The following is a 54,241-nucleotide window of genomic DNA, read 5'->3' on the forward strand; positions in this document are numbered from 1 at the left end:
CGCTTCGCCGACCACTCCTTCGCGCCGGCCCGTTTCGCCTGGGGCCGGGACAACAGGTCGTGCGCGGTGCGGGTGGTCGGGCACGGCCCCAGCCTGCGGCTGGAGGTCCGCCTGCCCGGAGCGGACGCCAACCCGGTGCTCGCGCTGGCGGCCGTCCTGGCCGGTGTCCGGCACGGCATCGAGGCCGGCCTCAAGCCCCCGCCCGCCACCCGCGGCGACGCCTACCTGAACCGTGAAGCGTCGCGCGTTCCGCAGTCCCTGGCCGAGGCACTCGACGCCTTCGAGACCAGCGAGCTGGCCGGTGAACTGCTCGGCGAGCCGGTGGTCGCGCACCTGGCGCGCGTCGCCCACCTGGACCTGGAGTACCACGCCGCCCGGGTCACCGATGCGGAGCTGGAGCGCGGTCTCACCCAGGCATGAGCCCCGGGCCGGTCGCGGCGCTAAACCCCCGGGCCCGCGACCGGCCCGGTTCCACCCCTCACCCCCACCCTCACCCTGCTGGAGGACTCCATGGAGAGCATGGACGTCGTTTCCGTCCGACCCCGCGCGAAGGGTAGGACGAAGCCCGCCCCCGACCTGCTGGTCAAGGCGCACCTGGTCGACGTCGCCGCGCCCGGCATGGAGGGTCTGGCGGTGTGGCTGGCCTCCCGCGGCCTGGACGTCAACGGCAGCATCGGCCCCGCCGACCAGGACGGCCCCGCTGCCGCCCGGCTGCGCGAGGCCGGGGTCAATGTCGCGGTCGGCTTCGATGCCCGCAACGTCCGGGCGGGCCGGACCTGTGTGGTGTGGTCGGGGGTGGTGGCCGCTGCGCACCCCGAACTCGACCGCGCCCAGGAGCTGAAGCTGCCGGTGCTCGCCCGCGTGCACGCGCTCGCGGTGCTGACCGCCGGGTTCGGCGGCCGGCTGGTGGCCGTCGGCGGCAGCCACGGCACCGCGACGGCGGCGGCGGTGCTCGCTGCCGCGCTGGACGACGGACGCACCGGCTGGATCCTCAACGCCCCCGCCCAGGGCGGCCCGCCGGGGCGCGGCGGCGACCGGCGGCTGGTGGTGGACCTGTGCCCGGACACCGCCACTCACGAGGCCGCTCCCCTCGGGTCCTGGAGCTACCGCCCCGGCACCGCGCACCGGTACCGGCGGCCGCGACCCGCGGTCACGCTGATCACCAGCGCCACCCGGAACGCGCCGCATTTCGAGGACACCATCGAGGCGCTGAACGACGCCACCAGCCTCGCCCGTTCGTCGGGCACGGTGGTGCTGCCGCTGTGGGACAAGGGCGCCAAGATCGTGCACGAGAGACTCACGGACCGGCCCGAGCCCAACGTGGCGGTGGTGACCGTCGGCCTCGCCGAGGACTGCGACGTGTGGGTCCTCACGCCCCGGTGGCTCGGCGGTGAACACCTCCTCACCCTCCACTACCAGGGCACGAAGCACCAGTTCGTCGTGCCGGTCATCGGCCGCCACCACGCCCTGGCGGCCTGCGCCGCCATCGCCACCGCCCTCGTCGCCGGCGAGGACCCGAAGACGGTGGCGGAGCGCCTCGCCGTCTTCCGCGGCGTCGAGCGCTCGCTGGCCGTGCTCGGCACGCGGGACGGGATCACCGTCGTGGGCTCCCGCGCCCGGCACCCGCGCGAGGTCTCCCAGGACGTCACGGCCGCCCGGATGCTCGCCGAGGGGGACGTGCTCGTCGTCCTGCAGCCGGACGGCATCGCCCGCACCACCGCGCACGCGGACGAACTCGGAGCCGCTCTCGGCGATGCCGATCGCGCGCTGCTCCTGCCGGTCAGCACTCCGCTGGCCGGACACGACGGGCCCGACCCGCTGGACGCCGTCGAGCGGGCCGCCGTCCGGGCCCTCGGCCCGGGCGCGGTCTACCGCGTCCGATCCGGCCCCTGCGAACCGGGCCCCGAGCACCGGGTCTTCGAGATGACCGCGGAGGGCGACGTCGTCCTGGTCGTCGGGACCGGCCCCCACGCCGAGCGGCTCGGCCACCGCCTGCTGGACCGCCTCGCCCAGACCGATGCCCTGGGCGCCGGCCGCCCGTGAACCCGCCGCCGACCACCGGAGACACCACCATGACCACCACCGTTCTTCCCGCCCACACCCTGACCGGGCAGCAGGTGCGCCTGCTCGGGCACATCGCCGCCGAGTCCACCGTCCGCACGATCGCTGCCGACCCCGAACTCCCGTGGGGGCCCGGCGCGGTCGACGCCGCCGTCACGGAGCTGCTGACGGCCACCGGCACCCGCACCGCGCCCCACCTCGTCGCCTGGGGCGCCGCGCACCGCCTGATCACCGACACCGCGCAGCCCTGCGCCGCCCTCTGCGCCGACATCCGGCTGCCCCGGCGCCTCCACGGCGTCCTGGTCGGCTGGGTCGGCGGGCGCACCGCCCCGGATCTCGCGGCCGACTTCGACGTCACCGCCGCCACCGTGCGCGGCTACGGCAAGGACCTGCGTGCCTGGCTGGGCGTGCATACCCAGATCCAGGCGAGCATCGCCGCCGTCCTGGCCGGCCTGGTCCGCCTCAGCGACATCGACCCCACGTGGCCCGCCGAGCCGCTGCACCACGCTGAGCCCCGCGGACAGGCCGCGTGAACTCCCGCCCCACCGGCGGCCGGGCCGCGGTCGGAGCCGTCTGCTTCCTCCTCGGCCTCCAGGTCGGCGCCGCCGTCCTCTACCTCGTCCAGCACCGCACCCGGCTCACCCAGCCGCTCTACCTGGCGATCTTCGCCCTCGCCGCCTTCGGCACCCTGGCCGTCACCGACCGGCTGATCGCCGCTCGTTCCACGCCGAAGCGCCGGACCAGTTCCTCCCAGCAGGACCCGCCTCGGCCAACTGGCTGAGCACCCGTTCCACCGCACCACCCCATGGCGGCCGTTTCGGGCCAGGGCCGCACCCCGACAACCCCAGACAGACAGTAGATGAGTACCTTACGACCTGCCGACGGACTGGCGGCCCGCGATCTGGACCGCCACCTGATCAACCGTGCGGGCGTCATCGTCGACGCCAACGCCCTCGTCCAGCTGCCCGCCGACCGCTTGTCCGGCGCGGACCCGTTCCTCCTGGCCACAGGCGCCCCCGTGCCGGCCACCACTCCCGCCCCGCTGCTGCGGCTGCTGATGCGCGCGGGCTCCATGGCCGTCCCCTGTGCCCTGGTCGCCGAGCGGCTCGGCCGCCACGTGAGCACCATGCTCGCCGCCCAGCGCGTCACCAACGTGTGGTCCGGCGCGGTGTCCGCGGCAGAACACCGCGATCAGGGGACCAACCCTTACCGGGCGGCGGCCCGCGCCCTCAGACTCCCGGTCAAAGGCTGCCTGATCATCGCGACCGACCTCTCGCTGCGCGAGGCCCGGGCCAGTAGCGCACGCCGCGTACTGATCAGCAGCTCCGGAACCCTCCGCGTGGCGGCCAAGACCACCGACGGACTCAACCAACAAGAGCACGACGTCGCTGTGCAGCTCGCCCTCGGCCGGACCTACGACGGTGTGGCCGAGCAGCTCGGCTGCTCCTCCAGCGGCGCTGCCAACGCCATGTCGCGGCTGATGAGTCGCCGTGGTCTCACCGACCGCACCCGCACCATCGTCGACCTCATCGACTCCGGCCTCCTCGACACCGCCGAACTGCGCGCGGCACTGCCCGACACGCTCCCGGGAATCACTGCACGGGAGCACGAGGTACTCACTCTGCTCGCCGCCCACGAGCTGTCCACCGTCGCGAGGTTGACCGGCGTCGGCCAGGCCACGATCGGCAGCGTCATCACCCGGGCCACCAATGCCATCGGGGCGAAGACCCGCACCCAGGCCGTCGTCATGGTCTTCCTCCTCGGCGGCTCCAGCCTGGCCGCCGTCTCCGGCGGTGCCCGGTGAGGCTGATCGAGTACCCGCAGCACTACACCCTTGACGGCAGCCCGACGCTGTACCTGGCCCCTTCAAGCGCCGGCCGTCCGGGCTGGCAGAGCGAGGCCATCGCCCTCCTGGAGGCGGCCGGCTTCACCGGCACCGTCCTCAACCCCCGGCCCGCCTCCCACACGCAAGCGCCGTCCAGCTGGCAGGAGCACAACCTGCGGCGCTTCGGCGCCGTCCTCCTGTGGTGCCCCACCGGCGCGCAGCAGGTACGCGACGTCCGGCAGCGGTTCCTGCGCCTCTCGCGCACCGCGCTGGTCGTCGGCTGCGACCACACGGAGCGCGAGCAGCGGTTCGTCCACGCCGAACTACAGGCCACGATGCCGCGGTTGGCCGTCGCCGCCGACCTCGCCACCGCCGTACGGGCGGCCCTCGACCACCTCAGCGCCCCGGCCGCGCCCCAGACCTGAAATCCCCTTCGACCCACCCCCGTCAGGAACACCATGCCCACCGCCGCACTGCCCCGCCGTTCCCGGCCCCTCATCGAGGACCACGGCCTGATCGGCAGCACCGCCACCGGCGCCCTCATCCGCAACGACGGCACCATCACCTGGGCGTGCCTGCCCCGGTTCGACTCCTCCGCCGTCTTCGCCGCCCTGCTCGGCACCGAGGAGCACGGCTTCTGGCGCCTCGGCCCCACCACCGACGGCGAGCCCGCGGCGGCCGACCGGCGCCGCTACCGCGACGACACCATGTCGCTGGAACACGAATGGGACACCCCCACCGGCAGCGTCAGGGTCACCGACCTCATGCCGTTGGGCACCAGGACGCCCCAGATCATCCGCAGCGTCGAGGGCCTGAGCGGCACCGTGACGATGACCTCGACGTTCCGGGCCCGCCCCGGCTACGGCGCCCACGCCCCCCTGTACACCCGCACTTCGCGAGGCGCCACCGCGCGCCTGTGCGCCACCGTCCACCCCGACTCCTACTGGCTCGACGGCCCCCACCACGCCATCACCAACGCTGGTGCGCGCTGCGACTTCACCATCACCGCCGGTGAGCGCATCGCCTTCACCCTCACCTGGTCCCCCTCCTCCCACCCGGCACCCGACCTGCGCAGCCCCCGCTCGGCGCGCACCCGCACCGAGGTGTCCTGGCACGAGTGGGCGTCCCGCTGCGCCTACCAGGGCCCCTACCGGGAGGCGGTCGTACGCTCCGCCCTCGTCCTCAAGTCCCTGTGCCACCCGGGCGGCGGGATCGTTGCCGCCCCCACCACCTCCCTGCCCGAGCAGATCGGCGGCGAACGCAACTGGGACTACCGGTACGTGTGGCTGCGCGACTCCGCCCTGACCGTCACCACCCTCGCCCGCCTCGGCCACACCGAGGAAGCCGAAGCCTGGCGCGACTGGCTGCTCGCCGTCCTGGGCCCCGACGTCTCGAACTTCCAGATCCTGTACGGCCTCCACGGCGAATACGACCTGCCCGAACACGAGTTGGACCACCTGCCCGGCTACGAGGACTCCCGGCCCGTGCGGGTCGGCAACGGCGCCGCCGGACAGCTCCAGCTCGATGTCCCTGGCGAGGTCGCCGACGCCCTGCTCGCCGCCGAGGACGCCGGGCTGCCCGCCTCCCGTGACGCCGACGCGATGCTGCGCGCCCTCGCCCGCTGGACCGAGGACCACTGGCAGGAGCCGGACGAGGGCATCTGGGAGGTCCGGGGCCCGCGCCGGCACTTCGTCCATTCCAAGGTGATGGCCTGGGTCGCGATCGACCGCACCATCACGCTGCTGCGCCGACGTGCTTCCACCACCGCCGACGAACTCGCCCACTGGGAGCGGCTGCGCGACCGCATCCACGCCGACGTCTGCGAACGCGGCTACGACCCGGAGCGCAACACCTTCACCCAGTACTACGGCGGCCGGGAGCTGGACGCCTCGCTGCTGCTGATCCCCCAGGTCGGCTTCCTGCCCGCCGACGACAAGCGGGTGATCGGCACCATCGAGGCGATCCAGCGCGAACTGTCCACCGGGGACGGCTTCGTGCTGCGCTACCCGACCCACGACGAGTCCGGCAACAACGTCGACGGCCTCTCCGGCCACGAGGGCGCCTTCCTGGCCTGCTCGTTCTGGCTCGCCGACGACCTCGCCATGATCGGCCGCCTCCACGAGGCCCGCGAACTCTTCGACCGCCTCCTCGCGCTGCGCAACGACGTCGGCCTGCTCGCCGAGGAATGGGACCCCCGGCTCAAGCGCCAGGTCGGCAACTACCCGCAGGCCTTCAGCCACCTCGCCCTGGTCAGCGCCGCCTTGCGGCTGACCTCCAGTGGCGCCGTGCACCTGCCGGCCCAGCGCGCCCAGCCCGCCGGGGCACTCCCCGAGCGGCAGCAGGGCACGCTCACGGTCGCGGGTGTCCGGCAGGGGTGCGGCTGATGACCGTCCCCGTGCCGTCCGTGTCCAACCGCATCACCGGCAGCCGGAGCGGCCCCGTCGTCCAGGCCGGCCACGTCCGCGACATCCACTTCCACCCCTCCGCGCCGCCGCGACCGGTCCCCCGGCAACTCGCCGCAGTCACACCGGTGTTCACCGACCGCGAGCGTGACGTGGCCGCCCTGGACGGGCTGCTCACCGGCCTGCCGGAGGGCACCGCCCCGGTGATCGTGATCACCGGGGTCTGCGGGATCGGCAAGCGCACTCTCGCCACCCGCTGGAGCCACCGGCACGCCGAGCGGTACCCGGACGGACAGCTCCTCGTCCGGCTGCGCGCCGGCAGCGTCGGCGGCCCCGCCCCGGCCGCCGAGACCGCCCGGTCCCTGCTGCTCGGCCTCGGCGAAGGCCAAGGAAGGCGTCTTCCCTGGCAGGAGGACGACTTGCAGGCGTTGTGGCGCTCCACCGCGGCGACCCGGCGGCTGCTCGTGATGCTGGAGGACGCCGCCGGCGCCGACCAGATCCTGCCGCTGGTCCCCGCCAACGCCGGCTGCCTGGTCGTCGTCACCAGCCGCTCGCCGATGCCCGCGCTCGCAGCCCACGGCGCGCACCACCACCATCTGGCCCCGCTCACGCCCGCCCACGCCGTCCGGCTGCTCGCTCGGATCCTCGGCGAGGACCGGGTGCGCGCGGAGCCCGCTGCCACCGAAGCCCTCGCCCGCGCCTGCGACGGCAACCCGTTGGCCCTGAGTCTGGCCGCCGGCGAGGCCGTCCTCGCCCCCGCCCGCCCGCTCGTCCACCACCCGGCCCTCGCCGCAACCGACTTGGAGAGCGTCCCGATGACCACCGCCCTCGCACTCGCCTCACTGCCCGAGCCCGAAGCTCGCCTGCTGCGGCTCGCCGCCCTGATCCCCGCGCCCGACCTCGACCATTTCGCCGTGGCCGCCGCCACCGCCACCCCCGCCGGACAGACACTGCACCTGCTGCACGAACTCGCGGCCCGCCACCTGCTGGAGCACACCGGCCGCCAGAGCGCGCGCGGCGACGTCTACCGCATCCGCCCCGAGGTCCGGGACCTGATCCGGAACCCGGCCGACGCCCGCCGGCGCGTCGTGCAGTGCTACCTCGACCACCTGATCGCCACCGCCCAGGACACCGTCCAGCTCCTCACCCCGCACCACCGTGTCCTGCCGCGTCAGCACCGCCACCACCCCGCCGAGCCGGTCCCCATCACCGGCGACCGCGCCGCGCAGGACTGGCTGGAGGCCGTCGCCCCCGCGGTCATGGCCGCCCTCGAAGCCGCCCGCGAACTCGGCGAGAACCAGGCGGCCACCGTCCTGGTCCACGATCTGTGGCCGCTCTTCCACCGCCTGCGGCGCACCGACCTGAGCGTCCCCTGCCACAAGCTCGGGCTGGGCTTCGCCCGGCTCTGGGGCCACCGCCTGGCCGTCTACGAGATGACCACCACCCTGGCCATCTCGTACAAGCGCACCGGAGCCCACGAGGAGGCGCTGCGGCTCTACGAGGAGGGCCGCACCCTCGCCACCGAGGACCAGGACGACAGCCGCATCGCCCAGTGCACGGCCGGCGTCGGCGCCACGCTCTACGAGGCCGAGCAGTACGTCGCCGCCGAGCCCGAACTCACCCGTGCGATCACGCTCTACGCCGACCTCGGCGACCGGCGCGGTGCCGGCCTCGCCGAGATCCTCCTCGGCTCCGCCGCCGCCCGTCAGGGCGACACCGACCTCGCACTGCCGCTGCTCCAGCAGGCCCTCACCGACCTCGAATCGCTCACCCCGCCCGACCCTCTGAACGTGGCCCGCGCGCGGGTGTTCCTGGGAGAAGCCCAGTCCCTCGCCGGCCGGCACGACCGCGCGATCGCCACCATCACCGAAGCAATCCGGGAGTTCGGTGGCCTCGGGCACCGTCACTGGACGGCACACGCCACCGAGTACCTCGGACAGGCCGCCGAACGCGCCGGACAGACCGAAGCCGCCGCCGACTGGTACACCGCCAGCCAGGACCAGTACCGGAACCTGGGCAGCAGCCGCGATGTGGAACGCCTCCACAACCGGCTGCTCGCCCTACTGAGCCGGTGACGACCTGTGCCCACAGGCCCCGCGGCCCGCCGCCCGCCGGCGACCCCGACCACCCGGCCGGGCAACGCACCGGCTCCTACAAAACTCTCAGGATGACGAAATGATCCTCCGCACCATGGCAGCAGCCGCGATCCTCGCCTTCGCAACGATCGCCTCCTCCGCACCCGCTCAGGCCACTCCCGCCGCCGAGAGCCTCCCGATCTGGTCCGCCCCCGCTGCCGAGAGCACCGCGATCTGGTGCACCCCCACTGCCGAGAGCCTCCCGATCTGGACCGTCTCCGGCCGCTGACCGATACGGGGCACCGCCCCGTACGCGGCAGCCGGGCCTGCAGCGGTTCCGATGAACAGCGGCCCGCTGAAGTGCAGGCGGCTCTGCCGCTCCCTCTTCTCCTGGTGACGCTGGGCGCGTCCCGTGCCCCGCGTCACCAGGTCTCGCCGTGAAACCTCAGACCACAGGAGGCACCGATGTTTCGTTTCGGCACGTAAAACCTGTTCAATCTGGCGATGCCCCGCACCGCCGCCGAGACGGCCCGCTACGGCCTGATCGTCGAGGTGATCCGGGACATGTTCGCCGGCCACACCGGCGCTCTCGGGGTGCAGGAGATCCTCGGCGAGACCCGCGAGGAGCCCGCACCCGTTCATCGATGGGCCGTCAGTGCCAAATCCCGGACTGCACCAGGAAGTGGTCGGGGCCCCGTCCCCCCTTCGCGGCCCAGTATCCGGAGCCGGCCGCCCGCTTCAAGGGCGCTCCCGTTGGTCGCGTGGCTGCGCCACCGGCCTGCGGCCGGCCCTTGACCCGGACGGCCTCTTTGCCCCGGACCCCAGGCAGCTGTCGGGGGGACGGGGGAGGTGTGGCCATCGATCTGACGATTCGTCAGTTGTCCGACCGGTGCGCCGAACTGCACCCCTCGGGCTTGACTAGAAACCCTTAGTGAGGTAATATTGTTCTTGTTGGGAGGGGATGGCACCCCCGACCAACAGACAGAGACCATGCACCTGTTGGAGGATTCGTGACCACCGCATTCGCCCCCGCTGAGCTGCTGACCGACGAGGTTGCCTCGCCGGAGCTGGACGAGCTGACCGCCGCTCTCGCTGCCGCGCCGAGCGACAGCCCCGACAGCCCCGACAGCCCCGACAGCCAGGCCGAGGGCTCGGCGAAGGTGCTTCTCGAAGACGTTGATCCGAAGGAGCTGACCTTCACCCGCAACGTCCGAAAGGCGGAGCTGGCCGCCGACTTCGTCGCTTCCATCGCGGAGAACGGCCTTTATCAGCCGATCATCGCCACCCCTCACGAGGACGGGATTGCGATCATCCTCGGCAACCGCCGGGCCAAGGGTGCGATCGAGGCTGGCCGGCTCGTTGACGTCATCGTTCGCAACGACCTCACCGCCGAAGAGGCGCGCATTATCGCGCAGCTGATCGAGAACATGCACCGGGAGGACATGAAGCAGAGCGAGATCGGCGACGCCTACGCGCAACTCTCCATCGAGCTCGGTCTCGACGCCGATCAGATCGCCACCCGGGTCGCCCAGGATCCGAAGAAGGTCCGCGCGTCGATCGCACTGGCCGGGATGCCGAAGACGGCCCGCGCTGCCGTCGACAAGGGCGCGCTCACCTTCGAGGATGCCGAGGCCCTGGCCGAGTTCGAAGGCGACCCGAAGGCGTACAAGCGACTCCTTGCCAAGGTTGAGACTGGGCAGGGTCTGAACTGGGCGATCAAGGACGAGCGGCGAAAGGCGGAGCGGGCCGCACTGCGAGCGGAGACCGCGCAGGCGCTCGCTGCGGCCAACGTCCGGATGGTCGGCGAGCCGCAAGGGTTCAACTGGGGGGTGTCGCGCGAGGTGAACGTCAACCGTCTCGCCGATGCTGACGGCGTGGTCCTGACGCCCGAAACCCACGCTGCTTGCGCCGGACACGCAGCGTTCTTCAATGAGCACCAGGCCGAGGGCATCAAGGCAACTTTCATCTGCCGAAACCCCCACGAGTACGGGCACCACGTCTCTGGCTCCTACAACTTCCTCAGCGCCGAGGAGACGGCCGCCAAGGCGGCAGCGGAGCAGGCAGCCCGTGAGCGCCGGGAGGCCCTGGCCATCTCCCAGGAGGTACGGGCGGAGTACATCCAGGAGCTTTGCCGCTCCAAGAAGGTGCCCAAGGGGATGACCAAGAAGGTCCTGCGGCTGCTCTACACGCTGGGGGCGGACGAGACCAGTCCCGAGGTGCTGGTCTACCTCAACGCGCCCGGTGACGACGACCGGACCGACCGATTCGAGCGCTTCACCCGCCGGATGGCTGAGGCGCGTCTCCCGCTGGTGCTGTTGGCCGCCGTTGCGGTTCGGGCGGAGCGTGCAGTCCGGCAGTCCATCTCCGGCTACAGCGGCACGTGGGCCGCGTTGGAGTGGTTCGACTTCCTCGCGGCCTACGGCTACGAACTGACCGATCCTGAGATCGAGTTGGTGGCCGCCCTCCGGGCGAAGATCGCCGAGGCCGAAGCGCGAGCCGCCGCGAAGGCGGCGGCGGAGGAAGCCCGACAGGCTGATGCGGACGAGTACGAGGAGTACGAGGAGTACGAGGAGTACGAGGAGGAGCAGGAGGACGCCGAGGAGGAGGCGGGCGGGCCGGAGCTGGCCGCCGAGGAGGAGCAGGAGGACGCCGAGGAGGAGGCGGGCGAGCCGGAGCTGGCCGAGGAGGACCAGGCGGACACCGAGAGCGAGCAGGAGACCGGCGACGAGCTGAGCCGACACCTGGAGGTCGTCGCGAGCATCCTTTCGGACGACTCGGAGAAGAACTGGGAAGCGCTCTACCCGGAGATCAACGAGCCCATTGCCGCCTAGGACCAAGGGGGCGGGATTCCCCGCCTGAACCAGCCGGGGGGTGTCCGATGGCACCGGACACCCCCCGGCCCTGCCGACCACACCACCACCCGCCGGAGGACCCGTGCACCTGCATCTCGCCACCACCGACCACCGACCGCCCACTGTCCGAACCGACCTCGCTGTCCATCTCGCCGGGCACCACGAGGCCCACGCCGTGCTGATCGCTCGCACCATCCTGCTGACCATGCCGTCCGTCCGCGTGCGCCTGGCCCACCCACAGCCCGCGTACGAGGCGTACAAGGCGTGGACCAGCGCCGCCGACCGCGCCGCCCGAGTCCTTGCCGGGGCGGAATCCGGCACGGTCCCCGAGCCTGATGGACAGGTGTCCGGGCATCTCCGCTTTGACCGACCGGTCCCTCCGGCAGTCGTGGAGGCCCTGCCCGCGAAGCTCAGCCCGACCCGCGCGCCGCAACTGCGGGTCAGCGTCGGCGGTCTGCTGACCGTGGTCACCGACAAGGCGGCGTTCACCAGCCAGCTCAACCTCTGGACCACCGCCTACCGCCACGCTGCGCGCCGGTGGAGCAACCTTCCCTCCGTCGAGGAACTGGCGGCCGGAGCGCTGCCCCGCTTCGACGACATCGCGGCGCCGGCGCTCGCCAAGGCGGCGGCATGAGCGACACCAGGCCGACCGGCCCGCAGTACGTCACCCTGGTCACCGAAGGCGGCTACCGGATTCACGCCACGATCACCCTTGACTGGGAGATCGGTGCCGCCCTCTACCGAATCCCGGAGCTGGGAGGCACCATCACCGTGGGGTGGGAGTCCGGGCACTACTACACGCGGTGCTGCGACGGGAACGCGATCCAGATCACCTATGGCAAGCCCGAACGAAGCCCGTTCACCAAGCACTACCAGGACGCGCCGACCGTCTACGGTGTCCAGCTTGCCGACCAAGCGGTCTTCCACCCCGAGACGATGAGCCCCACCAGTCACCGGTGGCTGGTGGTCCGGCGCGAGCTCGGGGGGCACTACAGCCCCAGCGCGCCGGAGGGTACCCAGCGCAGGACCGCCGCCATTGTCCACGCGATCACCCGGCACATGCTGTCCCGCCCGTGGGCGGCTGAGCTTCGACGCGCTCACGACGAGGAGCACGCCCCAGCCCGGTACCGCCACCACCAGGGGGCCATCAGCGAGCTGGAGAAGGAAGCGGCCACGCTCCAGGAGAAGATCACGCGGGAGAAGACCCGGGCAGCCGTTCAGGCAGCCGTGATCGAGGGGGCGGCCAGCAGGGAGCGCGGAACCCAACCGCTGCCCGCCCTGCTGGCCGAGCACCAGCAGCTTGCCGCATGAGACCGGCCGCCCGATCCGACGACACGGGTCGGGCGGCCGGGCGGCCGGCACCGCGGGGGAGGGGGCATCGAGCCCCCTCCCCCGCGCCCGCCTCCGCCCCCGGAGCCGGCCGCCTGCCGCGACCGACCCGCCGACCACCCCGGCCCCGGCGTGCCCACCACCGCAGGGCACGTACGCTGATGAGAGAAGCCGCGCCCGCCCCGCGCGAACCCGAGGAGCCAACCCCGATGCACCACCCCGTCACCACCCCGGAGGACCGCCGCCGGGCGGTCACCTCCGCCACGGGCTCGGTCCGAGCCGAGGGCCTCACCCCCAGCACGGACTACCTCACCGACGCCGAGGAGTACGCGGCCGGTCGGATCACCGCAGACGAGCTGGTCCAGCGAGCCGAAGCCCGCCACCGCACGCCGGGCGCAGAGCAGACGGCCCCCTGACAGTGGCCGACCCCTACGCCGATCCGGACAGCGGAGTCCTGCGCAACCGGCTCGGCATCACCGACCAAGGGCAGCTCGCCGCCGCCGAAGCCGACATCACGGCCGCCCGCCTCACCCGGATCGCCGAAAAGCCCGTTCCCGGCCGGTACGACCTCGCCCACCTCCAGGGCTTCCACCGCGAGGTCTTCGGCAGCATCTACCCGTGGGCGGGGGAAGTCCGCTCCATCGAGATCGCCAAGGGGAACACCCAGTTCTGCCTCGTCCGGATGATCCCGGGCTTCGCCGACGACACCTTCGGCCGACTCGCACGCCGTCAGGACTACCTCCGCGGCCTCGACCGGGACAGCTTCCTCACCGGGTTGGCCGACCTCTACGGCGACGTCAACGCCCTGCACCCGTTCCGTGAGGGCAACGGGAGGGCACAACGGGCCTTCCTCGGCCAGCTCGCCGCCGACGCCGGGCACCCGATCGACTGGACCCGGCTCGACCCCGACCGCAACACGCTGGCGTCCATCGCGTCGTTCAACGGCAACACCGGCCCCCTCCGCGCGATGCTCGCCGACCTCACGGTGGAGCCGGCCACCAGGACCACGCCGACCACCACGACCACGACCCCGGTACAGCTGATCCAGCCCCCGCCGGTCCAGACGCCCAACCGGCCGACCATCCGTCCATGACCGCAGACAAGCGGAAGGCCGGTGGACACACCCGCGAACGGGTACCCCGAAGGGCGTTGGCACGCATCCACCGGCCAGAGACCACAGCACCCCACAGAGGGGGCGTGCAGAACCTCCAGCATAGACCAGCCGACCTCCCCGTAGGCATCCGTTGACCGCATCAGCCCCGCCTCTGAAATCATCAGGCGACGAACCGGCACAAGACCAGGAGCGAGCGCATGCCCGACCCCGAGCACCCCTCTCGCCTGCTGGATCAAGTGGTCCGTACCTCCAGGCGCGTCGCCGTCCCGGAGCCTGAGCCGCTTCACCGGTGGCATCTGCTGACCGATGTCATGGACCCCGGCGAGCCGGCCGTCCCGAACGACGGTGGACACGATCCGCAGTGCACGAACGCCCACCCCTCCGTGCGGTTCGCGACCGGCCACGGCCCGGATCGCCGCGAGGTGACCACCTCGGCCTGCATCCTGGGCACCGCCGACCTGTTCACGACCTCCACCGACTGAGCTCGTTTCTGGACCTCCCGGTGGTGGTGGCCGCCGCCGGCCGCCTGCGGCGGGATTCGGTCGCGCCTTCGGCGCGGCGCCCTTTTCTGGTCCGGGCGCCCCGCTGCGCGGTTCCCCCGGCCCCCCTCCGCGGCCCAGTATCCGGAGCCGGCCCCCCGCCTCAAGGGCGCTCCCTCCGGTCGCGTGGCTGCGCCACCGGCCTGCGGCCGGCCCTTGACCCGGACGGCCTCTTTGCCCCGGACCCCAGGCAGCTGTCGGGGGGACGGGGGAGGTGCGCCCGTCGATCTGACGGTCCGTCAGTCGTCCGACCGGCGCGCTGAACTATGTCCTCAAGCTTGACCAGAAACCCCTAGCGCGGTAATATTGTTCTTGTTGGGAGGGGATGGCACCCCCGACCAGCAGGCAGAGACCACGGCACAACCGGAGGGCGGACATGAGCTCGCGCTACATCGCCTACTTCACCAATCCGTTCTCCGGAAGCGGCAACCCCGAGCCCGTCGCGTCGATCCGCCAGGCGGCGGACCAGCTGCGGAGCCGGGCCCGCGATCCCCGAACCGGCTGCACCGAGCAGTCGTTCGCCGATCTCTACCGCATCACCGACGAGCACATGCTCGCGGAGGCGGAGGAGATGGCCGGGATCGGAGTGCCGTTCGGTGGCGGTCCGGACCTTCCGGATCACCCTGGGCCCGCGCGGCGGCGCCCGTATCGAACGCTAAGAGGAGCAGGAACCATGGCAGGCGAAACCAAGATCACCATTGTCGGAAACCTCGCGGACAACCCGATGCTCAAGTACAGCGACAGCGGAGCCGCGCGGGCCGTCTTCACCGTCATCTCCAACGAGCGGGTGTGGGACAGCTCCACCCGCAGCTACCGGGACGGCGACTCGATCTCGATGCCGTGCGTCGCTTGGCGGCAGTACGCGGAGAACATCGCGGCGAGTCTGGCCAAGGGTGCGCGCGTCGTCGTGACCGGTGTCCTCAAGCAGCGCACCCACCAGCCGGCCGACGGACCCCGCCAGGTCTACACCGAGCTCCAGATCGACGAGGTCGGCGCGTGCATGCGCTTCGCCACCGTCGAGGTCACCAAGGTCGGAAGCCGCCCCGCCCAGCAGGCAGCGGCCCCCGTCCAGGCCGCACCCGGCGCGTTCGACGCCACCTGGCCGCCGGTCCAAGCCCCGCCCGTCCCGACCACCCCGCCCGCCGTCGGCTCCTGGCCGACACCGGCCATGGCCAGCTGATCACCCTGCGGCCGGGCGGACTCCTCCGCCCGGCCCACCCCACCCCACCCCGCCCACGAAGGGACAGCTTGAGCACCACCACGCCCGACGCAGAACCCGCCAACGGCACCCCCGCCGCACCAGTCCGCCCGGCCCCCGCGAAGACACCGGCCACCGTGGCCGCCGTCGTCGCCTACGCCCGCCGCCACGGCTGGACCGCCGACGCAAAGTGGTCCCCGGCCGACGAGACCAACACCGGCGACGGATGGGTGGTGACGACATCGGCCGACACCGCGCGCGGACGCGGCGAGTTCCGGCTGGTCTGGCGCTACCACGGCAACAGCAAGGTCCCGCGTTACGAACGCTTCTACTCCGACGGACGGAGTCCGAGCACGTACAGCCACGGCCCCACCCTGCCGTTCGTGCGCTGGGCCATGCGGAACAACCCGATCCCCTCGGCAGCGGCAGGCGACGAACCGCCGGTCTGGCGCTGGCGCGAGCCGGACGCCCTGCCGCCCACGGTCGAGGACCTGACGGAGGCCATGCTGGCGCCGATCCGGCGCAGCGCCGAGCATTCGTGGCTACCCCAGACCGTCTACGCCTCACGGTGGATCGGGCACGACTTCCTTGGCCAGGACTGTCTCCTCATCAGCGTGGCCATGCCGCGCGAGGACTACCGGCCCGAGGACGTCCACCCCGACAGCCCCATGCCGCTGCTGACCATCCTTCCCACCTTCTACTACGGCACCGTCCCCATGGGAGGGTGAGCCGGCCACACCGAACGCCCCTTCGCCGACACCCGTTCCACCCGTCGACCACCGTTGCCGAAAGGCCCTCCATGCCCACCGCCCCGCCCCCGAGCGAGCTGACCCGCATCATCAACACCGTCCAACGCGGCATGTTCGCCGTCGTCCTCGCCGTCATCGCCGCCACCGTGGTCGCCACCCTGCGGGACCAACTCCTCATCACCTACCCCCTGCTCGCTGTCGTCGTCGGCTTGCTCTGGCTCCAGTCCGTTGTGGTCCTCCGTCTGCCCAAGGCCATCAACCAGGCCGCCGAGCAGCACGGCGGCCCGCCGCTCCTGCCCAGTACCGCCCCCCGAAGCTGACCGAACCGGCCGGTCGGACCACGAAGGCCCGGCCGGCCCCTCCGGAGAATTCTTGATCACCACCTACACCCGCACCCGCCTGCTGCTCCGCTACGAGGTCGAGCACGCAGAGACCGGCCTCACCTACTACACCGTCCGCGCACCCCACGTCATCGGCACCATCACACTGCACCCCGAGGCCGCCCCCGGGGAGGCCGACAACCCCGACGCCTACACCCGGCTCCGGTTCGTCTCCGGCCGCTACGACCCCGACGAGGGCCCCAGCAGCTACACCGACCGACTCGCCGTCTACAACGCATGGATCTACGACGGCATCACGCTCCCCGAGCCCGGCGCTCCCGCCGACCGCGACCCGTGGGAACAGCTCCACCGAAGCACCTACGAGCTGGCCACCGAGAAGGCCCGCGTACGAGTCAAGGAGGTCGGAGAGAAGATCGCCAGCGAGTACCGGCTGGACCGCCAGCGGCACGCGCAGCACACCCGCTACCTCCGGTCGGCGGCCGACCGCCAGCTGGCACGGGCCACCCGCGAAGCTGACGACCTCCGCCCAGCCGCCGATCGGCTCGGTGTGCTGGAGACCCAAATCGACCGATGGACCCGACTCCGCCACCCCGAGGCGAGCACCACCACGACCGTGGAGGTCGGAGGCCACCTGGCCGACTGGATCGACGCCCGACTGGCCGGCCGCCAGCCGCTCACCCCCGCCGACCGCGAGGTCTACCGCTCCTGGACCGCTGCCCGCCGACTCGGCGACTGCGCGGCGATTTTCCAGCCCCGCCGCGTGGTGCTGCGCACCGCCGCCGCCCTCGCCAGCTTCGCCCACGTCCTCACCGAGGCCAGTCTGGAGTCGCCGAGCAAGGCCGCCCGCGCCGACGCCCGCTGCCGCCTCCGCCGCATCGCCGAAGTCCACCCCGCCCTCGCCCCGGTGGTCCCCCGCCGGGAAGACGAGGAACCGCCCCGGTGACCCGGGGGCACCGCCACCGGCCGCCCCGGTCGCGGTGCCCCCGGCCCGGGGTCGGTCGCGCCTTCGGCGCGGCGGTGTTGTCGGGGCGGCTGTCGCCGTCGGCCGCCTGCGGCGGCGGTAGCGGAAGCGCCTTCGGCGCTGCTCCTTCTTCTGGTCCGGGCGCCCCGCTGCGCGGTTCCCCCGGCCCCCCTCCGCGGCCCAGTATCCGGAGCCGGCCGCCCGCTTCAAGGGCGCTCCCGTGGTCGCGTGGCTGCGCCACCGGCTGCGCCGGCCCTTGACCCGGGCGACCTCTTTGCCCCGGACCCCAGGCGGCTGTCGGGGGGACGGGGGAGGTGCGCCCGTCGATCTGACGGTCTGTCAGCCGTCTGACCGGCGTGCCGAACTACGCCCTCCAGCTTGACCAGAAACCCTCAATGAGGTAAGCTGATGTCATCGGGTCGACGGGAGGGCAACCCGGAGACCGGCCCGCGAAGCACAAACCGAGAGGCCGAACATGATCGAACTGCACAGCGCGAACGTCGAACCGGCGAGCTGGGCCTGGGGGGCGATGCCCGAGCAGAACCGGCACGCGCGAGGACACGAGTTCTACCCGCCCTTCGCCGACCTGGAGAAGATCCCCGAGCTGTACGCGACCGACGGGCAGTCCTTCGAGGAAAAGGTCCTCCACATCCACTACTTCACCGGCGGCTCGGACTGGTACATCGCCGAGGTGGACCCGGCCAGCGGCCTGGCCTTCGGTTGGGCCAGGGTCAACTACCCCGAGGGCGAATGGGGTTACATCCACCTGGTGGAGCTGGAGGAGCTCTACCTCACGCCGACCGCGAAGCCGGGGCACCTGGTCCTTCCGATCATGGTTGAGCGGGATCTCGACTTCACCCCGACCCGCGCGGCCGACATCCCGGCCCTTTCCTGCTGAACCCGACGCTCCGCCCCACCCGCCCCGCCGCGCAGCAAGAAGGAGCCCTGTGCCCGTCCTCGCCCCCGAACGACCCTCCGCCGACTCTGCCGACTCCGCGCTGGTCGCCGTCCGCGCCTTCATCTCCACCGATCCCGGCTCGTACCGAGGCGAGCCCGCCGACGCCGAAGGTGTGTCTGTGATCATCCGCGACGTGATCACTGCCCTGCTTCACCTGGTCGACGCCACCGGGGTCGAAGGCGACCGGGAAGAACTCGCCCTCCAGGCCTACTACCGATACCGCGAGGAAGCCGCCTGCGAGCGACTCGCCGGACTCGACCCGCTCTGAGGTCCCCGCACGGCGGCCACCGCACGGTGGCCGCCGCGCGGCCTGGGGTCGGTCGCGCCTTCGGCGCGGCGCCCTTCTCTGGTCCGGGCGCCCCGCTGCGCGGTTCCCCCGACCCCCCTCCGCGGCCCAGTATCCGGAGCCGGCCGCCCGCCTCAAGGGCGCTTCGCGTGGCTTCGCCACCGGCTGCGCCGGCCCTTGACCCGGACGGCCTCTTTGCCCCGGACCCCAGGCAGCTGTCGGGGGGACGGGGGAGGTGCGCCCGCTGATCTGACGGTCCGTCAGCCGTCCGACCGGCGCGCCGAACTATGCCCTCAAGTTTGACTAGAAACCCCCAATGCGGTAATATTGTTCTTGTTGGGGGGGAGGGCAACCCCGACCGGCACCCGCGATGGACCGAACGAAAGGCGTCAACGCATGACGATCACTCTCGACTGCGACCGACTCGAAGAGATCAACGCGGCCAAGCAGGCCGAGTGCGGCCATAGCGGCGGGTCGGGCTGCGCCTGGTGCTGGCTCACCCCCGACGCCATTGCCGAACTCCCCTACGCGGAGCGCCTGGCCGTCGCCGTCGATCTCGACCACCGGCTCACCGAACTCGGTATTCCCCGCGCACCCCGCACGGTCGTGATCGTCTCCGGTGCCCGCACCTACGCGGTGCAGGTCATGTGCGAGGAGCTCGGTACGTGGGAGCTGCGCATCCCCGCCCCCGGCGAGGAGTACGCCCTGTTTCGGGGTGCGATGTGGGCGAACCCCGACGCGCAGGTCCGCAGCGACCAGGCCCCGACGTGGATCGGGGGCCGGGACGACCTCGCCGACATCGCCCGAAGCTTTGCGGGCCTGCTCTGGGCGGCGGGCCTCCGGTAGCCCCATCCCCGCCCCCGGCCCGGCGATCCGCCGGGCCAGGCCCCGCCCTGCACTCCGAGGAAGCATCTTGAAGATCATCGACGTTCAGCACGATTCCGACGTGGCCCGCCCCGTCCGCTCCTGCGAAGTGCTCGCGGTCCTCGCCGACATCGGCGAGAAGTTCGACGCCGCCGCCGCAGTGGTCCGGGAAGTCGCCCCGGTCGAGTGGGCCGCGCTCCCGCCCGCGCCCACCCTGGCCGTCGCCGACTGGCAGCGGGCGTGCCCCGCACTGGTCGAACTCGACACCTTCCTGGCCGCCGCCCATGCCAAGGTGGCCGCCGCTCTTGCCGAAGGCCGGTTCACTCCCCGTCGACAGCTGCGCTGGTCGTTCGTGCTGGCGCTCCACACGATCGGCCTGGCCTGGCGTGACGCCTACCTCCCCGGCGCGCACTACGTGATCAGCCCCGACCTGTCCGTCCGGCCGGGCCTGTCCGCCGCTGCCGCATGGGGCGCGGCCAGCGGGGCCGCCCCCGCCCGCGCCCGCCGCTGGGCGGTTGCCGTCACCGTGTCGCACTTCCGTGCGATGTCGGAGGAGGTGAACGCCGCGACCGGGTGAACCCATGTCCGGAGGGTTGACCAAAAACCCTCAATGAGGTAATATTGTTCTTGTTGGGCGGGGAGGGCAATCCCGGCCGGCACCCACGACAGACCCCGGCGCGAAGGACTTCACACATGACCATCACCCTGGCCAGGACCTCCACCCGCAACGCGAGCCTTTCCGAAATCGTGGGCATTCTGCGCGAGCAGCACCCCCGCAAGACCGACGTCGTCGCCCCTGTCCAGAACATCCATGCGGCGGGCGGCCGACTGATCATCGAGGGTGCGGACTACGACCTCACCCCGGACGGAGTCACCAGGAAGCGGGCGGAGTACCGGCTTACCGACGTGTGCGAATCCGGCGTCGCGGAGAAGCTCGGCATTCCGGTCGGCTACCTGCGGAAGACCCGGACCGAGGCCCCGCACCTGTGGGACGCGAACGTCAACGGGTGGCTCAGTCACCAGAGCCGCGCCGACAAGTCGTTCATGGTCCGCACGCTGACCCCGGCCCAGGGCGAGGACACCGGGACCGCTCGCGCGTTCCTCAGCCCCAGCTACCGGATCATTGACAATCTGGACATCCTGACCGCCGCGCTCCAGGGCGTGCGGGACGCCGGTGTCGAGGTCCGGCTGGACAAGTGCGACCTCACCGACCGGAAGATGTACGTCAAGATCACCGCCCCGCAGGTCAGCGCCTACGCGCCGGAGCTCTTGAAGGACTACCGGAGCCCGTTTAGCGGCGCGCGTGGGGCCGACAACCCGACCGTCTTCGCCGGGTTCGAGATCAGCAACAGCGAAACCGGGTGCGGGGCATTCACCATCGTGCCCCGACTGGTCGTCCAGGTCTGCGACAACGGAATGGTGATCACCAAGGACGTCATGCGCTCCGTGCACATCGGCGGTAAGCAGCAGGACGGGGTGATCCGGTGGAGCGACACCACCCAGGCCCGCACACTCGAAGTCATCGCCTCCCAGACCACCGACGCCGTCAGCACATTCCTTGACCACGACTACGTCGTCCGACAGCTGCGGTCCATCCAGGAGACCGCCGCGACCCGGGTGAAGAACCCGGAGGCCACCATCACCACCGTCGCCCAGCGACTCAAGTTCACCGAGGAGCGCCGGGCCGACATCTTCGCCCACTTCATCCAGGGCGGAGACCTCTCCGCCGGTGGCGTGATGCACGCCGTCACCTCCGTCGCCCAGACCCTCCCCGACGCCGACGACGCCCACGAGTTCGAAGCCCACGGCATCCGCGCCATGGAGCTGGCCGCCTCCCTGTGACCGCCCCGCCGCCCGGCCCACCAGGGCCGGGCGGCCCGCCACAGGCCGCCACCAGCGCACCGCGAGAACCGGGACGCCCGTTGAACACCGCCGTTGAACGCCTTCGCAACCTCGTAGCCGACGTCACCACCTTCGAAGAGGAGTGGGAGGACAAGCTCCGTACGGCGCTGCCGTCCTACGACCCGAACCGCGCAGACTTCCCCGTCGACCCCGACGAGGAGGAGAGCTTCTACACGCTCTGCGCCGACCGCGCGGCCGAGGCCCGCGACCAACTCCACCGGGTGACCATCAGCATCGAAGCCGTCGCCCGTGAGCTGACGGACACCGTCGCCGAGGCGGACCAGCCCGGCTGACCGAACCACCGGCCGCCCAGCGCGAAGCTGGGCGGCCCCCGGCCGGGAGCGCCGAGCTGCGGGGATCGACCCCGCACCACGGCCCAACCCCTCCCGCAGCCCACCCACCGCAGCACCCACCCGCCGCACCGCCCGCCGGCCCCTGCCGCCCGCACCCGGGCGGCCCCCGGCCGGGAGCGCCGAGCTGCGGGGATCGACCCCGCACCACGGCCCAACCCCGCGCGGTACCTCCCGCTGCACACCCACACCCTCAACCACCACAGGAGAAGTGCGTGCCCACCCTGCCCCACACCGGGCTCCAGACCCCGGACCAGCCCTGCTACGAGGTCACCAGCTGCCAGGAGCTGGCGCTGCTCCGGGCGACCCCGTTCATGGCCACCCTCAGCCGCAGAGGCCGCAAGATCGGCAGCGCCCAGAACTACGGAGACGGGGACGCCACGGAGTTCGTGCCCCACGGCGACTTCGAAGTGGCCGAGTTCGCCCGCTTCGCCGACGCCTGCCGGCTCGACGGCCGGCCCGTCAGCCTCTCCCTGCTGCTGGACCTCCTGATCGAGGAGTTCAACGTCGGCCGCTCGCTGCGCGCACAGGCGCTCCAGGGCCGCACCCTGCTGCGGGAAGTCGCTCCAAACCGCACCGTCGCCATCAGCGGCACCATCCCGATGCCCGCCACCGCGGACGACCGCCGCCGCGCGCACGCCGCCCTCGGGCTGCCGCTCACGGCCGGTGCCACGACCCAGTTCTGGAACGGCAACAGCTGGGAGCACCTGGCCGGCACCCCCGCGACCTGACCCGTCCCGGCGCGGCCCCCGGACCGCGCCGAGGCCCGGCCAGAACCCGCCCCCGATCACCAACCGGAGACACCAGCATGCCCAAGTTCATCGTCCCCATCGACGTCATCACCGTCCACGTGGTGCCGGTCCTCGCCCCCACTCCCGCCGCAGCCCAGGCCGAAGCCGAACGCATCGTCACCACCGACTGGAAGACCTGGTTCGACCACACCGAGCCGCTGTGCGTCGGCGACGCCCACACCGAAGCCGAGTGGGACGCCCAGCAGGAAGCCTCCAGCCGCGAGGACCTCGGACGGGTGACCGTCCCGTTCCCCGCCCGGCCGGCGAAGGAGAGCACCCCCGCGGTCCGGTTCCGTGCATCGCGCACCGACCACCACGCCGACGACACCGAGTGTCCGCCCGCGCACAGGCACACCACCTCCGGCAAGCCCCTGACCCCGGGGTGCTCCGGACGCGCCTACTCCCAGGCCGGATGCAGCTGCGGCGAATGGTCGGTCAAGCACGCCGGCAAGGGCTACGTGGACGACGCGCGCCGCCAGCACGTCAGAACCGCGCACTAACGGTGCGCTCCATCCGATCAACGGGTGCGGCCCGGAGGGCAACCGGGCCGCACCCGCCCACGAAAACCGAGAGAACAAGATCGTGACCCCGACCACCACCGACAGGGACGCTCTCACCGCGGACCTCACCGTCGGCATCCTCGGCGTCTGCGCGTTCGCCGTCTCCTTCACTCACGTCGTGCAGACCTCCACCGAGGCCGGCCAGACCGGATGGGTGGCCTACGCCATCGCCGTGTCCGTCGAGCTGATGGCGCTCGGCGCCGTCGCCGAGATCCGCCGCCGCAAGCGCGCTCGACAACCGGCCCGGTGGCCCCGCGGAGTCCTGGTGCTCGGCGTGGCGATGAGCCTCGCCGCCAACCTCGCCGTCGCCCGGCCCACCCCGTGGGGATACGTGATGGCCGCCTGGCCCAGCCTGGCGTTCCTCGCCGCCGCCGGAATCATCGAATCCCGCCCCTCCGGCCCGCCGACCGACCCAGCACCGCCACGGTCCGCCGACGCAGACACCCAGGAGCACCAGGACGTCGCCGCCTGCCCTCCGCCGCCCGGCCCACCCCCGGCCGAGCCGGACGACCACACCCGCGCCGAAGACCCTGCCGAAGCGCCCGACGACGTCGAAGCCGATGAGACCGACGAGCAGCCGGCCACCGTGCTGCCGACGGAGCGGCCGAGCAAGCTGCGCGTCATCACCGACCTGCTCGCCGCGATGCGCGCCGACCCCGACTGGCGCCCCGACTACGACGAGCTGATCACCAGCACCGGCTACAGCCGGTCGTGGTGCGAGAAGCGGGTGGCCGACGCCCGCACACTCCACGGCCGTACGGAGGCCGGCCCCGCGCAGGAGCCCCCCGTCCACACGGGAGACCCGCGGCCCCGTGCTCCGATCCGTACAGCCCGGGACGCCGACGACCGGCCCCTCCCGCCCACCTCCCGACCCGCACCGAATCCGTACGAGGAACCCGCACATGAGCACCACCCTCCACATACCGCCGCAGCTGCGTGACGCCGACGCCTACGTACTGAACAACAGCGCGGGCAAGGACTCCGCCGCGATGCTCCACCTGTGGGCGACCACCGCCACCGAGGAGATGCTGGAACGTACCGTCGTCCTCCACCTCGACCTCGGCGACGCGGAGTGGGACGGCGTGCTGGCCCTCGCCGCACAGCAGGCCGCCGCGTACGGGCTCCCCTTCGAGGTCCGCCGCCGCGAGCGCGGCGGGCTGCTCGACCTGGTCCGGGAACGGGGCCGCTGGCCCGGGCTCTCCACTCCCTTCTGCCGCAGTTACCTCAAGCGCGACGTAGCCCGGAAGTTCTACACCGAGCTGACCAACCGGCTCGGCGTCACCGGCCGGCCCGCCCGCATCGTCACCGCGCTCGGACTGCGAGCCGACGAGAGCACAGTCCGTTCCCGCCGCCCCACCCTCGCCCTGGACCGCGCGGCCAGCTCCGGCCGCCGCCAGGTCACCACCTGGCTGCCCATCCACCAGCTCAGCACCGACGCCGTGTGGAAGACCGTACGGGCCAGCGGCATCCCGCCCCACCCCGTCTACCAGAACCTCGACCGCCTGAGCTGCCGACTGTGCCCGTTCGCCGGACGGCGCTCCCTCATCACCGCCGCACGGATGGCACCCGACACCGCACTGGACTACGCCCTGGTCGAAGACGAGATCCGCGTACCGTTCCGCCGCGACCTGTCGATGGCCCAGATCATCGAAGCCGCCGAGCGTGAGGACCCCGGCCCCGTACGGGCCCTGCGCCCGTGCGGAGCCGAATTCCGTACGCTTCCGCACGGTACGGAGGTGTGCGCCGCATGAGCCATAACGACTCGGCGGCCCTCCCGGTCGTACTCAGTTTCGGTATGGGGGTCGACAGTGCCGCCGTTGCCGCCCGCTGGCTCACCGAGCCGGCCAGCCGGGACTTCCCGCTCGACCGGTTGACCGTGCTGACCGCGATGACGGGCGACGAGCCCGACGTCACCCGGCGCCTGGTCGAGAAGCACCTTCTGCCGATGATGCGCAGCAACGGCGTGCGGTTCGTCCAGCTCAGCAGGACCAGCCAGCGGGGCGGCTACACCGTGCTGGACGACTCCCGCAGCCCGCGCCGCCTGATCACCCGCGGACCGTGGCGGCTGTCCGACGAACTCCGCGCCAGCGGCACCGTCCCGCAGATCGCCGCTAAACGCCGGCTGTGCAGCTTGCACGCGAAGGGAGACGTGCTCGACGGTTGGCTGGGCGACGAGTTCCAGGGCACCCCGTTCCGACACGCGCTCGGCTTCGCCAGCGAGGAACTCCGCCGAGCCGAGAGGGACGAAGGCTTCACCGCCCTCGGCCGCCTCCCCGAGTACCCGCTGATCAACGACTGGGGGTGGGACCGCCACCGGTGCGAGCAGTACCTGCTCGACCGCTTCGGCGAGCCGTGGACGAGGAGCGCCTGCGGATACTGCCCGTTCTCCGCCGGGCGGCGCGGGAGGGCCGAGCTGGTCGAGCGCTGGCGGGCGGAGCCGGACATCGGCGCCCAGGCCCTCGCGCTGGAGTACACCGCGATGGCCCTCAACCCACGCTCGAAGCTCTACGGCGACACCGCAGCCCAGGACCTCGCCCGCACTCACGGTCTGGCCGACGTCCTCGCCGAGTTCGAAGAACACCTTCGGCGGCAGCGCTGGAGCGTCTACGAGGTCCGGCGCATCATCCACCCCCGGCGGCACGACCCCACCGCCAAGGGCGCCGCTTGGCGAAGCGTGCGCACGGTGTTCAGCGGCAGCCGGACCGATGCCACCGCCGCGCTGGCGGCCATTGCCACCGGCAGAGCCGTCACCGACCAGTACGGGATCAGCAGGGCCGAGATCATCCCCCGCACCGACGGGTTCCCCGCGATCGAGATGACCCTGGCCCTGGCACCGGCCGGCGTCGCCGACAAGGAACGTTCCGCGTTCGCGGCGTGGTGGGAACGACTGCACCACCAGGCCGATCTCACGCCCCCGGTCGCGCTCGCGGCGTGAGCGGAATGCATGACGGGGGCCAGCAGCACGGCCGAAGCCGTACCGGCCTCGATGGACCGGCTTGGGCAAGCCGCTGGCCCCCTCCCACGAAGACCGATCCCGAAAGACCGTTACTCCGCGCCGGTAGATTAGTCCATGTCGAACTCGGGGAGGGTCCTCCCCCTTGAACAACCACCCCAAGGAGACTTCCGTGCCCCCCGCCCCGACGCTCGCGGAACGGCTGGACGCCGCCACCGCGGACAGTCTCAGCGTCGCTGACATCAGCAACGCGACTGGGCTGTCCGAGTCCACCGTCCGCCGCCTCGCCAAGGACCCGGAGTGGCCCGGCTCCGAGGAATCCGGCGACCACCGCGAGGAGCGGTACCCGCGTGAAGCCGTCGCCGCGTGGATGCGCGACAACCAGGCCGCCCGCATCGACGTGGCCGAGCTGCCGGGGGACGACGCCGACCGCGTCACCCTCACCGAGGTCGCCAGCCGGACCGGCCGACTGCGCGAGACCGTCAGCCGCATGCCCTCCACCTACCGCAACAGCGCAGACCCGTTCCCCACCGCCGATCCGCTCGGCACCTACAGCTGGGGCGAGGTCAAATCCTGGCTCGGCCGACGGTCCAGCCGCACCGGCCCCCGCGGAACGGTCCAGCCCCCCGCTCCCGCTGCCGAGCCCACCACCCAGCCGGTGCTCGACAAGGTCACCACCGCCATGATCGAGCGCCTGACCGGCAAGGGGAAGGAGGCCGTGAAGACCCTGGTGCGTAGGCCTGAGATCGCCGTGCTCAGCACCAAGGTCGGCCGACTCCGGGTGTGGTCCGCCGACGCCCTGCTGCCGCTGCTGTGGCAGCTCGGCTACCTGCCGGCCTCCGGCCCGCTCGGTGCCGAGCCGACCGCCGTCCTGGTCGAGCTCGGCTACCTGCCCGCGGAGGGAAAGCCGACCGCCGAGCAGCGCGCTGTGCTGCGCGAGTTCGGCTACGAGGAGGAAGGCAGCGTCGAACACCGCGCCTGGCTTCGAGGGCCCCACCGCACCGCGACCGAGCTGGCCAAGTACTACGGCGTCAGCATCAGCGCGATCAGCAAGCGCATCGCCCGCGCCCAGGAAGCCGGCCAGCCCGTGCCGCACCCGATCGACACCGAGGACGGCAAGCGCTACGACCCGAAGGTCTTCGACGCATTCTGGAACCCCCCGGCCGCCGAGTAGCGACCGCCGAACACCACGAAGGCGCTGCCGACCAGCTCACGGTCGGCAGCGCCTTCGCCTTTTCCCCGTTCCCGCCAGCGCACGGATCACCCTCGGCTAGCGCGGCAGGGCGTCGCTGCTGCCCGCACCGGAGGGCTCCGGGTAGGACTTGAGGAGCATGTGGTGCCGGGCCCCTCCCTCGATCGCCGCAGTCGCCTCCCGGGGGACGGCCACGATCCCCTCCAAGAGCCCCACAGCGCGGCGGTAGGCGGTCTGACGCTCGGCGTCGGACGCTCCCTCGCCCAGCGCGGTACGCAGCAGGCGCTGAGCCTGCGCGACTGCCGCGCGCTCCCGTTCCGGCAGCCGGCCCGTGCCGACCTTGCGAGCGTGGCGATCAGCGACCTGCCAGGCGATCTCCAGTGCCGTCACCGCTCGCCCGTACTCCGCGGCAGCGCCCGAACCGGCGGCGCGGGCGTCGGCCGCCGCAGCGAGCGCGTGCACCAGATCGGCGGTCTCCCGCACGGAGACATCCGTCAGCAGCGGACGTTCCAGCACCGCCAGGATGTCGGAGCAGTACGCGCCGTACTCCTCCAACACAAGATCGTGCCGATCCTCGATGCGCTGACGCCGCAGCCGCGCGGCCCGGCCGGTCGCCCGGCGCTTCCCCACCGCCAGGGTGGCCACGGCCGCCCCGGCCACCGCCGCGACCGCGACCGCGACCAAACCGACGACGCCCCACGGCACCTCGAAGCCGCTGTCCGTCGGCACCGGCTCAGCCTGCGGCGAGCCGGCTGCCGATTCCCAGATGGCCGGGAGCACCTTCAACACCAGCGCCGGGCACGCGGCGACGGCCAAACCCGCGAGGAGGCCGCGGACCGGGGAAGCGTCGTGCCGCGCCATCAAGCCGTTCACGGCGGACCGGACCAGCGAGCCGAATGCGATCACAGTGCCGAGCGTCAGCCCGATCCACTGGACCCACTGGTCAGGGTTCTGACTCATCCGCGGCACGTCCCAAGCAGTAGTTCGAATACCACCGCATCGTCTCACGCTGCTCGCGGCCGAAGCCGTGACGAACGGCACCGGCACCTACCCGTCACCCCTGCACCGGCTCACCGCTCCCAGAGCCGGCGGAGCAGGCCGCCGCGCGTCCCGGACCGGACTCCACGGCCGCGACCGCCTCGGCACCGCGGCCGTCGCCGCGCAGCTTCCCGGCCCCGGCGACCTCCGCCAGGATCGCCCGTACGTCCGCCAGCGACAGCCCGGTCAGCTCCGCGATCTGATCGCGCGCCTCACCCAGATCGGCGAGCGCCGCAACCGCCTCCCGTGCCAGGCGTTCCGGCTCCCGCGCCGCCGCTTCCGCGTCCGCCAGGATCTTCTCCGCCCGAGACCGAGCGGCCACCCGCAGCTGCTCTGCCCTCCTCGTCTGCTCGTAGAAGTCGATCAAGGCCGACTCCACCTGCCGCTCGCGCCGGAGGCGCTCCGCATCCCGTGCTGCCTTCGCCTGCTGCGCCGCCCTGACCGCACTGGCCCGCGTCGCCGAAATTCTTCCACTCATGCATCGAATTTAGCCGAAAAAGCCTAGTCCGCAAACCCCTTTGAATCCCCCTTGATAAGCGTCGATAAATGTCGAGAAGAGTCGATAGGAAAACCGCGACGCACATCACACTTTCCACTCAAGAGGGCCGCCTGAGCTGCCCATATGCCAGCATTACCAAGCCATCCAGACACCTCTTGCAGATATTCTGAGCATGGTCCGCTGCGCGGGGCTAAAGTACTCGCATGGCATTTGATGAGGCAGGTGAATCGGCGGCTCGAATAGCCGTCGCACCCACCCTCATCCGTAACCGGAAAAGCTGGGGGTGGTCGCGTTGATGACCATCCACAAGCTCACCGCCGGCAACGGCTACACCTACCTGACGCGCCAGGTCGCGGGCGGCGACGTACAGCGTCAGCGGGGACAGTCGGCAGCCGAGTACTACACCCAGAAGGGCAACCCCCCGGGCATCTGGCTCGGACGCGGCGCACCCCTGCTCGGGCTCGACGGCACCACCGTCACCGAGCAGCAGATGAAGCACCTGTTCGGCCTGGGCCAGCACCCGGACGCCGAGCAGATCATCGCCGAGCACCTGGCCGCCAACGTGCGCGCCGACATGGACGCCGAGCAGCTGACCGCCGTGCGCGCCGCCGCGATCAAGGCCGCCACCCTCGGCCGCAAGTACCCGGAGTACAAGCCGCTCGACCCGTTCGCCGAGCGCGTCGACAAGCGCCTGGCCGTCATCGAGAAGCAGGCGCGCCGCGAGCCCACCCGTGCCGAGATCAAGAAGATCCAGCACGAGGAGTCCCGCCGCCAGCGCGCCGCCGTCGCCGGCTTCGACCTGGTCTTCGCCCCGGTGAAGTCCGCCGCGGTGCTGTGGGCGCTGGACGAACGCGAGGAGGTCCGCGCCGCCGTCCGCGACGCCCACGAGGCCGCCCGCGACGCCGCGCTGGAGCTGCTGGAAGAGCACGCCGCCTTCACCCGCACCGGCAGCACCGGCCAGGCCCAGATCGAGACCAAGGGCCTGGTCGCCGTCGCCTTCGACCACTTCGACTCCCGGGCCGGCGACCCCAACCTCCACACCCACGTCGCCGTCGCCAACAAGATCCAGGGGATCGACGGCAAGTGGCGCGCGCTGGACGCCCGGGGCCTGCTGGCGATGACGGTTGCCGCCTCCGAGTTCTACAACTCCCGCTTCGAGACCGAGCTGACCGCCCGGCTCGGCGTGCAGTTCGAAGCCCGCGAGGACTCCGTCACCAAGCGGCAGCCGGTGCGCGAGATCGTCGGTGTCCCCATCGAGGCGATCACCCACTTCTCCAGCCGCCGGACCGAGATCGAAGCCCGCTACGAGCAACTCCTTCGCGAGTACCGGCGCGAGCATGGCCACGACCCCTCCCGCGGCATGACCCACCAGCTCGCCCGCCAGGCCAACCTCGACACCCGAGAGGGCAAGAAGGCCGCCCGCTCCCTTGAGGAGATGCGCGCCGACTGGGCCCACACCGTCACCCAGGCCCACGGCCAGGACGTCATTAACCGCGTGATGGCCGCCGTCCCCGCGCCCGAGACCGCCTCCGCCCAGGCCGAGGAGCAGGTGCGCGAAGCGGCCGACATCCCGACCCTGGCCGGCACCGTGCTGCTCGCCGTCGCCGAGGAACGCGCGGTGTGGACGGTCTGGAACCTGCGTGCCCACGCCGAGTGTCTGGCCCGCTCCGAGCACCCCACCAACAGCACCGACGAGCACCAGCAGCTGGTCGAGGCGATCGTCACCGAGGCGATCTCCCCGGTCCACAGCATCCGCGTGGACGCCCCCGCCCTGCTCACCGAACCCGAGGAACTGCGCCGCTCCAACGGCGACTCCGTCTTCGTCCAGCACGCCTCCGCCCGGTACACCAGCAGCACCATCCTGGACGCCGAACGCCGCCTGGTCGACGCCGCCCTCACCCCCTTCACCAGCGGCCCGAACCCCGCCTTCGTCGGCGCGGCGATCGACGGCTTCGAGGCCCGCCACCGAACCCTGGACGACGGCCAGCGCGCCCTCGTCACCAGCTTCGTCACCGACAAAAGGCTGCTCGCGGTGGGCCTCGGCCCGGGAGGCTCCGGCAAGACCACTGCCATGCAGGCGTACGTCCACGTCGCCAACCAGGCCGGACAGCGTGTCGTCCCGCTCGCCACCTCCGCCGCAGCCGCCGCCGTCCTCGCCAAGGACCTCAAGCAGCCCGCCGAGAACCTCCACAAGTTCCTCTGGGAGTACACCGGCGGCACCTACGCCGGTCAGCTCCAGCGAGGCGAGAACATCCCCTCCAGCCGGGCCGGCTTCGCCCTGAACCCGGGCGACGTAGTCCTGGTGGACGAGGCCGGGATGGCGGGCACCCTCAACCTGGACAACCTCACCCGGATCGCCGCCCAGCGCGGCGCGACCGTGCGCCTGCTCGGCGACTACCGCCAGCTCAGCTCCGTCGAAGCCGGCGGCGCGCTGCGCCTGATCGCCGCCGTAGCGGGCGCCGTCGAACTCACCGAACTCCACCGGTTCAGCGACAAGGCCGAAGCCGACGCCACCCTCAAGATCCGCGTGGGCGACGGCAGCGGCCTGGACTTCTACTTCACCAACCAGCGGGTCGTCAGCGGCTCGCGCACCGCCATGATCGAGGCCGCGTACGACGGCTGGAAGGCCGACATGCTCGCGGGCAGGACCACGCTGATCAGCGCCGCTTCCGGAGCCGACGTCACCACCCTGTCCGCCCGCGCCCGCGACGAGCGCGTGGCCGCCGGCCAGGTCGAGGCGGACGGCGTCCTGCTGCGCGACGGCAACCGTGCGGGACGCGGCGACTGGATCGTCACCCGCGACAACAACCGCAAGATCACCACCAACCGGGGCCGCGACTTCGTCAAGAACGGCGACGCCTGGGAGATCCTCCAGCGCCACCAGGACGGCTCGCTCAAGGTCCGACACATGGGCCACCGCGGCCACCTCACACTGCCCGCCGACTACGTCTCCGCCAACGTCCAGCTGCTCTACGCCTCCACCGTCATGCGCTCCCAGGGCGGCACCGTGGACACCGCCCACCCCCTGGTCACCGAGGACATGACCCGCGAGGACCTGTACGTCCAGCTCTCCCGCGCCCGCCACAAGACGACCATCTACACGGCCACCCACGACCTGCTGCCCTTCGACACCGACGAGCAGCTCGACCAGCCCAAGAACGACCCCGACAGCTTCGCCGCCCGCGAGGTCCTGGAGCGCGTCCTGGGCCGCGAGGGCGCCCAGCTCTCCGCCACCGACACCATCCGCAACGCCCAGGAGGACGCCGTCTCCCTGGCCACCCTGGCACCCCGCCACCAGCACGCCACCGAGACCCTCACCACCCCCTACTACCACCAGCTCATCCACCGACTCCTCGGCCCCGCCCTCGCCGAGCAGATCACCACCGACGACGCGATGACCGCCGTCGTCCGCGCGCTGCGCACCGCCGAAGCCGGCGGCTGGCAGCCCGAGCGACTGATCGCCGCCGCCACCTGGCGCGGCGACCTGACCACCGCCGACTCCCCGGCCCAGGCCCTCGCCTGGCGCCTGAACACCATCACCGACGACCGCCCGGCCCCGGCCCACCTCGACGCCCCGAGCACCGCGGACACCGCCCGCTACGCCACCCTGGTCGCGGCGCTCACCAACCTGCCCGCCCACCGCTTCGACCCCGAGACCGCGACCGCCGAACCGGCCGCCCTTCGCGTCGCACCCGCCGCCGCCCAGCTCCCCGACGCGCACCCGCACGTCTCCGCCGACACCCTCAACCGCTACGCCGACGCCGCCGCCACCGCGGTCGGCACCACCACCGACAAGGTCACCGCCCACCCGCAGTGGCCGCACCTCGCCGGCACCCTGGCCGCCGCCGAGCGCGCCAACCGCGACACCACCACCCTCCTCACCGCCGCCGCGAACCAGACCACCGGCACGAGCGACCCGGTCACCGCCCTGACCCGCGCCGCCCGCACCAACCTGACCGCCGACGGCATCCCCGAGAACCACCAGAACACCCCCGCCGCCCTGCGCCACCAGGCCCTCGCCGCCGACATCCTCGGCGCCGAACTCGCCACCCGCGCCCGCAACGAACGCACATGGCCCGCCCTCACCGCCGCCCTTCGCCGCGCCGAGACCGCCGGCCACGAACCCGCCACCCTGCTGCGCCAGGCCGCCGAGAGCCGCCCGCTCACCGGCGCCGACAGCCTCAGCCAGGTCCTCGCCTGGCGTATCGGCCGCCACCTCGCCACCGCCGCACCGGCCACCACCGAGCAGCAGAACGACCGCGCCGAAACGGAGCTGTGGCGCACCCTCGCCTGGACCCTCAAGGCGATCGAGAACACCGGCACCACCGCAGAGACCGCCCTCTCCGAGGTGACCGGCCGCACCGCGCTGCCCGAACTTCTCCAGCACACCCAGCAGCAGGCGCTCGCCCACACCCGTGCCGCCTCCGGCCGAACCGACCTCCCGGCCTGGATCAGCGCCGTCCCGCGCTCCACCGTGGCCAACCCGCTCCACCACGAGTACCTCACCGACAGCGCCGCCCTGATCGCCAACCGGCTCTCGGTGCTCGCCGACCGCACCGTGGAGAACCGCCCGGAGTGGAGCCGGACCCTCGGCGAAGCCCCGCAGGACCCCACCCAGCACGCCCGGTGGCAGCAGCAGCTCGCCGTCGTCGCCGCCTACCGCGACCAGTACAAGGTCACCGACGACAACGCCCTCCAGCCCGCCGGCCCCTACATCGAGGAAGGGCGCACCGGCCACGACGCCTACTGGCAGGCCGCCGCGGCCGCCATCGCCGCCCGACGCATCGCCGCCGCACCGGCAAGCACGGAGACCACCACCGGGACCACCGACCAGCAGGCCCGACACCAGCTTGCCGCCGACGTCTACCGCGCCCTTCCTGAGGCCGACCAGGCCGAGATCCTGCGCACCGTCGCCACCCGTACCGGTGCCACCTGGCTCGCCAGCCGCCCGCGCCTGGACGACGCCGCCTTGGCCCAGCCGAACGTTGTCGAGCAGGTCACCACCGTGCTCGCCGAGCGCCGCCAGCTCACCGCAGAGGCCACCCGGCCCGAGCAGTCGCAGGCAGCGGAACAGCGCCAGCCGACCCTCGCCGAACGCCGCCGCGCCGGCCGCCAGGCCGAACGCCAGGCCCACCGCGAACAGCTCCAGCAGCGCGGCGGACAGCCCATCCGCATTGCCCGGACCGCACCGACCCGTCGGGTCGAACCGACCGACCAGCGCCAGAACCAGGCCCCGGTCCAACATCCGGCTGTGCAGCAGCCTCCGGTTCAGCGGCTTCCGCAGCAGGCCCGCCAGGACCAACAAGGCCCACGCCTTCGGTAGGAGATCGCGCAGTGACCAGGACACGGAGCAACGCTTTGACCAACCCCAAGGCGGGTGATGCTGCCGAAGCCCCGAGTAATCCGCAAGAATCGCCAAACTGCCATCAAGGGGACCCGAGATCGCCTACCGTGGTCGCTGCGGTGACGTCTAGTCACTTCGTATTCCGATGCCGCCTCACGACACGTCGAGAGGGGGTGAGAAGTGATCGAGAAGATCCGAAGGATGCGGAAGTTACCGCTCCGCCGAGTCCACCAGCGGTTGCCGGACCTGGTCCACGTCACGCAGTTCGCGGCTGCGGTCGTGACCATCATGGTCCAGCTCTACCACTGGTAGACCTCGGTTGATCCGTTGAAGGAGAGCGGATCGGGGCGGCCCCTCACGGGTCGCCCCACAGGCTTTGCGGAAGTTATTGAACTTCCGCAAGCAGGTACCACCGTAGCCGTGCAAGCCTGCACGTGTCAGGCGATCGTGCATTAAGCATGGTAGCCATTCTCCTGTCAGTCCGGGTGGCCTCCGGTCCTCATTTCAGCCTCTGGCCGGGTGTCTCGGGCCATGGGGGTTGCCAATGACCGTCTGCTCAACCTCACCTGGACTCACAGAGTTAAGCAACCGCAATCGTGCCCCGGGAACGAGGCCAGGTCCCCTGGGGCGAGCGCGCAGGCACCGCTTCCGCATGGACTGGCAGCAGCCGGCTCGCCGGTCCTCTGGACTTTGGCGACGCCGCGATGGCTCAGCCGAACGTCGCCGCGCCGGTCGCCAGGTACACCGCGACCAGCTCCAGCAACGCGGTGAACCGCCCACTCCCACTGCCCAGACCGTACCGACCTGCAAGGTCGAACCCACCGGGCGGCGCCAGAACCAGGCCCCGTCCCCGCGGCCGGCCGTCCCCAACCGGTGGTCCAGTCGTTCCCGCCGCAGCCCGCCAAGACAGGCAGGGCCCGTGCCTGTGGTGAACCGAGTTTCCGATGATCCAGTGGGACCAGGTGCCGGGCAGTGGTAGCTCGTCAGTGCAGCCGGTGCTGGCCCGGTTGATTCAGACGCGGGCCCTCAACGGAGCGCCCGACCGCCCGGTCGCGTGCATCGGGAGTGACTCGGCGAGGTGTGCACTTGTGGCGAGAAGGTCTTCGCGAGCGTCGACGTTGTCCAGGACGGTGCGCTCCGCCGTCTCGAACGCACCATCCCGTGACCATGCGCGTGTTCGAATGACTTGAGCGGCGGCGGAGCCTCCGGACTATCCATGGAGGTGCATAGTGTGGGGAGTTGTCCCGGTTGTCCGGGGAGAGGGTGAAACGTTCCCTGGGGCAGTTTTTGCAGCACCCGCTACAGGGGGTGCACCGTCCCTAGCGGGCAGTAGCGTTTGTTGTGGCTCCCATGACCTTGAGAGCCGCCCTGGTCAGCGGACGTGACCCGCTGGCCAGGGCCCGTTCGTCGATCAAACCGTAGGTTGACTATGACCAAGCCCGACCGACTCCCGGCGGTGCGCGCGAACGCGCGCCCCGCGGTGGTGAACGCTATCAGTCCCGTTCTCGCGTCCGTGGGATCGAAGCGCCCGCGCGAGCGGGTCATTGAGGTGCGCGGGGCGCACCTTCCGGCGGACGCGCTGCTCTACACGCTGGCCCTGTGCTGGGCTCTTTTCGCGCTGGGCGGCTTCGAGCGGGACGTCGTGGTGCTGCTGCTGTGCGCGGGCGCGCGGAGCACCGGCTTCACCTGGTGGCGGCTGACGCTGCGTTGACGCTGTAGTGCGGGCCCGGTGAGAGCCGGGCCCGCACATGACCGCGCCCTTGGTCCGGCCCCGTGCGCCGGACACGGACAGTCACACCCAGGGACTGCGAGAATATGCCAGAGGCACCACATACTGGGCCCGGCACCGCACCGGGCCTGACACCTCACCACTGCCGTACCCCCGACGCCGGCTTCTGGGAGTTCGTGGCGCTCGTACAGCACCACTACCTGGCCTACGCCACGGCCAGACTCACGGACGGCGTAAGCGGCGCGGCCGCGGTCGACCACGCGCTGGAGCGCGCTCGCTCCAGCTGGACGACCCTCCTCGCAGGCCCGTCCACTGCCGGTGACGCCTGGCACCTGCTGCGCGACGCGGTCACCGCCCACCGGCCCGTTGACGACGGCCGGCATGCGGCGGAGAAGCAGGTCGACATGCTGCACCGGTACCTGCCGGAGCCACTGGCCGACGCCGCGCTCCTTCACCACCGACTCGGCCTGTCGGCGGCCGACGCCGCCCACCTCATGGGCACCGACGCCGCCGCGGTCCAGGCCGGGCTGCGCAGCGCCGACCGGCTGATGGCCGACGTCGAGCTTCTGACGGAGGGGGCGGTGCCCAGGGCCAAGTGACATCGCCGTCGCCTTCTCCGCGCCTTGTTGTGCGCGGTGGAGGTGGCGGCGCATATGCCATGGCAGCGCCACGCCGCGCGCCACCCCTTGGGGTGATGCATAGTCAGAAGTCGTGGCGCTCTTAGGCATGCGATCTTTACAATGAGCCCGCAACAGCCGTGCGGCCCGCGATGGTTGCCAGGAGCGAGGGGCGTTGTGGGGAACTCCGAACGTGGGATCGATGTCACCGTGCCCAGCTCGGCACGGATCTATGACGCCCTGCTGGGCGGCACCCGCCACTTCGACGCCGACCGTGTCGCCACCGAGCACCTGCGAGGCCGCATGCCGGACGCCGACGGCCTCGCGCTGGCCAACCGCTCGTTTCTCCAGCGCGTAACGCGAACGCTCGCTGTGGAACACGGCATCCGCCAGTTCATCGACCTCGGCTCGGGGCTGCCGATGACGGACAACGTCCATCAGATCGTCCAGCGGGTCGACCCGCGCTCACGGGTCGTCTACGTCGACAACGATCCGATCGTGATCACTTACGGCCGCGAATCGCTGGACGAGAACGACAGAACCGCCATGCTGAACGCGGACCTCGCGGACGCTGAAGGGATCTTCGAGCACGCAGCGGTCAAGGACTTGATCAACCGGGACCAGCCGACCGGCGTGCTGCTCGTGGCTGCCCTGGAGTGCCTGCCGGATGCCGCCCGCCCCAGGGCGGTGGTGCAACGTGTCACCCAGCGCCTGGCGCCGGGCAGCTTCGTGGCCGTCAGTCACCTGGTCTGCGAAGACCCGCAGACGCGAGACGACGTCACGAAGATCATGAACGATCAGACCGGCGGCCGCTGGGGCCGGGTGCGCGAGCGCTGGGAGGTCGATGCCTTCGTCGAGGGCCTGGCCGTCGAGGAGCCGGGCCTGGTGGATGTCGTCGACTGGCGCCCGCAGTCGGCTCTCCAGCAGGCCCTGCGCTCCAACGTGTGGCAGCAGTACGGAGGACTGGCCCGCGTCGCGTGATCCGCAGGCCGACTCGCTACCGGCCTTCGAACCGGTTGAGGGCCTTCGCGATGATGTCCATGCTCCGGCGCCGGTGGGCCGCGCCCTGGCCGATCTCCAGCAGCAGCTGCAGGTACTTCTCCATGTCCGCGCTGGCGTTGCGGCCCTTGCGGGCGCCCTTCGTGCGCTCGCTCGGCTCGCCGGCCTCCGCAGGGTGGTAGCTGGCCGAGTCGTAGCCCTCGATGTAGACGAGCTCCGACGGGCCGCCGGGACGGAACTTCAGGTGGGTGAGGCCGCTGACGGGCGTCGCGATGGTCTTCTCGATGGGCACGATGCGCAGCTTCACCTGAGGCATGTCCGCTATGCGCAGCAGGTGGCGCATCTGGTCCGCCATCACGGCGTCGGTACCGATCAGCAGTTGGAGGGCCAGTTCGTTGATCAGCAGGACCGTCAGGTCCGGGGGCGAAGCGAAGAGCCTGCGCTGCCGCTCCATCCTCGCCTCCACGCCTCGTTCCACAAGGTCCTTGTCGACGGTCAGATGGTGGCGGGCGATGATGCCGCGGGCGTAGCCCGCCGTCTGCAGGAGCCCTGGCACGACCATGGCCTGGTAGGACCGCAGTTCCAGAGCGACCGTCTCCAGCCCCAGGTAGTTGCGGAAGTAGCGCGGAATCACGCCAGCGTACTCAGGGGCGTCGAACCAGTCGGGCTGCTGTGCCCGGTCGGCCAGCTCCATCAGCTCCCGCCGTTCCTTCCTGTCGACTCCGTAGACCTCGGTGAGAGCGGTGACGACCTCGACGGGGGTGTTGGCCTTCGCGCTCTCGATCCGCGACAGAGTCGAGTAGGACAGGGATATCCCGGGGAGGATGGTCACGGCGTGCGCCGCTGCGCGGTCGAGCGAGAGGCCGCGCCGCTCGCGTACCCTGCGCAGGCGCTCTCCGAGGATCACCCTGTCCGCCGTTGGGTTTCCGTGAACCGGGGGCCCGGCGCAGCGGTTCAGCGGGAGGATCTCGGCGAGGCGCCTGGCGCGGGTGTCCTCGGCTGCTGCGGACTGGGGTGGATTGCTGCCTCCGGCCTCGTCGGTGCCGTCGACGGGCTTATCGGCAGGCGGTTCGGAGCTTTCTGGAATGAGTGGCACGCGGACTCCGTACGGGACTCGTCTGGCCTTGACGCTAATGGCCTTACATACTCCCATACGTCGAGCCCGCGTGCCGCCGCAGAATAAACGTTGATCAGATTAAGAATCTAATCTGACATTTCCTGCTCTTGCCTCTCCTCTCAGGCAACCAAGTGGTCGAATTCGTCCTGCTTGACGCCGTCGAAGAGCGCCTTGAGCTCGCGGCGGGTGACGATGAGCGCAGCTCCTTCGGGGTCACGGGAGTTGCGGATGGCCGCCTCGCCTGTGGGCAGACCGGCCAGCTCGATGCAATCGCCGTTTCCGTAGCTTGCCCGGGCCTTGGCCCAGGTAACGCCCTTGATCAGTCCGGCCGGCATTCCGTTGGTGAAGTCCTGCATGTGACCTCCCTTTCCGACGTACGCGATGGGCGACCCTGCTGCGGGTGTGTACGCGACTTGACAGCGACGCACCTCGGGCCGCTCCGGGCGCTGCAATTGCAGCACCCTGGGCGCCATGAATGCTAGCCATTTATTTTCGAACACCGCACCGCCCAAACGAGGGACTTATTTGAAGTAAATCTTTTTAGTTATTGAATTAGCGTTGGCTCGACGCCCGCCGTCGCACGGATTCGCAGCGGGTACTCGGCTGGGCCCGCGTCATTTCCTTTTCGAACACGGCCGTCCGCATAGCCCAGACAGGCCGCACAGCAGCCAGGAGGAGGGCCCAGTCTCCTCAGCCCTAGGGTTTCCCGGCGCCGGTGTTGGCGGACGGCAGCGAGCCGGCGCCGTTGCCGGACGGGCGCACCACCTGGTGGCTCTACAACGGAGCGGATGGCCCTCGGGCCGCTGCGGTGCGCGGTGGTTGCAGTTGCGGCTGGCGGGGTGAGCGGGTGCACCTGCTGGACTTCGGTGACGACGCGGCGACCGAGGCGGTGGGCGAGGCCACCGGGCCGTTCGCGGACTGGGAGTGGCACGTCGACCTGGCCGAGGGTGTGGTGCCGCGCGAGGTCGAGGACCTGGTCGCGGCGCTGGTGGACCGGATCTGCGACCTGACGGAGAACAGGCCGTACGCCGCCGCCCGTGCGGCGGCCCGGTTCGAGAGCGCCGCCGGTTCGACCGCGCTGATGGCTGGCCGCCAGGCCCGCAGCAGCATGATGACCTGGACGTACATCGGCCGCGCCTTTGGCTGCTCGCCGGAGCAGGCGCTGGAGCGGTTCGGCGAGACGCTGCCCGACGTCGACCAGGGTGGAGAGGTGTAGGTCGTCAGCTCGGTGGGGGAGTGAATTCTTCCGGGTCGGGCGTCGGGAGCTGCGGTGGACGAACAGCCAGCACCAGCGAGCCCAACGCGGCCCGTTGCGCAGCTCGGCGTAGCGCACCACGGCGTCCTCGGTGGTGGTGCGGACCCAGAGCGGGCGACCCACGATGATCCGCTGGGACCCTTGCAGGTCCTCGGTGAGGTTCCAACGGGACTCGGTGAGCACGACGTCGGTGTAGACCTCGGCCATGAGTTCGCACGCCTCCGCGCGGAGGATGGTACGGCCGCAGGTCTCCGGACGACCTGGCTGCGAGTTGGGAGATCGCCGCGCGCGTTCAGGCAGCGATTGCAGAAGGGCGTCCCCTGAGCCTCTGGTGACAGTCTCTTCGCTGGTCGCCACCAATCGGAATCTAGTGCCGCATCAGACAATGTTCGCCCTCGTGTGACCTGCCGCTCGGTTGTCGCCGAGCGGCATCTAGCGGTCAGAATTATCACGTCGCGGAACGTGTACGGGTTCGTGAAATCCAGAGGTACGTCCTACATGGGCTAGCGAGCCCCCAGGTCGGGGATCCAGTCCCAGGGCATTTTGTCACTCTTGTGCAAATTGCAGTCGGCGCAGGAGGGAACTAGATTGTCGATGGAGTGAGGGCCGCCCTTGGATATGGGTATAAAGTGATCGAGGTGCTCAAATGGGCCATCGCAGTAGAAGCACTTCACTCCGAGTTCAGAGACGAGCCGCCGGATTTGTCGCTGACTGACTGGTTCTGCTGTAGATCCTCGTTCCATCGCCCTGCGTTGGGCAGCTTTCAGCCTGCCGTAGTCGGGATTGTTTGCACGGAATCTGGCCCGCTTGGCGGCTAGCATCTCCTTTGCGCCAGGTTTGGACTCCCACCTCTTGCGATACTCCGCTGTCTTGCCTGGGTTTAGCCTCGCCCATTCTCTGGTGTATTCATTTACGCACGGCGTGCATATCGTGGAGATTCCTTCGCGCTGTCGAGGGTTCCGGCAAAATTCCGTGTGAGATTTTACCTCAAGGCAAGAAGTGCAGGCGCGCATGCTTGCCGCGTCGAGCTCTCTGATGCGCTCCATTCGAGCCCGAGTGGCGGCCGCTTTGTCGCTTGCATGGTACCGGTCGGTCTCTTTCGCAACTCTGCAGACCTTGCACTGCGAGAGATGTCCATCAGGATGGCTTGCGCTTCTGTGGAATTCATCCAGCGGTTTGGCTGATCTACACCCTGAGCAATACTTGAAACCATCGCCGGCCAGCGCGGACATGTCTTTGGTGACCGGGGTCAATTCTTTCCCTCGGTACCATTGCTGGTAATGAGCTTTGCATAGGCCGCGCGCTCTAATATCGGTCCGTGGGCAGAGGTGGAATGAGCAATATGTCACAGCCCGGCAGAATACCTGCTAATGGACCTTTGTTCAAGGGTGTCGAAAGAGGTTGCAGCCTGGGGAGCGGATGGCCAGCGGGCCGGATTTATGGATTGGAATCTGTCACCACGGCAGGCGTGAAGCGATTTTAGCATCCGCCTTTCAGGCGGGTTCGACTGAGCGGGGTTGACGGGTCAGAGGAATTCTCCTTGGACGTTTGATTGGTGGGCATACCGAGCGTTCGGCGTGGTGGCCGGATCCGACCCGGTGTGCCCGTCAGAGCATCCTCCGGACGATGCTTGACTGTCACAACAGGGCGAACGTTGTCTGATGCGGCACTAGTCGTTCTCCTCGGCGACGTTCACGTGGCGGCCAGCTCCATGGAGTTTCAGTCCCTTCCAAGGCAGGTCAGGGAGGCAGAACCTTCGGCTTCGACACATGGGAGTGGTAGTTGATGCCCCTTTCAGGGGCGATGAGAGCAGGCACGGCGGAACTGCCACCGCTGGTCTGCGCTAGTTGTTACTCCGCCGGGGGCGATGAGACCCGCTGAGCCTTCGCCTTGGCGCTCGGTTTCAAGGGGTTGCTACCCTTTCAGGGGCGATGAGGACCAGCGTCATCCTGATCAACACCCGGTGGCATGAGGAATTGCTACCCCTTCGAGAGGCGATGAGGACGAGATTCCGATCCCACTCGACATGGACTACCAGATGTTGTCACCCCTGCGAAGGGCGATGAGGGCACCTGCAGTGCGAAGCCGATGCTACCGGTGAGCGTTACACGACCTGGCCGGTCTGATAAGCGTGTCGGTGGGGGCCGCGGACGGCAAGGAGACCGAGGTCGGGATCGTAGTCGGCGTCGAGGACGCGGACGTTGAGGGCCTTCTCGTAGCGGCTGAGTGGGCCGGCCCAGGCCGGCATGGGGATGAGGTACTGGTCGGCGACGAGGCGTCCCTCGGCGGCAGTGCCCTGGGTGAGCGCGGTGGTGTAGGCGGCGCGGTGCTGTTCGAGGATGGCTTCGGTGCCGTCGAAGAGTTCGTCGAAGGTCTGGGCGAGGTCGGTGCGGTCGGCGAAGGGACGGCGGAAGGTGAGGAAGGCGTTGTCGAAGATGTCGCGGTGGGTGGTGACTTCGTTGTGCCAGCGCTGGCCCCAGCCGGTGGCGTAGATGGTGTTGAGCCAGCCGGTCGCGTCGGCCTCGCTCACGATGTGGTTCTGGTGTTCGAGTAGGCAACGCCAACCGGCCTCGACCGGTTCTCGCGGGTAGATGCCGTCGGCGTACTCACCCGGCTGGTTGTGTCGGCGGGTCCAGGCCGGTGCGTGGACGATGACGTCGGCCGGCTCGCGGGCGCCGAGGCGGTTGACGCGGCCGAACCGCTGGAGGAGGGCTTCCAGCGGTGCGGCGGCGGTGAAGAGGACATCGAGGTCGAGGTCGAGGCTGACCTCGACGACCTGGGTGGCGACCAGCAGCCCGGGGAGGCGGTCAGCTGCTGCGCTGGCGAACCGGGCGCGAATGTTCTGCTCGATCCGGTTGCGGTCCTGTCGGGTGAAACGGGAGTGCAGGAGGAAGGCGCTGTCGTCGCCGTGGAGGACCCGGCAGTGCGGAGCGAGTTCGGCGAAGAGGGCCAGGGCGTGAGCGACGTTGTTGGCGACGACGAGGACGCTCTGGCCCTGGTCGAGCCGGCCGCGGATCTCGTTGGCGGTGGCCGGGTCGGTGAGGTGGTGCTGACGGACCTGCAGGCGGTGGCGGGCCGGCAGGCCGAGATCGGGGGTGTCCACGAGCGCGGGCGTCTGGGCGAGCGTGTCCTTGAAGAGGTCGGCGAGGACGTCGGGCAGGGTGGCGGAGACGACGGCGATCCGTCCGCCCAGGCGCTCCCACAACCGGGCCGTGGCGAGGATGTAGCCGAGGCGGCGGGAGTCGTAGGCGTGCAGCTCGTCCAGGATGAACACCGAGTTCGCGGCATCCACGAGCAGGCCGGCGTGGGCCGGGCCCGCCAGCGCGGCGCGGAGCAGCTGGTAGGGGGTGCCCACTCGCACGCTCTCGCGGAAAAGGCGGGTGGCCGCTGCCCGGGCCAGGGCCTTGGCGGCTTCGCTCTGCTGGCAGGGCCCGGCCTGTTCGTCTTCGTCGGGGTTGTCGGTGGAGTGGATGGCGGCGGCAAGGTGGTATGAGGCGGCGCGGGAGTGGGCGACGCCGACCAGCTCTGGGTCGCCGAGCAGGTCGGCGAAGCGGTCGGCCATCGCGTTGATGGAGGCGAGGTAGGGCAGGGTGAAGAAGACCCTGGGTACCCCGCCCGTGTGCCGGGCGAGCTCGGTGACCTGGCGGGCCGCCCAGAGCAGCACGGCCTCGGTCTTGCCGCTCCCGGTGGGCGCGCGCAGGAGCAGGTGACCGCTGGTCTCGGCCGCGCGGAGCTGGTGCTCGCGCAGTACGCGGCCCTTGGTGGCCATCTGCTCTTCGAGGGCGGGCCGGAAGCGGTGGTCGAAGGGCTGGGAGGTGTGGAGACAGCCGTGGGCGGAGGAGAGGTGGTCGGCGACCGTCACCGCTCCTTGGAGTAGGACAGCGGCCAGGCCGATGTCGGCGGCCACCCGCCGGTCCCAGCGGTTCAGCAGCTCGGTGAGGATGCCGTGCGCCGTGTCGGTGAGGCTGGTGCTGCTCAGCGGGCTGGTCTTCGGGGTGGTGGGGAGCAGGGCGCTGGCCGCGGTGGTGTGCAGCCAGCCGAGCAGCGCCGTCACCGTGTTCTCGTCGATCGGGCCGATCCGCTTCGCGAGTTCGTCCGGTGTCAGGCCGTCGTAGAGGAAGCGCAGATCGCGGCCGTTGCTTCCGGTCATGGCGCGGTGGTGGGTGGCGACACCGGCCGCCACCCACCCGAGGAGCTGCTCGTCCGGGACCAGGGCCGGCAGGAAGCCCAGGGAGACGATCTCGTGCCGTTCGCCCCAGGAGCGCACCCGGCCGAGGAGCATCTGCTGGCAGCCGTCGGGGAGTTTGCCACCGTCGTGGTACAGCCCGCTCAGCTGGGCGGTCGGCCAGAACCGGCCGTCCAGCACGCGCTCGGCGGCCTCGATCCGGCCCACCCGCCGGGCGAGCTCGATCCCGGCCGCCAAGGTGGCCGCCAAGTGCACCGTCAGCTCTTCGGGTGGCACGGCACCGCGGGCGCTCTTGGCCAGCAGCGTCCGCAGGGGATCGGCGCTCGTGCCCAAGGTTGTCTCCTTCTTTCTTCTGGGTCAGGCCGGGCTGAGGGTGGTGGTGAAGTGGGCGCCGGGGTGGACGGGCGGCAGCAGCAGGACGGCCTGGCCGTCGGTATCCGACCAGCTGCCGGGCACCGGGGTGCGGCTGCGGCTGGTGGCGTCGTGCCGGTAGTTGCCCCAGACGGTCCGCTCCCGCCCCGGGGCCACTGCGGTCGGCAGCCGTAGCAGCGTGCCCTGGGCCTTGGGGAAGGCGGGGACGATGGCGCCGCGCTGCTCCCCCTCGGCCGGGGTGAGGACGGTGTGGTCGAGGCGGATTCCGACGAGGTCCTGGCTTCGGCCCAGCCGCAGCGGCCACACCGGCCGCCGCAACCGGCCGCGCCACGCCTCGGCATCGTCCAGCAGCCAGAGGTGCACGGTGGCGTCGGCGAGGAACTCCCGGGTGCGCGGGACCGGGGTGGTGGCCTTCCCAGTGGCATCCAGCGGGTGGTAGGTCTCCAGGTCGACCCCGGTGCCGGCGGCGTGGAAGGCCATGGCGAACCGCAGGCCGACGTCGACCTCGTCCCAGCCGCCGGCCGCCGCCGCGAGCATGCCTGCGACGGTGGACGGCGGCGGGCAGGGATGAGTGACTTGCACACCGGCATACAGGTGGTTGCGGAAGGAGGCCACCGGCGCGGTCAGCGTCACCCGCAGCGCCGTGACCGAGGCGGCCGTCATGCCGCGGGGTCCTCGAACCAGGTGTCGTGCTCGCCCGCACCGATCCGGTCGGCCAGGCCGTTGAGGATCACCCGGGGGTGCCCGAAAACCACGGCGCCGCTGTCGACGAGGTCGGCGAGGTCCTTGACTGCCCTCTCACGCTGGTCGCCGAGGAACCCGGGCGCCCATCCGACCAGCACCGGGCCGTCCAGCTCGTCGCTCCACGCCTCGATCTCCTCGCGCAGCACATCGGCCTGGAAGACGGGCCGGCCGTCGTTGGCGCCGACGATCCGGGTGAACGGGTTCACCCCGCCCTTGACTGGGGCGAGCAGCACCAGCGCCGGGGCGCGGTCGCCGTAGTGGAGGGCCTGCTTCGCGCCGCCGCGCACCGAGGCGAGCGTGCGCAGCACGGTGTCGACCCGCCGTCGGCGCTCTGCCAGGGGCAGCCGCACCGCGCCGACGCTGCGCAGCACCGTCTTCTCGGCACCCGCCTTGACGGCCTCCTCGGCGGAGGCCGGGCTCAGCGCGGTGCGCAGGCCCGTGCCGTCCGTCTCGAAGACGCCGACACGGGGAAGGTCCAGGAGCACGTCCCCGGCCAGGGCGGCGCTGTAGAGCTCGTGGGAGTGGATCACCGGGTGCTCGCCAGCAGGGAAGTCCCGGCTCATCGTGCCGAAGTCGCTGGTGGGCCGCTGCGGGACGACCGACACGAACGTGCCGGTCGCCAGCACCGTCTCCCGGCCGTAGCTCTCCTTCTTCACCGCGACCATGTAGCCGAACAGGTCGTCGTCCAGGTGCAGATCGGGACGACCCGCGGTGTAAGCCTGCTGCTTGGCCCCGGCGCCGCTGCGGATTACCGGCGATCGCGACTCCTGCACGGGCAGGCTGTCGCGCAGCCAGCGGCGAAACGCCTGCGCGGACACGTACGGGTGGACGTCCCGCCCGACCCGCAACTGCTTGACCTTGCCGTTGTTGTCCTCCGCCAAGCCGTTGTTCGGGGCTCCCGCCACCACATCCAGAACGATCTTGCCAACCAGGTACGTCACTGCTGCTCATCCTCCGTGTCGAACGTCAGGGCTTCGAGGTCGCGGGGATCGAGATCCTCCTCGCTCTCCTCCTCCGGTTGCTCGGGCTTCCAGCCGAGCGAGTTCAGCTCCTGCAGAACACCGACCAGGAGCATGTCCCGGTGGAACCAGGCCGGGTTCTGCGAGACCGGGCTGAACAGCAGCTCGAAGGCCCGCTCGGTCACCAGCGGGCCGGCAGCTCCGGCGGGTGGCTTGACGGTCCACTGCACGCCCTGGGATGTGAGCCACCCGCGCAGCTTCGACGGGTCGCGAAGCAGCGTGCGGAAGCTCCGCAGCTGGCCGCCGGTGGTGGCGGTGTTCAGCAGCGCGGCCACGTTGCGGGCTGTCCTGGCGATCTCGGCCAGGTCTTTCTCGGTCATCAGCATTACCTCGGTCGCGAAGGAGTTGAGCAGCACGGCCAGGGCCTCGGCCCTAGACCGGTCACGCCCGGCGTGGGTCAGGCAGCCGAGCAGCCGGCCGTGGCCGACGGCCACGATCCGGCCGGGCGAGCGGAAGACGTTGCGGGCCAAGGCCACGAGCCCAGGCGTCGACGCACTGGCATGGGCGCGAACCAGCTCCGCGAAACCCGCACGCCGATCACCCAGCCGCTGGGTGCGGCGCAGCCACTCGGCCAGCGGCTGCTCCAGCGCGTGGGTCTCCAGCTCCTGGCCGCGGTTGTTGTTGTTGAACACCACGAGGCCGACGGCAGCGCCCATCGGTCGGCGGTGGGTGCGCAGCGCGACAAGTGCGACGACCTCCTGCGCGCCGGTCTGCCGTTTGCTGCCGTCGCCGGTGGCGGCGAGCATCCGGTTGTGATCGACCTGCTCGGCCACGGCGTGCTGGAGGAAGTCGTCGTCCCAGCTGTGCACGGCGATGGACGGGCCGCCGGTCAGGCGCACCCCGTAGGGCAGCGCGTAGAAGCTGCACAGACACGGCCAGCACAGTGCCATCCCGTCGTGGCCTCGCGGGGTGGTGTTGCGGTACGACTGGCTCTCGGCGAGCGGCACGTCGCTCTTCCCGTAGTACCCGACCGCCTCTCGCGAGCACAGCGAGCACACCGTGGGCGGCCAGCCGGACGGTGCGGGCAGAGTCCGCCACTGCTCCACGCGCTCCGCGATCTCGGCGTCGGTGCGCTTGCCGTTGCTGGGGTGGTTCATCGCGGTGTTGGGGAAGAATGAGTAGCTGACCTTCAACCAGAAACCGTCCGGTGCCTTGCTGTCGCGTCCGAGCGCCGCACGCAGCGCGTCCCGGGCCATCTGCGACAGCGCCGCCTCGAAATCGGCCTCGGTGGTCTCCTCCGGAGAGCCGTCGCCGGCCAGGGCCGCGAGCGCGAACGCCCCCACCCGCTGCAAGGGGTGCGCGGTCAGCACCAGTCGGCCCTGGCCGAGGTCACCGCGAGTCGGCGCGGTCATGCCGCCACCCAGCCGAACCCGGCCGAGTTCGCCTGGCCCAGGCCCCAGCTCCACAAGGCCCGCAGCGTCTTCGGCGCTCCCGCCAGCTCCACCTCGACGGCGGCCCCAGGCTTGGCTCCCTGCCCTACCGCGAACGACCTCTTCGGCCCCACCCAGGACACCGACTCCAGGCTGACCCCGGCGTCCAGGCCCAAGGTCTCGGCCTTGCGGCGCAGGTTCCCCTGGAAGTAGCCCGCCCACTCCAGCTCCGTCGGCAGCACCCACGCCTGACGCGGCCCGCGCACCCCATCCGCGCCGTATCCGGAGCCCTTCATCACCACCGGAGTTGACGTCCGCAACACCGCCCGGCCATCCGCGAACTCCGGCGGCTCCACCAGGCCAAAGCCCGTCAGGCGCAGGGCGACCCCACCCCAGTCCAACAACTCACGCTCCGCGAACCCCGCCGCCAGCGCCTCCACGATGGCCGGCACCGGACTGCCGAACTCAACCACCCCCCGCCCACCAGCCGCATACCGCCCCGGCCGCCGACGTGCGGACGAGAACACCGGCGCACCATGCCCGAACGGCGCCATCCCGTGCGGCCCCTCACCATGCTCGTGCAACCGGCGCCCAAGCTCCGGAGCCACCCGCCCCAGCACGTCGTAGACCAACCCCCGACCAGGGGCAAGCACGCTGCCCCACGGCACCTCCGCCGCCGCCGTCACCACGGCCAACCGCACCCTCATCCCGCACTCCAACGCTCAAACGGCATGACAAACCAGCAAGCTGACGAACCACCAGCCGCACAGTCCAGGACCCTAAACTGCACCACTGACAGCCGTCACAAGATTGCGCACAGTCACCCACGACCCCGGGCAGCACTCGATGCCCTACCGTTGAACAAGACCACCCAGACCAACGCCAAGCTGCGCACCCCAGCGCCATGACATGGCCAACAGCATCGCCAGACTCCCACTGCAGAACCTGACTCACTGGCCAGTCATATCCGGCGTCTGACCTGTAGCTTTACCATCGGGTCTCATCGCCCCTGGGGGGTAGCAACATGTACGCCGGGCCGGCGAGCTTGCGCGGCCGCCGGGTCTCATCGCCCCTGGGAGGGGTAGCAACATGCCCAGGCCGCGCTTGGTCCGGCTCAGTGGTCGTGGTCTCATCGCCCCTGGGAGGGGTAGCAACCTGGCGATCACCGACGAGTCCCTGTCCACGGTCGAGGGTCTCATCGCCCTTGGGAGGGGTAACAACAGCTTCCGTAGCTTCTCCCGAAGCCCGTTTACTGTCGCCTCATCGCCCCAGGGAGGGGCAGCAACGCGAGGATCGTCCTGATCTGGAAGATCGTCGGTGCGGTCTCATCGCCCCGGGGAGGGGTAGCAACATGGTGACGTGCCCCTCGACGTGCGCGCCAGCCTTGGAGATCATCGTCGTTGGAGGGGTAACAACTTGTTAAAGTGCAGCCGGATCGGGTCGGGCCAGTCCTCGGAATTACCCTCAGAGGGGTAGCAACTTGGCCGGCCCGTACGCGAGCCCGTAGGGAAACGTCGTCTCATTGTCCCTGGGAGGGGTAGCAACTGGCTGTAGATGTTGATGCAGACCTGGGGACCCGATGTCTCATCGCCTCTGGGAGGGGTAGCAACATCATGACCGGATCTCCCGACTCTGCCGCCAGGAACGCCTCATCGCCCCTGGGAGGGTTAGCAACGAGTAGGGCAGTAGGAAGCAGACTTCATCAGCGAGCGCCTCATTGCCCTTGGGAGGGGTAGCAATTCCCATACGTCGTAGTGCACGGGAGTACCCGGGGTAGGCTCATCGCCCCTGGGAGGGGCAGCAACTTGAGGATCGACTCGGGGTCGTCGAGCTCCGGATGTCCTTATCGACCCGGGGAGGGGTGGCAACTTGTTCCAGGCCCCGGGTCGGCGATTCCAGCGCCGCCTTCATCGCCCCTGGGATGGGTAGCAACGCGTTGTCGGAGCTGTGTGGGGACGCCGAGTCAGCGGCCTCATCGCCCCTGGGAGGGTTAGCAACCCGACCTACGTCCGCAAGGTCGTCGCCGGGGAGGCCGCTTCATCGCCCCCTGGAAGGGGTAGCAACCAGACCTTGAAGCTTCCGAAATTCGCGACGCACCAGCCTCATCGCCCCTGGGAGGGTTAACAACCGGACGGCGAGGTAGGAGCCTCCGAGGCCGATCGCCGCCTCATCTCATCGCCCCTACGAGGGGTAGCAACTACCCGTCCAGGCCGTACAGCATCGCGAGAGCCTCGGCCTCATAGCCCCTGGGAAGGGTGGCAACGACAGGATGCGGTCCGCCTCGGTGCCCTGGTCCCGGGCCTCGTCGTCCCTGGGAGGGGTCGCAACGGCGAAACCCCGGCGAGCAAGGCGAGTTGGGCTCTGGTCTTATCGCCCCTGGGAGGGTAGCAATATCAGGTGGTCCTGCGTACCGCCGTAGCTGTAGCGCGTCTCATTGCCCCTGCGAGGCGTAGCAACGGGGTGGAACAGGTGATCAGACAGGTACGGGTTCCGGCCTTATCGCCCCTGGGAGGGGTGGCAACCCGTGATGGCCAGCCATCCCGTACGCCGTCCACTCCGCCCTATCGCCCCTGGGAGGGGTAGCAACAGGTGGTGTACGCCAACGAACCGACTGGCGGCACCGGTCTCATCGCCCCTGGGAGGGGTAGCAACAACGCCGGGCCGCACTTGGCGCCGGCGACCAGGCGATCCCTATCTTCCCTGCGAGGGGTAGCAACGGGCTCGCGGGTCTTCCCCGTTGGGCGGCTTGCGGTGTCTCATCACCCCTGGGAGGGGTAGCAACTCGATCCCGTCTCCGCCGATGTAGTGGCCGATCAGCCCGGTCTTATCACCCCTGCGAGGGGTAGCAACCTGGTCAGCAGCACCAGGTGACCGGCCAGGATCTCGCCTCATCGCCCCTGCGAGGGGTAGCAACAGAATGACCTGGGTGTGCGCAGCGAGGGTGTGGCCGGCCTCATCGCCCCTGCGAGGGGTAGTAACCTGGGGAGCTTCACCCACCAGGTGATGACCGTGCCGGCCTCATCGCCCCTGGGAGGGGTAGCAACCTGATCTAGCCGTCCCACCGGACGGGCTCGGTGCCCGCCTCATTGCCCGCAGGCATCCAGCACCTCATCGCCCCTGGGGAGGTGACGACAACTTCCCGGCCTCGTCGCCTCTGGGAGGGGTAACAACGAGAAGCCGTGGGTGACGACGATGCCGGGGGCCTCTGCCTCATCGCCCCTGGGAGGGGTAGCAACGCGATGTCCTGGATCTCGGCGGGGTCGACGCTGACGGCCTCATCACCCCGGGGAGGGGTAGTAACTAGGCACCGACCTGGACCAACTCCTGCGGGTCCGCCGTCTCATCGCCCCTGGGAGGGGTAACGACGTGGCCTGGGCGCGTCCAAGCCGTGCCCAGTGCGGGCGAGGCCACCGTGCCGTTCGCGGACTGGGAGTGGCAGGTCGACCTGGTCGAGGGTGTGGTGCCGCGCGAGGTCGAGGAGTTGGTCGTGGCGCTGGTGGACCGGATCTGTGACCTGGCGGAGAAGGAGAACAGGCCATACGCCGCCGCCCGTGCGGCGGCGCGGTTCGAGCGCGCCGCCGGTTCGACCGCGCTGCTGGCCGGACGCCAGGCCCGCAGCAGCATGATGACCTGGGAGTACATCGGCCGCGCCTTCGGCTGCTCGCCGGAGCAGGCGCTGGAGCGGTTCGGCGAGACACCGCCCGACGTCGATCAGGGTGGAGAGGAGTAGGTCGTCAGCCGCCGAGTTGAGGCCGGTGACCCCCGCCAGGCTGAGTCCCCGGTCCAGCCGCGGCCGTGGGAGATTGGGCGGGACCAGCAGGGACCGCGTCATCGCTAAGCCGGGGCACCTCGGCCGTTTATTCTCCGAGGAACAGTGCCCAGCGCTCCGAGCAGGCCGGTAGCGCTGCCGCCTGCTCGCACAGCGCGCGGAGCGCGGAGTTGCTCCGGACCTGACCGAGGGGGCTCTGGTCCAGCGCGAGGTCGCGCGCCGCGTTGATCTGGTTGGTCAGCACGACAGCCTGGCGCTGGAGAGCCATGGCGTCGCGGTTCTCTTCCGCGTACGCCATGTAGCCAGCACGGAGGTCGGATTCAAGCTCGCGCAAGTCCACGGGGCCGATCGGATCGCAGGATGGGAGAACGGCTGAATCACGGGGCTCGGCATGCCAGAGCACCGAGCCAGTCGAGAGTTCGACGGCCTCGATCCACATCCCGATCGGGATTTCGGTAGAGGTGACGTACCAGGTGGCAGGGTCGGAGTCGCCCGAGATCTCAAGGGGCCTGGCAAGCCCGTCCCCGACCCCGAGCTCATGCTTGTGCACAGCCCAGGGCACTACCCCCCTGTCCAGCCGGACCGCTATTCGGATCGTCGTTCTGGTTGCCTCAAGCCCTGTCGTCTTAGGGTCGGTGCTGTCGCTCAACCAGATCAGTGGAAGCTCGTCGAAGAAGCTGGTGGCGTTCGTGCTGTATGGGACGATCGCGCCGACTGCTTGGAGGCCGGGTCGCGCGGGATCAGCAGGGACACTCCACGCGTCATGGTCGGTGTAGTGGAACAAGGTGACGGCCATGGCCGTACCCTCCCACACGACCGAGCTGCTCGTTCAGCGTCCGTGCTCACCCAACTTTGGCCGAAGCTGGGGCCGGAGGGCGGCTGACCCGGCGCGTTACGCGTCAACTCCCGTGTCGTCGGAGTTGGCCGATGCAGGAAGTTGCTCGGGGACGTTTCGCAAGAGTGCGGCGGTCATCGCAAGCAGCGTTTCGGCTTCGGCCCTGCTGTACTCGAACGACTTCGTGATGGCGTCGTTGTGCATGGCCCCGGAGGTCTGGCTGTACAGCGAATCTTGGATTCGCCACCAGCGCTCCGACTGAGTGCACTGGTTGGCGAGCTTCTTGGAACCAGGGTTGTCCCACCCGGCATTGTGTTGCATCCACTCCAGGACACGGCGTACTTCCAGAATCGCTGCCCGGATGCTGCCTCTGGTGATCAAGCGCTGGGCTTCACGGAGGGCGAGTCCAGGCTCGGCACGCCGAGAGTCGTGGAGCGGGTATGGGACGGCCATCTCGAACGCTGCGGATGGGGCCGCTTGCTCCAGCTGTTCCTCCCACCGACTCCTCGGGATGGATATCTGGTCCGTGATGAGCGCGGTGCCGGGATAACCCGCCGCCTGCGGAAGCGTCGCCGACACCTCCACCTCGAACCGGGCGTCCCCAGACCGGCCAGCCTCGACCGCGTGAAGCTGCACGGTGGTGAGCGGGAACACCAAGGTTTGCCGATGAACGGTGACGGTCGGCGTGTATGCCAGGTTCGCCGTCACCCGCCCAAGCTGGGCCCGGTTGATCGGCGAAGCTGCGAACCCGAACAAGGTTGCCTCCAGCGAGAGGAGCTTCCCGGCCTCACTCAACGGCGATACGCCGACCGCGGCCTGGACTCGCAGTTCCTGGCCGCCGATCGAGCGGTGGAGCCACACCTGCTCGCCCATCTCCAGCGTGAACCTGATGTCGTTCTCGAAGCGCAGTTCCTGCACGCGTTCCCCCAGCTGAGCATCATTGGTCCCCCAATTCTGCCTGCCCTGATGCCCGTACCGCCGCTGGTTTCCCGCTTGGCTGGCGCGGCAGACCGACAGTTCTTGCGGGATGCCGACAGGTTCTATCCACCGAGCAGCCGCGACTCAGTCCGCCGGCCTGGGCTTCCATCCGAAGCCGGAGTTCCGGAAGGCGTGTATCGAGCACCCGGCGTATTGGCGTGCCGCCCGGACCGCCGTCTCTCGGGACATGGCCTTCCCTCCTTCGGTGAAGATGGCGCCCTCCGTGCGGTTGCCGATGGCCTCCCGGAGAAGGACTGAGGCACTTTCTGGGATGAGCATCTCCGCCAGCCTGTTCTTCGAAGCGCCAGCGGCGGACAACGTGGTGTCGGTCGCGTCCCGGACGTCGAGAGAAAGGAAGTCCGTGAGGTTGAACTTGACCGCCGCGAGCAGCACCCACAGAGTGCGTTGAGCGACGGGGATGGCCGAGTCCGAGATCAGTTCGTCGAACTGCTGGGGGGTGATGGTGTCGAGGTGCACGGTCGGCTCCTTGGTCACGTTACGTGATAAACGGGGTGGGCAAGGGTGCGCTGCCGCCCACAGGTTCGCAGCGATGTTCGGCCCCGTTCGGTACCCGCGAGGGAGCCGTGGGCCTGCGATACTTGTCGGGCCGCAAAGCGGCCGAGCAGCGAGGCAATCGGCGGCGGCCAGGAGGCCGGCGGACCACCTCCCAGCACGGAATCGGCACACATGAGGCCGAGAAGCGCGGAGAGGTTGCGAGAGCCCTGGTGAGGCGTTCTCGCAGGTCAGTGGCCAAGTGGTCAACGTTTCTGCAGGTCAGCGCCTTGCCAGGGGAAAACTTACAAAGCAGATGTCGGCGGTTCGAAACCGTCCGCGCCCACCCGCACGAAGGGCCAGTTCGGAGGCAGCGTCCTCCCGAACTGGCCCTTGATCGTTTCTGGGCTCCTACTCGTCCCGTGCCACCCACGTGCCAGATGCCCCTGAGGCCGGCTTTAGTTCGTAGGGCCCCACTGGCGGGTCTGTACAAAGAACGGTGTAACTCCCGATCAAGGAAGTAGCACCTGATGAAGGACGTGACCGTCTCGGCCGAGGCCGTCGAGGCAGCGAAGC

50 protein-coding genes (1 of these 50 cut by a window edge) are annotated in these 54,241 nt (G+C 70.4%); 37 read left to right on the top strand and 13 right to left on the bottom strand.

Annotated features, from left to right (window positions below; genetic code table 11):
- From ACGFSC_RS20935 to ACGFSC_RS21085, 31 genes are all read left to right on the top strand, one after another.
- A protein-coding gene (locus tag ACGFSC_RS20935) for a glutamine synthetase family protein (RefSeq protein ID WP_359904961.1) crosses the window boundary here: on the top strand, nt 1–420 show its end. Its footprint begins 981 nt before the window's first position; the window shows 420 of its 1,401 coding nt (coding positions 982–1,401); its start codon lies beyond the left edge, outside the window; its stop codon occupies nt 418–420.
- Between the two features lie 90 nt (nt 421–510).
- Complete coding sequence (locus tag ACGFSC_RS20940) at nt 511–2,043, top strand: Mur ligase domain-containing protein (protein WP_359904958.1); 1,533 nt, start codon at nt 511–513, stop codon at nt 2,041–2,043.
- Between the two features lie 29 nt (nt 2,044–2,072).
- Nucleotides 2,073–2,594 carry a hypothetical protein gene (locus ACGFSC_RS20945; protein ID WP_359904955.1) on the top strand — a complete coding sequence of 174 codons (522 nt, stop codon included), beginning with the start codon at nt 2,073–2,075 and terminating at the stop codon, nt 2,592–2,594.
- On the top strand, nt 2,591–2,842 hold the full coding sequence (locus tag ACGFSC_RS20950; RefSeq protein WP_359904952.1) for a hypothetical protein: 252 nt from the start codon (nt 2,591–2,593) through the stop codon (nt 2,840–2,842). The genes ACGFSC_RS20945 and ACGFSC_RS20950 overlap by 4 nt, the downstream gene beginning before the upstream one ends.
- 78 nt (nt 2,843–2,920) lie before the next feature.
- Nucleotides 2,921–3,865, top strand: a complete 945-nt coding sequence (locus ACGFSC_RS20955; RefSeq protein WP_359904950.1) for a hypothetical protein — start codon at nt 2,921–2,923, stop codon at nt 3,863–3,865.
- On the top strand, nt 3,862–4,311 hold the full coding sequence (locus tag ACGFSC_RS20960) for a hypothetical protein (RefSeq protein WP_359904947.1): 450 nt from the start codon (nt 3,862–3,864) through the stop codon (nt 4,309–4,311). Before ACGFSC_RS20955 ends, ACGFSC_RS20960 begins: the two co-directional genes overlap by 4 nt.
- Nucleotides 4,312–4,344: 33 nt before the next feature.
- Nucleotides 4,345–6,270 (top strand): glycoside hydrolase family 15 protein, encoded by a 1,926-nt coding sequence (locus ACGFSC_RS20965; RefSeq protein ID WP_392863709.1) that lies wholly within the window; start codon nt 4,345–4,347, stop codon nt 6,268–6,270.
- On the top strand, nt 6,270–8,363 hold the full coding sequence (locus ACGFSC_RS20970; protein ID WP_359904944.1) for a tetratricopeptide repeat protein: 2,094 nt from the start codon (nt 6,270–6,272) through the stop codon (nt 8,361–8,363). Before ACGFSC_RS20965 ends, ACGFSC_RS20970 begins: the two co-directional genes overlap by 1 nt.
- Before the next feature lie 100 nt (nt 8,364–8,463).
- Nucleotides 8,464–8,652, top strand: a complete 189-nt coding sequence (locus ACGFSC_RS20975) for a hypothetical protein (RefSeq protein WP_359904941.1) — start codon at nt 8,464–8,466, stop codon at nt 8,650–8,652.
- Between the two features lie 721 nt (nt 8,653–9,373).
- Nucleotides 9,374–11,194: a ParB/RepB/Spo0J family partition protein gene (locus ACGFSC_RS20980; protein ID WP_359904938.1), complete on the top strand. Its 1,821-nt coding sequence runs from the start codon at nt 9,374–9,376 to the stop codon at nt 11,192–11,194.
- 103 nt (nt 11,195–11,297) lie between these two features.
- Complete coding sequence (locus ACGFSC_RS20985) at nt 11,298–11,849, top strand: hypothetical protein (RefSeq protein WP_359904935.1); 552 nt, start codon at nt 11,298–11,300, stop codon at nt 11,847–11,849.
- Nucleotides 11,846–12,526, top strand: coding sequence for a hypothetical protein (locus tag ACGFSC_RS20990; protein WP_359904932.1), 681 nt, complete (start codon nt 11,846–11,848; stop codon nt 12,524–12,526). The genes ACGFSC_RS20985 and ACGFSC_RS20990 overlap by 4 nt, the downstream gene beginning before the upstream one ends.
- A gap of 227 nt (nt 12,527–12,753) precedes the next feature.
- The gene (locus ACGFSC_RS20995) at nt 12,754–12,960 is read left to right on the top strand and encodes an antitoxin VbhA family protein (RefSeq protein WP_359904929.1); all 207 of its coding nucleotides are present in this window, start codon (nt 12,754–12,756) and stop codon (nt 12,958–12,960) included.
- Nucleotides 12,961–12,962: 2 nt separating this feature from the next.
- The gene (locus ACGFSC_RS21000; RefSeq protein WP_359904926.1) at nt 12,963–13,637 is read left to right on the top strand and encodes a Fic family protein; all 675 of its coding nucleotides are present in this window, start codon (nt 12,963–12,965) and stop codon (nt 13,635–13,637) included.
- Nucleotides 13,638–13,855: 218 nt separating this feature from the next.
- A complete protein-coding gene (locus ACGFSC_RS21005; protein WP_359904923.1) occupies nt 13,856–14,140 on the top strand; it encodes a hypothetical protein in 285 nt (94 codons plus the stop codon).
- Between the two features lie 433 nt (nt 14,141–14,573).
- Nucleotides 14,574–15,377, top strand: a complete 804-nt coding sequence (gene ssb, locus ACGFSC_RS21010) for a single-stranded DNA-binding protein (RefSeq protein ID WP_359904920.1) — start codon at nt 14,574–14,576, stop codon at nt 15,375–15,377.
- A gap of 68 nt (nt 15,378–15,445) precedes the next feature.
- On the top strand, nt 15,446–16,123 hold the full coding sequence (locus ACGFSC_RS21015) for a hypothetical protein (RefSeq protein ID WP_359904917.1): 678 nt from the start codon (nt 15,446–15,448) through the stop codon (nt 16,121–16,123).
- A 71-nt stretch (nt 16,124–16,194) separates the two neighbouring features.
- Nucleotides 16,195–16,464 (top strand): hypothetical protein, encoded by a 270-nt coding sequence (locus ACGFSC_RS21020; protein WP_359904914.1) that lies wholly within the window; start codon nt 16,195–16,197, stop codon nt 16,462–16,464.
- 52 nt (nt 16,465–16,516) lie between these two features.
- A complete protein-coding gene (locus ACGFSC_RS21025) occupies nt 16,517–17,428 on the top strand; it encodes a hypothetical protein (protein WP_359904911.1) in 912 nt (303 codons plus the stop codon).
- Nucleotides 17,429–17,921: 493 nt separating this feature from the next.
- Nucleotides 17,922–18,344, top strand: a complete 423-nt coding sequence (locus tag ACGFSC_RS21030) for a DUF2958 domain-containing protein (RefSeq protein ID WP_359904908.1) — start codon at nt 17,922–17,924, stop codon at nt 18,342–18,344.
- Between the two features lie 49 nt (nt 18,345–18,393).
- The gene (locus ACGFSC_RS21035; RefSeq protein WP_359904905.1) at nt 18,394–18,672 is read left to right on the top strand and encodes a hypothetical protein; all 279 of its coding nucleotides are present in this window, start codon (nt 18,394–18,396) and stop codon (nt 18,670–18,672) included.
- A gap of 414 nt (nt 18,673–19,086) precedes the next feature.
- Nucleotides 19,087–19,536 (top strand): hypothetical protein, encoded by a 450-nt coding sequence (locus tag ACGFSC_RS21040; protein WP_359904902.1) that lies wholly within the window; start codon nt 19,087–19,089, stop codon nt 19,534–19,536.
- Nucleotides 19,537–19,603: 67 nt separating this feature from the next.
- Nucleotides 19,604–20,131 (top strand): hypothetical protein, encoded by a 528-nt coding sequence (locus ACGFSC_RS21045; protein WP_359904899.1) that lies wholly within the window; start codon nt 19,604–19,606, stop codon nt 20,129–20,131.
- A gap of 116 nt (nt 20,132–20,247) precedes the next feature.
- Nucleotides 20,248–21,396, top strand: a complete 1,149-nt coding sequence (locus ACGFSC_RS21050; RefSeq protein WP_359904896.1) for a DUF932 domain-containing protein — start codon at nt 20,248–20,250, stop codon at nt 21,394–21,396.
- Between the two features lie 80 nt (nt 21,397–21,476).
- Complete coding sequence (locus ACGFSC_RS21055) at nt 21,477–21,749, top strand: hypothetical protein (RefSeq protein WP_359904893.1); 273 nt, start codon at nt 21,477–21,479, stop codon at nt 21,747–21,749.
- Between the two features lie 272 nt (nt 21,750–22,021).
- Nucleotides 22,022–22,537 carry a hypothetical protein gene (locus ACGFSC_RS21060; protein WP_359911293.1) on the top strand — a complete coding sequence of 172 codons (516 nt, stop codon included), beginning with the start codon at nt 22,022–22,024 and terminating at the stop codon, nt 22,535–22,537.
- Nucleotides 22,538–22,614: 77 nt separating this feature from the next.
- A complete protein-coding gene (locus tag ACGFSC_RS21065; RefSeq protein ID WP_359911296.1) occupies nt 22,615–23,097 on the top strand; it encodes a hypothetical protein in 483 nt (160 codons plus the stop codon).
- Between the two features lie 82 nt (nt 23,098–23,179).
- A complete protein-coding gene (locus ACGFSC_RS21070; RefSeq protein WP_359911299.1) occupies nt 23,180–24,097 on the top strand; it encodes a DUF2637 domain-containing protein in 918 nt (305 codons plus the stop codon).
- Nucleotides 24,060–24,908 (top strand): phosphoadenosine phosphosulfate reductase family protein, encoded by an 849-nt coding sequence (locus ACGFSC_RS21075; protein ID WP_359911302.1) that lies wholly within the window; start codon nt 24,060–24,062, stop codon nt 24,906–24,908. The genes ACGFSC_RS21070 and ACGFSC_RS21075 overlap by 38 nt, the downstream gene beginning before the upstream one ends.
- On the top strand, nt 24,905–26,092 hold the full coding sequence (locus ACGFSC_RS21080; protein ID WP_359911305.1) for a hypothetical protein: 1,188 nt from the start codon (nt 24,905–24,907) through the stop codon (nt 26,090–26,092). The genes ACGFSC_RS21075 and ACGFSC_RS21080 overlap by 4 nt, the downstream gene beginning before the upstream one ends.
- Before the next feature lie 190 nt (nt 26,093–26,282).
- Complete coding sequence (locus ACGFSC_RS21085; RefSeq protein WP_359911308.1) at nt 26,283–27,284, top strand: HTH domain-containing protein; 1,002 nt, start codon at nt 26,283–26,285, stop codon at nt 27,282–27,284.
- 96 nt (nt 27,285–27,380) lie between these two features.
- Here ACGFSC_RS21085 and ACGFSC_RS21090 read toward each other — a convergent pair whose 3' ends face one another.
- Nucleotides 27,381–28,262 (bottom strand): hypothetical protein, encoded by an 882-nt coding sequence (locus tag ACGFSC_RS21090; protein ID WP_359911310.1) that lies wholly within the window; start codon nt 28,260–28,262, stop codon nt 27,381–27,383.
- A gap of 94 nt (nt 28,263–28,356) precedes the next feature.
- Nucleotides 28,357–28,818, bottom strand: a complete 462-nt coding sequence (locus ACGFSC_RS21095; protein ID WP_392863717.1) for a hypothetical protein — start codon at nt 28,816–28,818, stop codon at nt 28,357–28,359.
- A gap of 316 nt (nt 28,819–29,134) precedes the next feature.
- On the opposite strand from ACGFSC_RS21095, the gene mobF reads away from it, so the two are divergent.
- The 4 genes from mobF to ACGFSC_RS21115 all read left to right on the top strand — a co-directional run bounded on the left by mobF (nt 29,135) and on the right by ACGFSC_RS21115 (nt 37,510).
- Nucleotides 29,135–34,162 carry a MobF family relaxase gene (mobF, locus tag ACGFSC_RS21100; RefSeq protein WP_359911316.1) on the top strand — a complete coding sequence of 1,676 codons (5,028 nt, stop codon included), beginning with the start codon at nt 29,135–29,137 and terminating at the stop codon, nt 34,160–34,162.
- A 1,450-nt stretch (nt 34,163–35,612) separates the two neighbouring features.
- Nucleotides 35,613–35,894 carry a hypothetical protein gene (locus tag ACGFSC_RS21105; protein ID WP_359911319.1) on the top strand — a complete coding sequence of 94 codons (282 nt, stop codon included), beginning with the start codon at nt 35,613–35,615 and terminating at the stop codon, nt 35,892–35,894.
- 194 nt (nt 35,895–36,088) lie between these two features.
- A complete protein-coding gene (locus tag ACGFSC_RS21110; RefSeq protein WP_359911321.1) occupies nt 36,089–36,511 on the top strand; it encodes a hypothetical protein in 423 nt (140 codons plus the stop codon).
- Between the two features lie 195 nt (nt 36,512–36,706).
- Nucleotides 36,707–37,510, top strand: a complete 804-nt coding sequence (locus ACGFSC_RS21115; RefSeq protein WP_359911324.1) for an SAM-dependent methyltransferase — start codon at nt 36,707–36,709, stop codon at nt 37,508–37,510.
- Between the two features lie 16 nt (nt 37,511–37,526).
- Here ACGFSC_RS21115 and ACGFSC_RS21120 read toward each other — a convergent pair whose 3' ends face one another.
- Nucleotides 37,527–38,435, bottom strand: coding sequence for a DUF5753 domain-containing protein (locus ACGFSC_RS21120; RefSeq protein ID WP_359911327.1), 909 nt, complete (start codon nt 38,433–38,435; stop codon nt 37,527–37,529).
- Nucleotides 38,436–38,764: 329 nt separating this feature from the next.
- Nucleotides 38,765–39,001, bottom strand: a complete 237-nt coding sequence (locus ACGFSC_RS21125) for a DUF397 domain-containing protein (RefSeq protein ID WP_359911329.1) — start codon at nt 38,999–39,001, stop codon at nt 38,765–38,767.
- 491 nt (nt 39,002–39,492) lie between these two features.
- On the opposite strand from ACGFSC_RS21125, the gene ACGFSC_RS21130 reads away from it, so the two are divergent.
- Nucleotides 39,493–39,861, top strand: coding sequence for a hypothetical protein (locus ACGFSC_RS21130; protein WP_359911332.1), 369 nt, complete (start codon nt 39,493–39,495; stop codon nt 39,859–39,861).
- A 542-nt stretch (nt 39,862–40,403) separates the two neighbouring features.
- On the opposite strand, the gene ACGFSC_RS21135 is transcribed toward ACGFSC_RS21130, so the two are convergent.
- The 6 genes from ACGFSC_RS21135 to ACGFSC_RS21160 all read right to left on the bottom strand — a co-directional run bounded on the left by ACGFSC_RS21135 (nt 40,404) and on the right by ACGFSC_RS21160 (nt 48,280).
- A complete protein-coding gene (locus ACGFSC_RS21135; protein WP_359911360.1) occupies nt 40,404–41,132 on the bottom strand; it encodes an HNH endonuclease signature motif containing protein in 729 nt (242 codons plus the stop codon).
- An 872-nt stretch (nt 41,133–42,004) separates the two neighbouring features.
- Complete coding sequence (gene cas3 / locus ACGFSC_RS21140) at nt 42,005–44,419, bottom strand: CRISPR-associated helicase Cas3' (RefSeq protein WP_359911335.1); 2,415 nt, start codon at nt 44,417–44,419, stop codon at nt 42,005–42,007.
- 24 nt (nt 44,420–44,443) lie between these two features.
- Entirely contained in the window at nt 44,444–45,121 is a 678-nt protein-coding gene (gene cas5, locus ACGFSC_RS21145) for a CRISPR-associated protein Cas5 (RefSeq protein WP_359911338.1), read from the bottom strand.
- Nucleotides 45,118–46,143: a type I-B CRISPR-associated protein Cas7/Cst2/DevR gene (gene cas7i, locus ACGFSC_RS21150; RefSeq protein WP_359911342.1), complete on the bottom strand. Its 1,026-nt coding sequence runs from the start codon at nt 46,141–46,143 to the stop codon at nt 45,118–45,120. Before cas7i ends, cas5 begins: the two co-directional genes overlap by 4 nt.
- Entirely contained in the window at nt 46,140–47,573 is a 1,434-nt protein-coding gene (locus ACGFSC_RS21155) for a hypothetical protein (protein WP_359911345.1), read from the bottom strand. The genes cas7i and ACGFSC_RS21155 overlap by 4 nt, the downstream gene beginning before the upstream one ends.
- Nucleotides 47,570–48,280 (bottom strand): CRISPR-associated endoribonuclease Cas6, encoded by a 711-nt coding sequence (locus tag ACGFSC_RS21160; protein ID WP_359911363.1) that lies wholly within the window; start codon nt 48,278–48,280, stop codon nt 47,570–47,572. Before ACGFSC_RS21160 ends, ACGFSC_RS21155 begins: the two co-directional genes overlap by 4 nt.
- Before the next feature lie 2,699 nt (nt 48,281–50,979).
- On the opposite strand from ACGFSC_RS21160, the gene ACGFSC_RS21165 reads away from it, so the two are divergent.
- Complete coding sequence (locus tag ACGFSC_RS21165; RefSeq protein ID WP_359911348.1) at nt 50,980–51,321, top strand: hypothetical protein; 342 nt, start codon at nt 50,980–50,982, stop codon at nt 51,319–51,321.
- 127 nt (nt 51,322–51,448) lie between these two features.
- Here the strand turns inward: ACGFSC_RS21165 and ACGFSC_RS21170 are convergent, their stop codons facing one another.
- The 3 genes from ACGFSC_RS21170 to ACGFSC_RS21180 form a co-directional block, all read right to left on the bottom strand.
- Entirely contained in the window at nt 51,449–52,156 is a 708-nt protein-coding gene (locus tag ACGFSC_RS21170; protein WP_359911351.1) for a hypothetical protein, read from the bottom strand.
- Between the two features lie 96 nt (nt 52,157–52,252).
- Complete coding sequence (locus ACGFSC_RS21175; RefSeq protein WP_359911354.1) at nt 52,253–53,113, bottom strand: hypothetical protein; 861 nt, start codon at nt 53,111–53,113, stop codon at nt 52,253–52,255.
- A 144-nt stretch (nt 53,114–53,257) separates the two neighbouring features.
- Nucleotides 53,258–53,650, bottom strand: a complete 393-nt coding sequence (locus tag ACGFSC_RS21180; RefSeq protein ID WP_359911357.1) for a hypothetical protein — start codon at nt 53,648–53,650, stop codon at nt 53,258–53,260.
- Nucleotides 53,651–54,241: the final 591 nt, after the last annotated feature.

The organism is Kitasatospora sp. NPDC048715 (assembly GCF_043198905.1).
Classification (GTDB): Bacteria; Actinomycetota; Actinomycetes; order Streptomycetales; family Streptomycetaceae; genus Kitasatospora; species Kitasatospora lactacystinica.

Excerpts from the sequence above, each read along its gene's own strand:
- ACGFSC_RS21090 (WP_359911310.1), bottom strand. The coding sequence starts at position 28,262 with ATGAGTCAGAACCCTGACCAGTGGGTCCAGTGGATCGGGCTGACGCTC.
- ACGFSC_RS20990 (WP_359904932.1), top strand. The coding sequence starts at position 11,846 with ATGAGCGACACCAGGCCGACCGGCCCGCAGTACGTCACCCTGGTCACC.
- ACGFSC_RS20955 (WP_359904950.1), top strand. The coding sequence starts at position 2,921 with ATGAGTACCTTACGACCTGCCGACGGACTGGCGGCCCGCGATCTGGAC.
- ACGFSC_RS21170 (WP_359911351.1), bottom strand. The coding sequence starts at position 52,156 with ATGGCCGTCACCTTGTTCCACTACACCGACCATGACGCGTGGAGTGTC.
- ACGFSC_RS20940 (WP_359904958.1), top strand. The coding sequence starts at position 511 with ATGGAGAGCATGGACGTCGTTTCCGTCCGACCCCGCGCGAAGGGTAGG.
- ACGFSC_RS20975 (WP_359904941.1), top strand. The coding sequence starts at position 8,464 with ATGATCCTCCGCACCATGGCAGCAGCCGCGATCCTCGCCTTCGCAACG.
- ACGFSC_RS21075 (WP_359911302.1), top strand. The coding sequence starts at position 24,060 with ATGAGCACCACCCTCCACATACCGCCGCAGCTGCGTGACGCCGACGCC.
- mobF (WP_359911316.1), top strand. The coding sequence starts at position 29,135 with ATGACCATCCACAAGCTCACCGCCGGCAACGGCTACACCTACCTGACG.
- ACGFSC_RS21030 (WP_359904908.1), top strand. The coding sequence starts at position 17,922 with ATGATCGAACTGCACAGCGCGAACGTCGAACCGGCGAGCTGGGCCTGG.
- ACGFSC_RS21095 (WP_392863717.1), bottom strand. The coding sequence starts at position 28,818 with ATGAGTGGAAGAATTTCGGCGACGCGGGCCAGTGCGGTCAGGGCGGCG.
- ACGFSC_RS20970 (WP_359904944.1), top strand. The coding sequence starts at position 6,270 with ATGACCGTCCCCGTGCCGTCCGTGTCCAACCGCATCACCGGCAGCCGG.
- ACGFSC_RS21155 (WP_359911345.1), bottom strand. The coding sequence starts at position 47,573 with ATGACCGCGCCGACTCGCGGTGACCTCGGCCAGGGCCGACTGGTGCTG.
- ACGFSC_RS20965 (WP_392863709.1), top strand. The coding sequence starts at position 4,345 with ATGCCCACCGCCGCACTGCCCCGCCGTTCCCGGCCCCTCATCGAGGAC.
- ACGFSC_RS21065 (WP_359911296.1), top strand. The coding sequence starts at position 22,615 with ATGCCCAAGTTCATCGTCCCCATCGACGTCATCACCGTCCACGTGGTG.
- ACGFSC_RS20945 (WP_359904955.1), top strand. The coding sequence starts at position 2,073 with ATGACCACCACCGTTCTTCCCGCCCACACCCTGACCGGGCAGCAGGTG.
- ACGFSC_RS21005 (WP_359904923.1), top strand. The coding sequence starts at position 13,856 with ATGCCCGACCCCGAGCACCCCTCTCGCCTGCTGGATCAAGTGGTCCGT.
- ACGFSC_RS20995 (WP_359904929.1), top strand. The coding sequence starts at position 12,754 with ATGCACCACCCCGTCACCACCCCGGAGGACCGCCGCCGGGCGGTCACC.
- ACGFSC_RS21080 (WP_359911305.1), top strand. The coding sequence starts at position 24,905 with ATGAGCCATAACGACTCGGCGGCCCTCCCGGTCGTACTCAGTTTCGGT.
- ACGFSC_RS21125 (WP_359911329.1), bottom strand. The coding sequence starts at position 39,001 with ATGCAGGACTTCACCAACGGAATGCCGGCCGGACTGATCAAGGGCGTT.
- ACGFSC_RS21135 (WP_359911360.1), bottom strand. The coding sequence starts at position 41,132 with ATGTCCGCGCTGGCCGGCGATGGTTTCAAGTATTGCTCAGGGTGTAGA.
- ACGFSC_RS21050 (WP_359904896.1), top strand. The coding sequence starts at position 20,248 with ATGACCATCACCCTGGCCAGGACCTCCACCCGCAACGCGAGCCTTTCC.
- cas5 (WP_359911338.1), bottom strand. The coding sequence starts at position 45,121 with ATGACGGCCGCCTCGGTCACGGCGCTGCGGGTGACGCTGACCGCGCCG.
- ACGFSC_RS21020 (WP_359904914.1), top strand. The coding sequence starts at position 16,195 with ATGCCCACCGCCCCGCCCCCGAGCGAGCTGACCCGCATCATCAACACC.
- ACGFSC_RS21105 (WP_359911319.1), top strand. The coding sequence starts at position 35,613 with ATGACCAAGCCCGACCGACTCCCGGCGGTGCGCGCGAACGCGCGCCCC.
- ACGFSC_RS21040 (WP_359904902.1), top strand. The coding sequence starts at position 19,087 with ATGACGATCACTCTCGACTGCGACCGACTCGAAGAGATCAACGCGGCC.
- ssb (WP_359904920.1), top strand. The coding sequence starts at position 14,574 with ATGAGCTCGCGCTACATCGCCTACTTCACCAATCCGTTCTCCGGAAGC.